50 protein-coding genes, 1 pseudogene and 1 riboswitch (2 of these 52 cut by a window edge) are annotated in these 56,066 nt (G+C 73.2%); of the genes and pseudogenes, 26 read left to right on the top strand and 25 right to left on the bottom strand.

Annotated elements, in window-relative coordinates:
• The 7 genes from ACIBW6_RS26690 to ACIBW6_RS26720 form a co-directional block, all read right to left on the bottom strand.
• Positions 1–554: the 5' portion of an enoyl-CoA hydratase/isomerase family protein gene (locus tag ACIBW6_RS26690; RefSeq protein ID WP_399063847.1), read on the bottom strand. Its footprint begins 220 nt before the window's first position; 554 of the gene's 774 nt are visible here — the first part of the coding sequence; the start codon lies at positions 552–554; its stop codon lies off the left edge, out of view.
• Positions 551–1,798: a cytochrome P450 gene (locus tag ACIBW6_RS26695; RefSeq protein WP_399063849.1), complete on the bottom strand. Its 1,248-nt coding sequence runs from the start codon at positions 1,796–1,798 to the stop codon at positions 551–553. Before ACIBW6_RS26695 ends, ACIBW6_RS26690 begins: the two co-directional genes overlap by 4 nt.
• 93 nt (positions 1,799–1,891) lie before the next feature.
• Entirely contained in the window at positions 1,892–3,280 is a 1,389-nt protein-coding gene (locus ACIBW6_RS26700; protein WP_399063851.1) for a cytochrome P450, read from the bottom strand.
• A 10-nt stretch (positions 3,281–3,290) separates the two neighbouring features.
• Complete coding sequence (locus ACIBW6_RS26705; RefSeq protein ID WP_399063853.1) at positions 3,291–3,851, bottom strand: GTP-binding protein; 561 nt, start codon at positions 3,849–3,851, stop codon at positions 3,291–3,293.
• A gap of 3 nt (positions 3,852–3,854) precedes the next feature.
• Entirely contained in the window at positions 3,855–4,238 is a 384-nt protein-coding gene (locus ACIBW6_RS26710; protein WP_399063855.1) for a DUF742 domain-containing protein, read from the bottom strand.
• The gene (locus ACIBW6_RS26715; protein WP_399063857.1) at positions 4,231–5,076 is read right to left on the bottom strand and encodes a roadblock/LC7 domain-containing protein; all 846 of its coding nucleotides are present in this window, start codon (positions 5,074–5,076) and stop codon (positions 4,231–4,233) included. The genes ACIBW6_RS26710 and ACIBW6_RS26715 overlap by 8 nt, the downstream gene beginning before the upstream one ends.
• Positions 5,073–6,302 (bottom strand): ATP-binding protein, encoded by a 1,230-nt coding sequence (locus ACIBW6_RS26720; protein WP_399063859.1) that lies wholly within the window; start codon positions 6,300–6,302, stop codon positions 5,073–5,075. The genes ACIBW6_RS26715 and ACIBW6_RS26720 overlap by 4 nt, the downstream gene beginning before the upstream one ends.
• A gap of 671 nt (positions 6,303–6,973) precedes the next feature.
• Between ACIBW6_RS26720 and ACIBW6_RS26725 the strand changes: the two genes are divergently transcribed.
• Complete coding sequence (locus ACIBW6_RS26725) at positions 6,974–7,963, top strand: NAD-dependent epimerase/dehydratase family protein (RefSeq protein ID WP_399063860.1); 990 nt, start codon at positions 6,974–6,976, stop codon at positions 7,961–7,963.
• A gap of 84 nt (positions 7,964–8,047) precedes the next feature.
• On the opposite strand, the gene ACIBW6_RS26730 is transcribed toward ACIBW6_RS26725, so the two are convergent.
• Complete coding sequence (locus tag ACIBW6_RS26730; RefSeq protein ID WP_399063861.1) at positions 8,048–9,160, bottom strand: sensor histidine kinase; 1,113 nt, start codon at positions 9,158–9,160, stop codon at positions 8,048–8,050.
• 610 nt (positions 9,161–9,770) lie between these two features.
• Positions 9,771–10,487, bottom strand: a pseudogene (locus tag ACIBW6_RS26735) (response regulator transcription factor); the annotation flags it as partial.
• 115 nt (positions 10,488–10,602) lie between these two features.
• Here ACIBW6_RS26735 and ACIBW6_RS26740 point away from each other — a divergent pair.
• Genes ACIBW6_RS26740 through ACIBW6_RS26750 form a run of 3 tightly spaced genes read left to right on the top strand, consistent with a single transcriptional unit; the run spans position 10,603 to position 12,760 of the window.
• On the top strand, positions 10,603–11,370 hold the full coding sequence (locus ACIBW6_RS26740) for a glycosyltransferase family 2 protein (RefSeq protein WP_399063863.1): 768 nt from the start codon (positions 10,603–10,605) through the stop codon (positions 11,368–11,370).
• The gene (locus ACIBW6_RS26745; protein ID WP_399063865.1) at positions 11,367–11,996 is read left to right on the top strand and encodes a DUF2064 domain-containing protein; all 630 of its coding nucleotides are present in this window, start codon (positions 11,367–11,369) and stop codon (positions 11,994–11,996) included. Before ACIBW6_RS26740 ends, ACIBW6_RS26745 begins: the two co-directional genes overlap by 4 nt.
• Positions 11,993–12,760, top strand: a complete 768-nt coding sequence (locus ACIBW6_RS26750) for a class I SAM-dependent methyltransferase (RefSeq protein WP_399063867.1) — start codon at positions 11,993–11,995, stop codon at positions 12,758–12,760. The genes ACIBW6_RS26745 and ACIBW6_RS26750 overlap by 4 nt, the downstream gene beginning before the upstream one ends.
• A 356-nt stretch (positions 12,761–13,116) precedes the next feature.
• On the opposite strand, the gene ACIBW6_RS26755 is transcribed toward ACIBW6_RS26750, so the two are convergent.
• Positions 13,117–14,445, bottom strand: coding sequence for a molybdopterin-dependent oxidoreductase (locus ACIBW6_RS26755; protein ID WP_399063869.1), 1,329 nt, complete (start codon positions 14,443–14,445; stop codon positions 13,117–13,119).
• A gap of 116 nt (positions 14,446–14,561) precedes the next feature.
• Between ACIBW6_RS26755 and ACIBW6_RS26760 the strand changes: the two genes are divergently transcribed.
• The 3 genes from ACIBW6_RS26760 (at position 14,562) to ACIBW6_RS26770 (ending at position 17,461) form a co-directional block, all read left to right on the top strand.
• Positions 14,562–15,998, top strand: coding sequence for a hypothetical protein (locus ACIBW6_RS26760; protein WP_399063973.1), 1,437 nt, complete (start codon positions 14,562–14,564; stop codon positions 15,996–15,998).
• A gap of 159 nt (positions 15,999–16,157) precedes the next feature.
• Entirely contained in the window at positions 16,158–16,538 is a 381-nt protein-coding gene (locus ACIBW6_RS26765; protein WP_399063871.1) for a tautomerase family protein, read from the top strand.
• A gap of 146 nt (positions 16,539–16,684) precedes the next feature.
• Positions 16,685–17,461 carry a polysaccharide deacetylase family protein gene (locus ACIBW6_RS26770; RefSeq protein WP_399063872.1) on the top strand — a complete coding sequence of 259 codons (777 nt, stop codon included), beginning with the start codon at positions 16,685–16,687 and terminating at the stop codon, positions 17,459–17,461.
• On the opposite strand, the gene ACIBW6_RS26775 is transcribed toward ACIBW6_RS26770, so the two are convergent.
• Both ACIBW6_RS26775 and ACIBW6_RS26780 read right to left on the bottom strand, forming a co-directional pair.
• Positions 17,421–17,849 (bottom strand): DUF2809 domain-containing protein, encoded by a 429-nt coding sequence (locus tag ACIBW6_RS26775; protein ID WP_399063874.1) that lies wholly within the window; start codon positions 17,847–17,849, stop codon positions 17,421–17,423. The genes ACIBW6_RS26770 and ACIBW6_RS26775 overlap by 41 nt on opposite strands.
• A 59-nt stretch (positions 17,850–17,908) precedes the next feature.
• Entirely contained in the window at positions 17,909–18,460 is a 552-nt protein-coding gene (locus ACIBW6_RS26780; protein ID WP_399063875.1) for a hypothetical protein, read from the bottom strand.
• A 409-nt stretch (positions 18,461–18,869) separates the two neighbouring features.
• Between ACIBW6_RS26780 and ACIBW6_RS26785 the strand changes: the two genes are divergently transcribed.
• On the top strand, positions 18,870–20,090 hold the full coding sequence (locus ACIBW6_RS26785) for a beta-ketoacyl-[acyl-carrier-protein] synthase family protein (RefSeq protein WP_399063877.1): 1,221 nt from the start codon (positions 18,870–18,872) through the stop codon (positions 20,088–20,090).
• Positions 20,091–20,341: 251 nt separating this feature from the next.
• Complete coding sequence (locus ACIBW6_RS26790) at positions 20,342–22,018, top strand: ABC-F family ATP-binding cassette domain-containing protein (protein WP_399063879.1); 1,677 nt, start codon at positions 20,342–20,344, stop codon at positions 22,016–22,018.
• Positions 22,019–22,283: 265 nt separating this feature from the next.
• Here the strand turns inward: ACIBW6_RS26790 and ACIBW6_RS26795 are convergent, their stop codons facing one another.
• A complete protein-coding gene (locus ACIBW6_RS26795; protein ID WP_399063881.1) occupies positions 22,284–23,213 on the bottom strand; it encodes an SDR family oxidoreductase in 930 nt (309 codons plus the stop codon).
• Between the two features lie 139 nt (positions 23,214–23,352).
• Here ACIBW6_RS26795 and ACIBW6_RS26800 point away from each other — a divergent pair, with 139 nt between their 5' ends.
• The gene (locus ACIBW6_RS26800; RefSeq protein ID WP_399063883.1) at positions 23,353–23,922 is read left to right on the top strand and encodes a TetR/AcrR family transcriptional regulator; all 570 of its coding nucleotides are present in this window, start codon (positions 23,353–23,355) and stop codon (positions 23,920–23,922) included.
• A gap of 112 nt (positions 23,923–24,034) precedes the next feature.
• On the opposite strand, the gene gdhA is transcribed toward ACIBW6_RS26800, so the two are convergent.
• The gene (gene gdhA / locus ACIBW6_RS26805) at positions 24,035–25,390 is read right to left on the bottom strand and encodes an NADP-specific glutamate dehydrogenase (protein ID WP_399063885.1); all 1,356 of its coding nucleotides are present in this window, start codon (positions 25,388–25,390) and stop codon (positions 24,035–24,037) included.
• Positions 25,391–25,639: 249 nt separating this feature from the next.
• On the opposite strand from gdhA, the gene ACIBW6_RS26810 reads away from it, so the two are divergent.
• From ACIBW6_RS26810 to ACIBW6_RS26820, 3 genes are all read left to right on the top strand, one after another.
• Positions 25,640–25,855 carry a hypothetical protein gene (locus ACIBW6_RS26810; RefSeq protein ID WP_399063886.1) on the top strand — a complete coding sequence of 72 codons (216 nt, stop codon included), beginning with the start codon at positions 25,640–25,642 and terminating at the stop codon, positions 25,853–25,855.
• Between the two features lie 159 nt (positions 25,856–26,014).
• Positions 26,015–26,593, top strand: coding sequence for a GNAT family N-acetyltransferase (locus tag ACIBW6_RS26815; RefSeq protein WP_399063888.1), 579 nt, complete (start codon positions 26,015–26,017; stop codon positions 26,591–26,593).
• A gap of 105 nt (positions 26,594–26,698) precedes the next feature.
• Positions 26,699–27,388 (top strand): TetR/AcrR family transcriptional regulator, encoded by a 690-nt coding sequence (locus ACIBW6_RS26820; RefSeq protein ID WP_399063890.1) that lies wholly within the window; start codon positions 26,699–26,701, stop codon positions 27,386–27,388.
• A 23-nt stretch (positions 27,389–27,411) separates the two neighbouring features.
• Here ACIBW6_RS26820 and ACIBW6_RS26825 read toward each other — a convergent pair whose 3' ends face one another.
• The 3 genes from ACIBW6_RS26825 to ACIBW6_RS26835 are packed head-to-tail and all read right to left on the bottom strand — an operon-like array spanning position 27,412 to position 31,587.
• On the bottom strand, positions 27,412–29,019 hold the full coding sequence (locus ACIBW6_RS26825; protein ID WP_399063892.1) for an FAD-dependent oxidoreductase: 1,608 nt from the start codon (positions 29,017–29,019) through the stop codon (positions 27,412–27,414).
• Between the two features lie 35 nt (positions 29,020–29,054).
• Entirely contained in the window at positions 29,055–30,026 is a 972-nt protein-coding gene (locus ACIBW6_RS26830; RefSeq protein ID WP_399063894.1) for a diiron oxygenase, read from the bottom strand.
• A 52-nt stretch (positions 30,027–30,078) separates the two neighbouring features.
• A complete protein-coding gene (locus ACIBW6_RS26835; protein ID WP_399063895.1) occupies positions 30,079–31,587 on the bottom strand; it encodes a flavin-containing monooxygenase in 1,509 nt (502 codons plus the stop codon).
• Between the two features lie 328 nt (positions 31,588–31,915).
• On the opposite strand from ACIBW6_RS26835, the gene ACIBW6_RS26840 reads away from it, so the two are divergent.
• The 6 genes from ACIBW6_RS26840 to ACIBW6_RS26865 all read left to right on the top strand — a co-directional run bounded on the left by ACIBW6_RS26840 (position 31,916) and on the right by ACIBW6_RS26865 (position 40,301).
• A complete protein-coding gene (locus tag ACIBW6_RS26840; protein WP_399063897.1) occupies positions 31,916–32,944 on the top strand; it encodes a LacI family DNA-binding transcriptional regulator in 1,029 nt (342 codons plus the stop codon).
• Positions 32,945–33,063: 119 nt separating this feature from the next.
• Positions 33,064–34,419 (top strand): ABC transporter substrate-binding protein, encoded by a 1,356-nt coding sequence (locus ACIBW6_RS26845; RefSeq protein ID WP_399063898.1) that lies wholly within the window; start codon positions 33,064–33,066, stop codon positions 34,417–34,419.
• Between the two features lies 1 nt (position 34,420).
• Positions 34,421–35,365 (top strand): carbohydrate ABC transporter permease, encoded by a 945-nt coding sequence (locus tag ACIBW6_RS26850; RefSeq protein ID WP_399063900.1) that lies wholly within the window; start codon positions 34,421–34,423, stop codon positions 35,363–35,365.
• Between the two features lie 9 nt (positions 35,366–35,374).
• Positions 35,375–36,253, top strand: a complete 879-nt coding sequence (locus tag ACIBW6_RS26855) for a carbohydrate ABC transporter permease (protein ID WP_399063901.1) — start codon at positions 35,375–35,377, stop codon at positions 36,251–36,253.
• A gap of 127 nt (positions 36,254–36,380) precedes the next feature.
• Positions 36,381–38,510 (top strand): right-handed parallel beta-helix repeat-containing protein, encoded by a 2,130-nt coding sequence (locus tag ACIBW6_RS26860; RefSeq protein ID WP_399063903.1) that lies wholly within the window; start codon positions 36,381–36,383, stop codon positions 38,508–38,510.
• A gap of 111 nt (positions 38,511–38,621) precedes the next feature.
• The gene (locus tag ACIBW6_RS26865; RefSeq protein ID WP_399063905.1) at positions 38,622–40,301 is read left to right on the top strand and encodes a glycoside hydrolase family 13 protein; all 1,680 of its coding nucleotides are present in this window, start codon (positions 38,622–38,624) and stop codon (positions 40,299–40,301) included.
• A gap of 236 nt (positions 40,302–40,537) precedes the next feature.
• Here the strand turns inward: ACIBW6_RS26865 and ACIBW6_RS26870 are convergent, their stop codons facing one another.
• On the bottom strand, positions 40,538–41,059 hold the full coding sequence (locus tag ACIBW6_RS26870) for an AAA family ATPase (protein WP_399063907.1): 522 nt from the start codon (positions 41,057–41,059) through the stop codon (positions 40,538–40,540).
• 76 nt (positions 41,060–41,135) lie between these two features.
• Here ACIBW6_RS26870 and ACIBW6_RS26875 point away from each other — a divergent pair, with 76 nt between their 5' ends.
• The 4 genes from ACIBW6_RS26875 (at position 41,136) to ACIBW6_RS26890 (ending at position 45,237) form a co-directional block, all read left to right on the top strand.
• On the top strand, positions 41,136–41,552 hold the full coding sequence (locus ACIBW6_RS26875) for a DUF6153 family protein (protein WP_399063909.1): 417 nt from the start codon (positions 41,136–41,138) through the stop codon (positions 41,550–41,552).
• Between the two features lie 82 nt (positions 41,553–41,634).
• The gene (locus tag ACIBW6_RS26880; RefSeq protein ID WP_399063911.1) at positions 41,635–42,321 is read left to right on the top strand and encodes a DUF305 domain-containing protein; all 687 of its coding nucleotides are present in this window, start codon (positions 41,635–41,637) and stop codon (positions 42,319–42,321) included.
• A gap of 146 nt (positions 42,322–42,467) precedes the next feature.
• Positions 42,468–44,027 (top strand): amidase family protein, encoded by a 1,560-nt coding sequence (locus ACIBW6_RS26885; protein WP_399063913.1) that lies wholly within the window; start codon positions 42,468–42,470, stop codon positions 44,025–44,027.
• 181 nt (positions 44,028–44,208) lie between these two features.
• Positions 44,209–45,237, top strand: coding sequence for an LPXTG cell wall anchor domain-containing protein (locus ACIBW6_RS26890; RefSeq protein ID WP_399063915.1), 1,029 nt, complete (start codon positions 44,209–44,211; stop codon positions 45,235–45,237).
• Positions 45,238–45,361: 124 nt separating this feature from the next.
• Here ACIBW6_RS26890 and ACIBW6_RS26895 read toward each other — a convergent pair whose 3' ends face one another.
• The 7 genes from ACIBW6_RS26895 to ACIBW6_RS26925 form a co-directional block, all read right to left on the bottom strand.
• Positions 45,362–45,634 (bottom strand): hypothetical protein, encoded by a 273-nt coding sequence (locus tag ACIBW6_RS26895; RefSeq protein ID WP_399063916.1) that lies wholly within the window; start codon positions 45,632–45,634, stop codon positions 45,362–45,364.
• Positions 45,635–45,751: 117 nt separating this feature from the next.
• Positions 45,752–46,387, bottom strand: a complete 636-nt coding sequence (locus tag ACIBW6_RS26900) for an SUKH-4 family immunity protein (protein ID WP_399063918.1) — start codon at positions 46,385–46,387, stop codon at positions 45,752–45,754.
• A gap of 57 nt (positions 46,388–46,444) precedes the next feature.
• A complete protein-coding gene (locus ACIBW6_RS26905; protein ID WP_399063920.1) occupies positions 46,445–48,139 on the bottom strand; it encodes a nucleic acid/nucleotide deaminase domain-containing protein in 1,695 nt (564 codons plus the stop codon).
• A gap of 164 nt (positions 48,140–48,303) precedes the next feature.
• Positions 48,304–49,983: a WD40 repeat domain-containing protein gene (locus ACIBW6_RS26910; protein WP_399063922.1), complete on the bottom strand. Its 1,680-nt coding sequence runs from the start codon at positions 49,981–49,983 to the stop codon at positions 48,304–48,306.
• Positions 49,984–50,020: 37 nt separating this feature from the next.
• The gene (locus ACIBW6_RS26915; RefSeq protein WP_399063924.1) at positions 50,021–50,890 is read right to left on the bottom strand and encodes a nucleic acid/nucleotide deaminase domain-containing protein; all 870 of its coding nucleotides are present in this window, start codon (positions 50,888–50,890) and stop codon (positions 50,021–50,023) included.
• Positions 50,891–51,193: 303 nt separating this feature from the next.
• Positions 51,194–52,093: a hypothetical protein gene (locus ACIBW6_RS26920; RefSeq protein WP_399063926.1), complete on the bottom strand. Its 900-nt coding sequence runs from the start codon at positions 52,091–52,093 to the stop codon at positions 51,194–51,196.
• A complete protein-coding gene (locus ACIBW6_RS26925) occupies positions 52,090–53,100 on the bottom strand; it encodes an SPFH domain-containing protein (RefSeq protein WP_399063928.1) in 1,011 nt (336 codons plus the stop codon). The genes ACIBW6_RS26920 and ACIBW6_RS26925 overlap by 4 nt, the downstream gene beginning before the upstream one ends.
• A 142-nt stretch (positions 53,101–53,242) precedes the next feature.
• A riboswitch (cobalamin riboswitch) is annotated at positions 53,243–53,319 on the top strand.
• A 169-nt stretch (positions 53,320–53,488) separates the two neighbouring features.
• Between ACIBW6_RS26925 and ACIBW6_RS26930 the strand changes: the two genes are divergently transcribed.
• From ACIBW6_RS26930 to ACIBW6_RS26940, 3 genes are all read left to right on the top strand, one after another.
• A complete protein-coding gene (locus ACIBW6_RS26930; protein ID WP_399063974.1) occupies positions 53,489–54,517 on the top strand; it encodes a FecCD family ABC transporter permease in 1,029 nt (342 codons plus the stop codon).
• Between the two features lie 118 nt (positions 54,518–54,635).
• A complete protein-coding gene (locus ACIBW6_RS26935) occupies positions 54,636–55,397 on the top strand; it encodes an ABC transporter ATP-binding protein (RefSeq protein ID WP_399063930.1) in 762 nt (253 codons plus the stop codon).
• Positions 55,398–55,420: 23 nt separating this feature from the next.
• A protein-coding gene (locus tag ACIBW6_RS26940; protein ID WP_399063932.1) for an ABC transporter substrate-binding protein crosses the window boundary here: on the top strand, positions 55,421–56,066 show its 5' portion. It continues 362 nt past the right edge of the window; 646 of the gene's 1,008 nt are visible here — the first part of the coding sequence; its start codon is at positions 55,421–55,423; its stop codon lies beyond the right edge, outside the window.

Raw genomic sequence — 56,066 nt, forward strand, 5'->3', positions numbered from 1 at the left:
GCGTCGAACGTGTCGCAGGTGAGCATGAGTTCGCGGATCCGGGCGGCGCCGGCCTCCGAGACGAGGCGGCCCATGGCGCCGCCCCAGGCCGGGGGCAGACCGACACCGACCTCCGGCATGCGGAAGGTGCAGGTGTCCGCGCCCGCGCGCAGGTCGCAGTAGGCGGCGAGCGCGAGGCCCGCACCGATGACCCTGCCGTGGAGCTGGGCGATGGTGACCGCGTGGGTGCTCTCCAGCGCCTGGCAGACGCGGTGGGCCTTGTCCGCGATACGGCGCAGGGCGGCGCCGGTCGGGTCCGCCGCCATCGCCGCCCGGAACTCGGTGCGGTCGGCCCCCAGGCAGAAGTCCGCGCCCATCGAGGAGAGCACCAGGACGCGGATGCCGGGGTGGTCGTGGAGTTCGTCCAGGACGGCGATGAGGTCGTCGAGGACGGCGACGCTCAAGGTGTCGTCGCCTGCGGTGGGGTTGAGACGGACGTGCAGGACCGCCCCGTCCTGTTCGACGAGGACCGCCTTGCGGGGCTGCGCGGAGAAGAAACGATTCGGCTCGATCATGCGAAGGCAACGTCCAGATTCAACGGGCGCCGGAACGCCACACGGGGCGCCCAGGACGGCAGACGTACGAGGGTGAGGCGGGGCAGGCGCTGGACCAGGCGGTGCAGCAGGGTCTGGGCCTCGAGCCGGGCCAGCGGGGCGCCGAGGCAGTAGTGGATGCCCCCGCTGAAGGCGAGGTGGGCGGGGCGGCGCAGCGGGTCGAACCGGTCGGGGTCGGGGTGCCTGGCCGGATCGCGGTGGGCCGCCGCCACCATGAGGTGGACCATCTCGTCCCGGGCCACCTCGACCGCGCCCAGGACCGTGTCCCTGGCGGCGACCCGGCTGATCACATGGGTGGGCGGGTCGTAGCGCAGCGACTCCTCGACGAAGGCGGGGACGAGGTCGGGGCAGGTCGTGAGGAGGTCCCACCGCTCCGGGCTCTCGACGAGGCGCAGTGCCATCGTTGTCAGCAGGGTCGAGGTGGTCTCCAGGGCCGCGAGGACGACGAACAGGGCCAGCAGGTAGACCTGTTCGTCGGCCTCGGCCCGGTCCGGCTCGATCGCGTCCCACGCCCGTATCCACCGCGAGACGGGGTCCTCGCCCGGCCGGGCACGCCGGTCGCGGACCAGCTCGACGAAGTAGGAGCGCAGTTCGGCGGTGGCGGCGTCCGAGCGCGCGAGCTGGGTGGCGGACGGCAGTAATTCCTGGGTGAAGACCTGCTCGTGGGTGAGGGTGCGCAGGCGCGGCCAGTCCGCGGCGGGCAGCCCGAGCCAGTGTCCGACGGTCGCGACGGGCAGCTCTTCGCTGACGAGGGTCGCGAAGTCGGCCTCGCCCGCGTGCACCTGCTCGACCAGGGTGTCCAGGAGCCGGTCGGTCACGGTCTCGACGGCCCGGCCGAGCCGCTGGACGGTGGAGCGATCGAGGCCGCCGGCGGCCCGGCGCACCAGGGTGTGGTCCGGGGGGTTGAGGGCCGGGAGGGTCTTGCCCATCTCCCGCGAGGAGGACGCGTTCCAGCGCGTGCCCGCCCCCTGCCGTTCTCGCCAGCGCGCGTCGGGTTCGAGCCACTCCCGACTTCGCAGGACCTGGTCGCAGACGTCGTAGTCCGTGACGAGGGACCCGCCCCAGGGGGCGGGGCTGACCCCTCCCCTGGCGGCGAGCTCGGCGTAGACGGGGAACGGGTCGGCCTGCCCGCGGGCTGTTCGCAGTCGCGAGAAGAGTGAGACGGCGGCCCTGCGGTCGTAGGGCTGGGTGGAGAGGACTCCCATGGCGATGGCTCCTTCCTGCGCATCAGCCGCCATGGATACCCAGCAGATCGTTGCAGCATCCAATAACTCTCCGCTTTCACGGAGTTACCTGGATCACTCGCCCCGCGTCCATGAGAGGAATCGGCTGAAGAGACCCCCTTTGCGCTGCCTCGGAGCGGCGGCACCGGTGTCGACCTGGTGGTTCCGTGCCAGCAGGGCGTCCGCCGGAACGGCCTTCGGCTGGGAAGCGGAACCGGTTGGGGACGGCCCGGGATCGCCTGCCGCAAAGGGCATCGTTCGCGGAGTGAAACGGACCGGGAGCGACACCAGCGAGCGGCTCCACGGCGACGGCACCCAGGCGAGGGCCGCGAACGGCCGGCTCAGCTCGACGTCCGGCAGCCGCTTCAGGAGGGACTCGACGGCCGTGACGGCGATCATGAACGCCGGGTCCTTGGCGGGGCAGCCGTGCGGTCCGGCACCGAAGCCCAGGTGCGCCTTGGCGCTGAGCTGTTCGCGGTGGACGCTCAGCTTGGGATCGGTGTTGGCCGCGGCGAAGGAGATCAGCACCGGGTCGTTGGCCCGGATGACCCGCCCGCCCAGCTCGACGTCGTGCGTCGGGTAGTGCGCCGCGTAGTTGGCGATCGGCGCGTAGTTCCACAGGGTCTGGGAGACGGCGCCCTCGACGGGCAGGCCCGCCTGCCACTCCTCGCCCAGGTACAGCGCGCTGCTGGTGCCGATGGTGGCCGCGAGCGGGGCCGTGCCGCCGGAGAGCAGGGTGACGAGCTGGTGCAGCACCTCCTCGTCGCTGAGTCCGGCCGGGTGCTGCATCAGACGGGTCGTCACATCGGCGCCGGGGCGCCGGTGCTTGAGGGCTATCAGCTCGCTGAGTGCGCCGCCCAGGACCTCGTCGGCGCCGGGGGTGCCCTCGAAGATGCCGCTGATGCCGGAGATCACGCGGTCGCCGATCTCCGGCGGGCAGCCGAACATGTGGCTGAAGACGAGCAGCGGCAGCGGCTGGGCGTAGGCCGACATGAGGTCCGCCTGGCCGCCGGGCTCGGAGCTGAACTGGCTGATCAGGTAGTCGGCGGACTGCTGGGTCAGCCGGACGAGCTGGCGTTCGTCGACGGTGGCGAGGCTGTCGGTGACGACCTGGCGCAGCCGGGCGTGCGCCGCGCCGTCGCTGAACAGCGCGTTCGGCCGGTAGCCCATCATCGGCAGGGCCGGGCTGTCGGCCGGGACGCGTCCCTCGTTCAGCGCGTTCCAGCGCCGGGAGTCGCGGACGAAGGAGGCCGGGTTGTGCAGGATGTGCAGGGCCGCGTCGTAGCTGGTGACCAGCTCGACCTCGACGTCCGGGGCGATGTCCACCGGCGCGCTGGGCCCGGCCGCGCGCAGGTGTGCGTAGTGCCCGTCGGGGTCGGCGCCGAACGAGGGGCCGTACAGGCGCAGGTTCTCGTGCGCGGGGCAGCCCGGTGGGACGGGCGAGGTGTCGGAGGGCTGGTGCATGCGAGGGCTCCTAGGCGAGCAGGGACATGAGGTGCTGCACGAGGGTGATGAGTGCCTGCGCCGCGGACTGCTCGTCGCGGACGTCGCACCGCACGACCGGGGTCTCCGGCGAGAGGTTCAGGGCCTCGTGGATCTCGTCGAGCGGGTAGTCGACGGTGCCGTCGAAGTGGTTGACGCCGATCGCGTACGTCAGGCCGAACCGCTCCACGAGGTCGAGGACGGGGAACGACTCGTCGAGGCGCTCGGGGTCGACGAGGACCAGCGCGCCCAGCGCGCCGCGCGACAGTTCCTCCCACATCTCCTTGAAGCGCTCCTGCCCGGGCGTGCCGAACAGGTAGAGGACGAGGCTGTCGCTGAGGCTGAGGCGGCCGAAGTCCATGGCCACGGTGGTGGTCGTCTTGTCCGGCGTGCCCGAGAGGTCGTCGAAGCCGACACTGGCCTCGGTGATCTCCTCCTCGGTGCGCAGCGGCTCGATCTCGGAGAGGGCGCCGATGCAGGTGGTCTTACCGACCCCGAAGTGGCCCACTATGAGGATCTTCACCGCATGGGAGACGTCTGGATCCAGGTACAAGAGTCACGCTCCGAATCGGTTCTTCAGGCCGTCGAGGACGGCGCTGACCAGTTCCCTGTCGACGCGTTCGGCGCGCGGTATGGGTTTTCTGACGAGGATCAGGCCGCCTTCCTCCAGCTGCGCCAGCAGGATGCGCACGACGCCCAGCGGCAGGTGGGTGTGGCCGGCCACTTCCGCCACGGAGAGGAAGCCGTGGGCGACCAGGTCGATGACCGTGCGTGCTTCCGGGGAGAGCGCTCGCACGGAGGCGTCGGTGTCGCGGGCGGCCGTCACCATGGCGGTGTGTTCGTACTGGTGGTCCGGGGGCAGGGCGCGCCCGTTCGTGATCACGAAGAGGGGCACTAAGGGGGAGGTCAGCTCGGGCCCCTCGTCCGGGTCCTCAGACATCAGCGGCTCCCCCGGCGGGCGCGGACCGCGCGGTCAGTTCCGGTACGGCCTCGTGCAGCCGGGTGGTGAACTCCTCGATGTCGCAGTCGTGTTCGGCCGCCGCGGCGAGGAAGGCCCGGTCACCGGCGGCGATCAGGAAGATCCAGCCGTGCGAGAACTCGATGACGGTCTGCCGCCACGCCGGGTCCTCGACCGCGCCCGCGAACTGGGCGGTCACCCTGCTGTAGGCGTGGATGCCCGTCATCGCGGCGGAGATGGTGTCCGCCAGGTCGCGCGGCACCCCGGCGGTCGCCCCGATGGGCAGCCCGTCACCGCCCAGGAGTACGGCGTGCCGGGCGCCCGGCACGTCGGCCACCGCCCGGTCCAGGGCGGGCAGCACGAACCCCGATCCGTCCGCGGCGCCCTGGCGGGGCGGCTCACCGGGGCCGCCCGCCACGGCCGCGTCCGCCTGGACCCGGGGGGCCGAGGTGAGGTTGTTGCCGAGGCGGGCCACCAGCCGGTGCATGCGGAAGGAGATCTGCTGCATGTCCACGTCGGGCTCGGCCGCGGCGGCGAGGTAGGCGCCCTGGCCGGCTCCGATGAGGAAGATCCAGCCGTGCGCGAACTCGATGACCGTCTGGCTCCACTGCCCGTCCTTCGCGCTGCCGGCGAAGTGGGCGGTGGCCCGGCTGAGGGACTGCATGCCGGCCATCGCGGCGGCGATGGTGCCGAGGTCCTTCTGGTCCAGGCCCTCGGTCGCGCCGCGGGGCAGGCCGTCGGCGGAGAGCAGGACGGCGTGCCGCGCCCGGGGCACGTTCTGCACGATGTCCTGGAGCATCCAGGACAGGTCTGAGGTCATTCGTCTTCGGACCCTTCGGCCGGCGCTGTGTCGAGGTTGCGGCCCGACATCGTTCCCCGCTGGAAGGCACCCAGGCCGCGGCCCGAGGTGCGCGGCGCCGGTGCGGCGGCCGGGGTGGCGGGCCGGGGGGCGGCGGTGTCGGTCACGCTCGCGACCGGCGACTGGCGCGCCCCCCTCTTCGGCAGGCCGTGCACCGTGCGCTTGGTCGGCGCCGCGGGGCGCGTCTCCTCCGCGGTGGTCCGCGGCTCGGGCTGCCGGATGGGGCTGACGGCCGCCTCCTTGGCCTGCGGCGGGGCGGCCTCGGTCTGCGGCGGCGTCTCCTCCATGGTCCACAGCTCCTCGGGCAGCAGCACGACGGCCCGGACGCCGCCGTACCGGGAGACTCCGGTGACGTCCACCTTGAAGCCGTACTGACGGGCGATCAGTCCGATGACGGGGAAACCGAACTTGGGCTGGTTGCCGAGCTGCGACAGGCGGGGGACATCGTTGCCGGAGAGCAGTTCCGTGGCGCGCTGGCGGTCCTCGTCGCTCATGCTGACGCCCGCGTCGTCGATGACGATGCACAGGTTGTTCTGGATGCGCTGGAACGTCACCTCGATCGGTGCGTCCTGCTGGGAGAAGCTGGCAGCGTTGTCAAGGAGTTCGGCGACGGCGAGGGCGACCGGGGCGACCGCGGAGGCCTTCAGCGCGAGGCCGGTCTGCTGCATGATGGCGACCCGGTTGAAGTTGCGGATCTGGCCCTGGGCGCTGCGCACCACGTCGTAGACGCTGGCGGGCCTGGCGCGGCGGCCGAGCGGTGCGCCGCACATCACGGCGATGCCCTGCGCCTTGCGCGCCATCTGGGCGTTGGCGTGGTTGACGTCCAGGAGGTCGCTGAGGACGGCGTGGCCTCCGTAGCGCCGCTGGATGCCGTCCAGCAGCGTGGTCTGCTCGGCCGCCAGGCTCTGCAGGAAACTGGCGGCGCCCTTGAGGACCGCCTTGGTGTTCTCCTCCGCTGCTTCCTTCGCTTCGAGGATGGCGCCGTCGCGCTCGTCCCAGATTCGCTGCAGCTCGACGCGGGATACGTGCAACTGGCTGTTGAGGGTGCTCAACTGCTGCCGCAGCTCGGCTTCCGCCTGCCGCTTCTTCGCCGCGAGGGCCCTGCTGCGGGCGGTGAGGGCCACGACGGCGGCGATGGATATCGCCGTGATCGCAACCAGGCACCACACAAGTGCGTCTCGTGTCATGGAAACCTTTCTCGGCGCATGGCCTGCAGTGAGCGACAGATGCACTTCGTCAGGGCCCGCGACACGGCCCAGGCCCCTCGCCCGGAGGGCGAGGCACACCCGGTGGCGCCTCGCAAGGAGGCGCGCGGGACGAGTGGATCAAGATCGCGGATGCCGGGATGCTATCACCGTGATCACCCCTCAGATTCCGCGCCGACAGGCCGCCTTGGGCCGCGCACGCGACCCTGTGACGGTGTCGGCCGCGCGGCTGCGAGGCGGGGGTGGAGCCCTCGTCCGCGGGTGGCACGATGAGCGGTGATGTCCGGATTTCAACGACACGTCGGCGCCTGTCGGACCGGCCTGCGCGGCAGGTGAAGTTCTGACGAACAGCCCATGGCGGACGGCCGCGGGCCGGTGCGGGCCGTCGCGGGGGTTGCCCGCCCTCTGCTTTTCGGCCAGACAAGCAGCGGAAGTTGGCCAGAAGTACAGCGTTGTATACGCATGCCGCGGCGGCTGCGGCTCGCCCACGAAGGCGAACGGCGGCGCGTCGACGTAGCGCAGGCGCGCGGCGTCAAGCTGACGTGAGCGGGCCGCGGCCGTCCTGGCCGCCGAGGCGGCCGGCCCGCTTACGGAACTCTGACGCGCGGGCTCGTAGCCACGCGAAAGGGCCGGTGGGGGCCTAGCGTGGTGGCATGCGTGTACTGGTCACCGGCGGTGCCGGGTTCATCGGGTCCCATGTTGTCGAGGCGCTCACGGAGCGCGGGCACGAGGCCGTCGTCTTCGACGTGCGCGAGGACCCGGGCGCCGACGTCCGTGATCCGGCATCGGTCGCGCGGGCGCTGGCCGGAGTGGACGCCGTGTGCCATCAGGCGGCCATGGTCGGACTCGGCGACGGGGTCGCCGACGCGGCGGAGTACGTCTCGCGCAACGACCTGGGGACGGCCGTACTGGTGGCCGCGATGGACCGGGCGGGTGTGCGCCGCCTCGCGCTGGCCGGGTCGATGGTCGTCTACGGAGAGGGGCGCTACGAGTGCCCGCGGCACGGGGTCGTGCGGCCGGGCCCGCGCGCCGCCGCCGACCTGGACGCCGGGCGGTTCGAGCCCACGTGTCCCTCGTGCGGCGCGGAGTTGGCGCCCGGCGTCGTCGGGGAGGACGCGCCGACCGACCCGCGCAACGTGTATGCCACGACCAAGCTGGCGCAGGAACATTTGGTGGCGGCCTGGGCGCGCACCACGGGCGGCGTGGGGGTGTCGCTGCGCTACCACAACGTGTACGGGCCCCGGATGCCCCGGGACACCCCGTACGCGGGCGTCGCCTCCTTCTTCCGCTCCGCGCTCGCCCGCGGGGAGGCCCCGCGGGTCTTCGAGGACGGGCGGCAGCGCCGTGACTTCGTCCATGTACGGGACGTGGCGGCGGCCAACGTGTGCGCCCTGGAGGCGGACGCGGCACCGGGAGCGCTGACGGTGTACAACGCGGGCAGCGGGACGCCGCACACCGTCGGCGAGATGGCGCGGGCGCTCGCTGCCGCGTGCGGGGGGCCGGAGCCGGTGGTCACCGGGGAGTTCCGGCTCGGGGACGTCCGGCACATCACGGCGGACTCGTCGCGGCTGCGGGACGAACTGGGGTGGCGGCCGGAGGTCTCCTTCGCGGAGGGGATGCGGGAGTTCGCGGGCGAGCGGTAGCCGGGTCCGGCCGCTGCGGACGAGCGGTGACAGGGGCCGACCGCTGCGGACGAGCGGTAGCGGGGGCGACCGCTGCCCGCCGCGCTACGTCGCCGCGGGCAGCGTCACCTCGAAGCGGCAGCCGCCCGGGATGTTGCGGACCGTCGCCCGGCCGCGGTGGGCCTCCACGATGCCGCGGACGATGGCGAGGCCGAGCCCGGCCCCTGCGGGCGGGGTCCGGGCGTGCGAGCCCCGCCAGCCGGTGTCGAAGACCCGGGGCAGGTCCTCCTCGGGGATGCCGCCGCAGCCGTCCGTGACGGAGACGACGACGCTGCCCTCGGGGGCGCGCTCCACGGCGACGGCGACGGTGCCGTCGGCCGGGGTGCGGCGGATCGCGTTGATGAGGAGGTTGCCGAGGACACGGCTCATCTCCTTGCCGTCCACCTCGACCGGTACGGGTTCCACGTCGTCGCCGACGAGCCGCACCCCGTGCTCGCGGGCGAGCGGGTCCACCCCGGCGAGGGCGTCCCCGACGAGGTCGTAGAGGGACAGGCGGGCCGGGCTCAGCGGGAGCGCCCCCGCGTGGATGCGGGAGAGCTCGAAGAGGTCGCCGACCATGTCGTTGAGGCGGTCCACCTCCGTGCGCATCTGGGTGAGATAGCGGCCTGGGTCGGCGGCCACCCCGTCCTCCAGCGCCTCGGCCATCGCGCGCAGGCCCGCGAGGGGCGTGCGCAGATCGTGCGAGATCCAGGCGACGAGTTCACGCCGGGACGTCTCCAGGGCGCGTTCGCGTTCGCGGGAGGCGGTGAGGCGGGCGCTGGTGGCCGCCAGTTCGCGGCTGACGGCCTCCAGTTCGGCGGTGGCCGGGGCGGGCGGGGCGGCGAAGGTGCCGCCGTCCCCGAACGAGCGGGCGGCGTCGGCGAGTTCGCGGCTGCGCGCGACGACGCGGCGGCCCAGGAGGAGGGCCGTGGCGAGCGAGACCGCGGCCGCCATCGCGACGACCGTCGTCACGACCTTGAGGTCGTGCGGCGACAGGAACATCGCCCAGGCCACCGCGAGGGTGCCCGCGAGCATCGCGACGACGCCCACCGCGGAGACGACGGCGAGCGAGGCGGTCAGGGAGCGCCGGCGGAGCAGGCGCAGCACGGCCGCCCCGGCCAGGCCCGAGGCGGCGGCGCCCGCGAAGGCGTACGCGGCGATGAGGAAGTAGACGTGCATGCGCTCAGACCCCCCACGCCGCGGAGGCCCCGCCGGCCGTCCCCGGGGCCCCCGGCCCGGATGCCGATCGCCGGCCGACCGGGATGCCCGCACCCGGCAGCGCGGCCACGTCGGACATGACCCTCCGACCGAACAGCGGCTCGGGGCCCGACCCCGGCCCGACCACCCCAGACACGGGTCCCGGCACCGGGCCGACCGCCCCAGACTCCCGCCCCGCACCGGACCGCGCGCCCGCAGGGCCCGCGCCCCGCAGCCCAGACCGCAGCTCGTAGCCAGGTAGCTCAGGCTCGACCGCCGAACCGGACGACTCGGGCTCGGCCCCCGGCCCCGGCCACCCGGACTCCGGCACCGGGCCGACCGCCCCAGACCCCCGCCCCGCACCCGACCGCGCGCCCGCAGGATCCGCGCCCCGCTGCCCAGACCGCGGCTCATGGCCGGGTGGCTCAGGCTCGGCCGCCGAACCGGACGACTCGGGCTCGGCCCCCCGCCCCGGCCACCCGGACTCCGGCCCCGCACCAGCCCGCCCGGATTCCTGCCCCGCACCGGAGCGCGCGCCCCCCGGCCCGGACACCGCCTCGGGCCCCCTCTCCGGAGGCGACGGTGTCGCGTCCGGTTCGAAGCGGTAGCCGACGCCCCAGACCGTCTGGATCAGGCGAGGGCGCGCGGGGTCGGACTCGATCTTGCCGCGGAGGCGGCGGATGTGGACCGTGACGGTCGACAGGTCACCGAACTCCCAGCCCCACACCTCACGCATCAGGTCCTCGCGGCTGTGCGCGCGTCCGGGGTGGCGCAGGAAGTAGGCGAGGAGGTCGAACTCCCTGAGGGTGAGGGCCAGTTCGGTGCCGTCGCGAGTGGCGCGGCGGGCCGCGGGGTGGACCGTGAGGCCCGCCGCGCACACCGGGCGGTGGTCGGTGCCGGGGCGGACGCGGCGCAGCACTGACTCCACGCGCAGGACCAGTTCGCGGGGGCTGAACGGCTTGGTGACGTAGTCGTCGGCGCCGACCTCGAGGCCGAGGACGCGGTCCTCCTCGTCGCCGCGCGCGGTGAGCATGATGACCGGCACGGGGCCGTGGGCGCGTATCCGCCGGCAGACCTCCAGGCCGTCCATCCCGGGCAGCATCAGGTCGAGCACCACCAGGTCGGGCCGGTGGGCGGCGGCGAGGGCCAGGGCGGCGGGGCCGTCGGCGGCACGGTCGACGACATGACCGGCCCGCTCCAGGTAACCGGTGACGACCTCGGCGACCGTGGGGTCGTCATCGACGACCAGGACCCGGGCCGCCCCCGGGGAGGGAGCGGCGCCCGCGGGCTCGTATGACTGCTGCTGCATCCCCCCAGCGTGGCATCCCGGCCCCCGTCACCGCGGACTCCGGGGCGGGCGCGGACACGGACGTCCTTGTTTCGTAAGGAGCACCTGCCCGGAATGTCGGTTTCTCGCTCGTAGGGTGTCAGCTGTGACAAAGCCACCCCCCGCGGTCGACGTGATCCTGCCCTGTCTGGACGAGGCCGAGGCCCTGCCCTGGGTCCTCGAACGGATCCCTCCCGGCTGGCGCGCGCTCGTCGTCGACAACGGTTCCACCGACGGCTCGGCCGGCCTGGCCCGGAGCCTGGGCGCGTACGTCGTGCACGAACCGCGGCGCGGCTTCGGCGCGGCGTGCCGGGCGGGGCTCGCGGCGGCCACGGCCGACATCGTCTGCTTCTGCGACTGCGACGCCTCGCTCGACCCGCGCCGCCTGCTCCCCTTCGTCGACGAGGTGCGCGCCGGCACGTCCGATCTGGTGCTCGGCCGGCGCCGCCCGGCGGGTCCCGGCGTCTGGCCGGTCCACGCCCGCGTCGGCAACCTCGCCCTGTCCCGGATGGTGCGCCGCAGGACCGGCGTCCCGCTGCACGATCTCGGCCCGCTGCGCGCCGCCCGCCGCGAGGCGCTGCTCGGCCTCGGCCTGACCGACACGCGCAGCGGTTACCCGTTGCAGATGGTGGTGCGGGCGGCCGACGCCGGGTGGCGGATCGCCGAGCACGACGTGCCCTATCTGCCCCGGTCCGGGGCGTCGAAGGTGACGGGGACGTGGCGCGGCACCTGGCACGCGGTGCGCGACATGCGCCGGGTGCTGGCGGAGCCGCCCCGGCCCGGCCCCGTACCCACACCGGCCGCCCCACAGACCGTCACACCGGCCCCCACGGCGGCCACCACGCCGAAGGGACGTGTCCGGTGACCACACTGCTCGTCATCGCCAAGGAGCCGCGGCCGGGCCGGGTCAAGACCCGGCTGACCCCGCCGTTCACGCCCGAACAGGCCGCCGCGCTCGCCGAGGCCGCGCTCACGGACACCCTGCTGGCCGTCGCCGCCACCCCGGCCGACCGGCGTGTCCTCGTCCTCGACGGCAGCCCGGGCCCCTGGCTGCCGCCGGGCTTCGACGTCGTACCGCAGTGCGCGGGCGGGCTCGACGAGCGGCTCGCCGCCGCCTTCGCGCTCTGCACGGGACCCGCGCTGCTCATCGGCATGGACACCCCGCAGGTCACGCCCGAGCTGCTGCGCATGAGTCCTGAGGACCGCGACGGCTACGACGCCTGGTTCGGCCCCGCGCGGGACGGCGGCTTCTGGGCACTCGGCCTGGCCGAGCCCGACCCGGCGCTGCTGCGCGGCGTACCGATGTCGACGGCGCGGACCGGCGCCGTGCAGCGGGCGCGCCTGACCGGCGCCGGGCTTCGGGTCCGCGATCTGCCGCCGCTGCGTGACGTCGACACCGCCGAGGACGCGCGGGAGGTCGCCGCACTCGTCCCGCGGAGCCGGTTCGCCGCGTGCCTGGCCCGCTGTACGCCGGCGGTGGTGAGCCGATGAGCGCGCCGGTCACCACCGCACCCTGGGCGAGCGCCGATCCGTACGCGCTCGCCCTGCGCGCGGGCCGCGGCCCGCTGTTCCTGCGCCGCGCCGACGGCTGGCTGCTGCCCCTGGACGTGGAGCGCTGGTGCGCGCGGGCCGACGCGGTGGACCGCGCGGTCCTCGACCGGTGCGAGGGCGCGGTCCTGGACGTGGGGTGCGGTCCGGGCCGGCTGGTGGCCGAGCTGGCCGGGCGCGGCCACGCCGTTCTCGGCATCGACGTCAGCGAGGCGGCCGTCGACCGGACCGAGCGGCTCGGCGGCCCGGCGCTGTGCCGCTCCGTCTTCGAGCCGCTGCCCGGTGAGGGCCGCTGGGGCAGCGTCCTGCTCATGGACGGCAACATCGGTATCGGCGGCGACCCCGGCGCCCTGCTCGGCCGGATCGCCGGGCTCCTCGCCCCCGGCGGCCTGCTGCTGGCCGAGACCGCGCCGCAGGACGTCGACGAACACACCCAGGTGCAGGTCGTCGACGTGACCCGCGACGCCCACGGCGGCCGCCCCTTCCCGTGGGCGCGGCTCGGCACCGAGGCCCTGCTGCGGCACGCGGACCGCGCGGGCCTCGCGCCCGTCGCTCAGTGGACGGCCGGCGGGCGGCGTTTCGCCGCCCTTCGTTCGCGCAGCACCGATGCCGCGAGCAGCACGGCCGAGCCGCCGAACAGCCCGGCCGTGATCAGCAGCCAGTGGGGCAGGAACCCCGACGCCGACAGGCCCGTGGCCGACCGGTAACGCGCGTCCATGGCCCCGCTGATCAGCGGGAACCAGACGAGCAGCAGCAGGAGGGAGAGCGCGGCGGGCACCCGGACGTGACCGGCCCGGCCGCGCCACCCGGCGGCTCCCAGCCCCGCGAGCAGCAGCCGGTCGGCGGCCGAGTACAGCGGGACCAGGACGAGGTCGTGCAGCAGCGCCGCCCCCACCACCCACAGCGCCACCCCGAACCAGTCGTCGGACAGCAGCCGTACGCCCGCGTAGGCGGCGAGCGCGAACGAGCAGACCAGCAGGGCGAGGGAGAAGGGGCTGCCGAGCGGCAGGCCGCGCGCGCCCCGCATGGGCTTCTTGGGCGTGATGGTCTTGTTTCGCACAGGTCAGAGCCTTCCGAACGTCATGCGGGCCACCCACTTGGTGTTGAGCACGCCCGGTGCGGCCGGCACGATGACGCGGGCCGGGTAGCCGTGGTCGGCCGACAGCGGCGCGCCGTTGACGTGCAGGGCGAGCAGGGAGCGCGGGTCGGCGACCTGATTGGAGCGGAGCGCGGCGTGCCGGAACGCGCCGTGCCGCTGGAGCGATTCCACGAACACGTCCGGCGCCCGTCCCTCATGGCCGACCAGTGCGGCCAGGTCGCGCAGCCGCACCCCGCGCCACTCCTGGTCGGACGTCGACCACCCTTCGACGCAGGCGATCGGCAACCGGGCGGTGTGCGCCGGGAGCCGGCCGAGCTCCGCGCGGCTGAGCCGGACCGTCCCGGTGGGCCCGGTGACGACCAGGCGCCAGGCGTCCTCGCCGGTCTCCGCCGCGCGGATGCCCGCGTACGAGGCGGTCTTGTTGATCTGGAAGCCGTTCGGCCCCGGGCCGGGTTCCACGCCGCCGTGCGGGGCGAGCAGCGCCGTGCCGCGCAGCGCGTCGAAGCTGTGCCCGGCCGTCGTGGCGAACAGCAGCAGCGATCCGCCGCCGACGAAGGCCAGTGCGCCGCGCCGGGAGACGGACGGCGGATCGGGACAGGGCGCCACCAGGGTGCGCGCCGTACCGTCCGGGCCGCCCGCGCCACCGTGCGGGCCGCCGGCCTCTTCGTGGGCCCCGGTCTCGTCCCCGTACGCACCGTCCCCCGCGACTTCCGGTTCGCCCCTGCGCATACGGCGTACGTTGCGCATCGCGGCCGGGACCTTGAGCGCCGCGTGGGAGACGAACGCGGCGATGAAGACCCAGGCTCCGTAGAAGTGGAGCGGATAGAAGGAGCCGGGGAAGAGGTAGTCGAGCTGGACGTTGAGCACCCCGGTGGTGAACTCGAACAGGCCGCCGCCGACCAGCAGGAGCAGCGAGAGCCGTTCCAGCGCGTGGGTGACGGAGCGGACCGGCGGCAGCTCGAACAGCCGGGGCACCACCGACCACAGCTTGGCCAGCAGCACGGGGATCAGCGTGACGCCGAGCGTGACGTGCACGCCCTGGGTCAGCCGGTACAGCCAGTGCGGGTCCGTCGGCCAGTCGAAGAGGTAGAAGCCGAGCAGGCCCTTGTCCGGGGTCTTGTCGTTCACCGCGGCCAGGTCCGGGTTGTAGGCGGCGTAGGAGAGCAGTCCGGTCACGAACAGCACCGTCACGCCGACGAGCAGGACCAGGCCGAGGACCGAGGTGAACGCCGGTCCCCGCAGCGGGCTGCGCCAGAAAGCGGGGGAGGTGGGAGAGCGGGGGATGTCGCGCATGCTAGGACCGTAGGACGGCAGGGCCCCGCAATCGGGTCTACGAACCATGACGAAACGCTGACGTCCGGCCCGGCAGACCCGGTCGGCGGCACCTCCCGGCATAGCGTCGACCTGTGATCCGCACCGACACCACTCCAGCCGGCACCGGCCCCGGCACAGACACCGACCCCGGCGACGGCGACGGCACCCGCCGCAGGGCCGGCCGCCGGGACCTGTACGCCGTCGCCGGGGCCGCCCTGCTCGTCCTGGCGGCCGTCGTCGTCGGGCGGCACATCGAGCACACCCGGCACACGCTGCACGTCGGCTGGCCGCCGCTGTACTCCAACTGGCTGCCGCACACCGGGCCCGGCACCCCCGCCGCGCTCGCCCTCGCGCTCCTGACCGTGGCGTACGGCCCCCGGCTCGCGGCCGCGCTGCCTTGGCGGCCCCTGCTCGCCGTGGCCTGGGCGGGTGCGAGCGCCTGGATCCTCGCGCTCGCGCTCGTCGACGGCTGGCACCGCGGCATCGCGGTGCGGCTCACCACCAAGTACGAGTACTTGCGGGTCATCGACCGCTTCCAGGACATCCCGGGGACGCTGCGGACGTACACCCGGCACATCCTCATCGACTCCCCCGACCACTGGCCCGCGCACACGGCGGGCCATCCCCCGGCGGCGCCGCTCACGTTCGTGCTGCTCGACCGGGTCGGTCTGGGCGGCGGCGGGTGGGCGGGCATGTGGTGCATCCTCGTCGGCGCGACCGCGGCCACCGCCGTACTGGTCGCCGTCCGCGCGCTCGCGTCGGAGGAACTGGCACGGCGCGCCGCCCCGTTCCTGGTCCTCGCGCCCGCCGCGGTGTGGATGGGCGCCTCGGCAGACGCCTACTTCGCGGCGGTCGCCGCGTGGGCCGTGGCACTGCTCGCCCTCGCGGTGACGGGGCGCGCGGTGGGGTGGGCGGCGGGGGCGGGGCTGTTGTTCGGCCTGACCTGCTATCTGTCCTACGGGCTCACGCTCATGGCCGTCGTCGCGGTGACGGTCCTCTTCCTCGGCCGGCACCACGTCCGGCGGCGCCCGGCGGCCCTGGCGCTGCTCCTGCTCGCCGGTTTCGCGGTGGTCCCGACCGCGTTCACGCTCGCCGGGTTCAACTGGTGGGAGGCGTACCGCCTGTTGACCACGCGCTACTACCAGGGGGCGGGCGGGATCCGCCCCTACTCCTACTGGGTGTGGGCCAATCTCGCCTGCACCGTCCTGATCGCCGGCCCGGCGACCGTGGCGGGCCTGCGCCGGGCCGTCGCGCTCCTGCTGCCGCGCCCCGGCGCGGACGGCCCCCGCCTGCGCCTGCCCCGCCCCGACGAGCCGCGTACGCGGCTGGCGTTGCTGGTCACGGCCGCCCTGGCGGCGCTGCTGATCGCCGACCTCTCGGGCATGAGCAAGGCCGAGACGGAACGCATCTGGCTCCCCTTCACCATGTGGCTCCTCGCGGCCGGCGCCTTCCTCCCCCGCCCCCGCGCCTGGCTCGCCGCCCAGGCGGTGCTGGCCCTGGCCCTCAACCACTTGCTGCTGACGGGGTGGTGACCCCTCGACGCTCACAGGCACAGGGCGCGGACACAGGGCGCGGGCAGAGGCGTCCCACTGTACCTACTAGTATGTATGTTCCCCATCGATCGGCGAGGGGAGGGTTGGCCGTGGGCGTTGCCGACGGCAGGACTCCTGTCGCCAGAAGGGCTGCTTCCTGTGCCATTCGTCCGCATCGACGTGCTGCGTATGCCGCAAGCCGAGCTCGCCGCCGTCGCCGACGCCGTCCAACAGGCCCTCACCGAGGCCATCGGCATCCCGCCCGAGGACCGCTTCCAGATCCTGACCAATCACGACGGCGTCTCCGGGACACTCCGTCACGGCACCTACCTGGAGGTCCCGCGCGACGACGGCATCGTCTACATCGACATCGCCCTGCGCCGGGGCAGGACCGAGGAGCAGAAACGGCACCTGTACGCCCAGGTGTGCCAACGCCTTTCGGAACACACGCAGGTTGCACCGCACAACGTCTTCATCGTGCTGCACGAGAACGGCGAGGCCGACTGGTCGCTGGGCCATGGACGAGCGCAGTACCTGTAGGCGCGCCCGCGGCGCGGTTGTCCGTGGTCCTTCCCGGGATTGTCCGTGATCTGTAACGGACGCAGCCTCCCGGCCCGGTGTCCCGTCCTCACAGGTGGTCGCGGGGCGACCGGCGGATCGCGGGGACAGCACGCAAAGGGGCGGACATGGCGCGGCACAGCGGTGGGCAGGGCTGGTACGGCAAGGTCGTGGGAGCGGCGCTCGGTGTGACCCTGCTGGCCACCGGGGCCTCGATATGGACCGCGCAGGCCGGTGTCGCGGACGGCGCGTCGGCCGCGGCGGCCACCCCGGCCGCGGACGGCGACGAGCAGGCCGCGAAGGTCGCGGCGACCATCGCCCACGCCTCGCAGGCGGGGCCGCACGGGGTGAACCTCACGATCGACGACGGCCCCGACCCGGTGTGGACCCCGCAAGTCCTCGACGTGTTGCGGCAGTACGGAGTGAAGGCCACCTTCTGCATGGTGGGCACGCAGGCCGCGGCCCACCCGGACCTGGTGAAGAAGGTGGTGGCCGCGGGCCACCGGCTGTGCGACCACACCGTGGCGCACGACACCGCCATGGACAAGGCTTCCCGGACCTACCAGTCCCAGCAGATCCTCGATGCCGAACGCATGATCACGAAGGCGTCCGGCGGGATCCGGCCGATGTATTACCGGGCGCCGGGCGGGGCGTTCACCCCGTACAGCCGGAAGCTCGCCGCGTCCCGGGGCATGCGCCCGCTCGGCTGGAACGTGGACACCAAGGACTTCGAGCGGCCGGGCACCGCGGCCATCGTCGCCACGGTCCGGCGCGAGCTGCCCAACGGCCCGACCCTCCTCTTCCACGACGCGGGCGGCGACCGCACGCAGACCGTCGCGGCGTTGCGGCAACTCCTGCCCCGGCTCAAGGCAGAGGGTCACACCTTTGGATTTCCTGTGCGGTGACGGGCGCCGCGGGACCCGTCGCACATCCGACACCACGGCCGGCGGCGCGGGCCCGCCCGGGAAGGGCGAACCACCAGGCCAGCGCCGCTCCCACCACGTACCAGAAGAGGTCCGGGGCGTTGAACGTCGCGCCCAGGAGCGGCTGGAGCACCCTCGGGACCCCGGCGATCTGCAGGAACTCGACCGCCCAGCTGAAGGCGAGGGCGAGGCCGGCCGCCACGGCGGGGCGCAGCCGCGGCGCCGCCACGACCACGAGGGCGCACACCAGCACCGTATAGAGCGCGTCTCCCCCGTACTTCGCCACGTCGCCGCCGGTCCACGCCCGGACACCGAGGCCTGCCGCGACGGTCACGGCCGCGCCGGCGAACGCCCACCCTCGTCTGCTCATCCCGGCACCTTAAGCGGAGCCGGCAACCGGCTCGTCCCGCAGGGCCCCACGGCAGGGCGTCACGGTCGCGGCGGTACCGGAGTGCCCGCCGCCGCGGTGTCACGTTCGGTGCGCAGAGCCTCCCGCATGGTGCGCAGCCGGTGCGTCTGCAAGTTGCTCATGTAGATCATCCAGCCGATGAACACCACGGTGAGGACCGAGAAGCCGATGGTCTGGCGCGTGCCCGCGGTGAAGGCCGTCCCGACCGTGACCGCCACGAACATGAACGCCAGCAGGGCGAGCATGGTCTTGCGGTGCCGTGCCCGGTGCAGGCGCTGTTCGACCAGGTCGTGCATCGCCTGCCGTTCCCGCGGGTCGGTCGGCGGCTCGCCCCGGCGCAGCCGCTGGTCGAGCGAGACGAGCCCGTCGGCGCCGCCGGCGGCGCGCTTCTCCTTGCGGCGCATCGCCAGCGTCACGCTCAGCCCGCCCAGCGAGAGCACCAGTACCCGGCCCAGCACGGCGATGAACGAGCGTCCCGGGTAGAGCAGTTGGATCAGTCCTGCGCCCAGAAGCACCGACAGCGCGTAGGTCGCCCACAGGTGCTTGGTCAGAAAAGTGTTGACGCGTTCCATGCCCCGTCCCCTCAGCACTCCGCGGTCACGGCCCGCGGACACCTCCCCCGCCCTCCCCTCCGACGGAGCGGGGGAACGTGCCGAATACCCGGTCCTACGGGACGTACGCGGTGACACGGCCATGCAGTGGGGCACGCGCGGAACGAACCAGCACGTGTTCAACTCGCGGGCAGACAAGGCCACTTAGAGGAAACCGCGACCCTCCCCGCGCCGAGCCCACAGCCCCTCGGCCGCACCACGCGCGGAATCGGTGCCGTACGTCCCGCCCCCCGGTGCGCATTGTCGAGGTGTGACAATCCTTGCGCATCGAATCGGTCGATGCCGGCCCACTGCATCCCTGTCACCACTGAGATGATCCCTCTGAGGCCAGTCGGCCTCGCTGTAGCACCCGAACAACCGAGGAGGTCGCGTGAGCCGCAGTGGTGATGGTCATGTGCTGGTGACGGGCGTCGGGGCGATGACGCCGCTGGGAGCCGATGCACCGTCGTCCTGGTCGGCCATGCTGGCGGGGAAGTCGGGGGTGCGCTTCCTGGAGGAGGAGTGGGCCGCCGCGTTGCCCGTGCAGGTGGCCGCCGGTCTCACGGTGGACCCCGCCGCCCTGCTCCCGAGGGCCGAGGCGAGGAAGCTGGACCGCGGCGAACAGATCGCCGTGCTCAGCGCACGCGAGGCGTGGCAGGACGCCGGGGCCCCGGAGGTCGAGCCGGAGCGGCTCGCGGTCGTCATCGGTACGGGGACCGGGGGCGTCCTCACCACCCTGGCCCAGGACGACGCCTTCGAACAGGCCGGGGCACGCCGCCTCTCCCCGTTCACGGTGCCCATGCTCATGCCGAACGGACCGGCGGCGTGGGTGAGCATGGATCTGGGCGCGAAGGGCGGCGCCAGGACCCCGGTGAGCGCCTGCGCGTCCGGGGCGGAGGCGCTCGCGCTCGGCCAGGACCTGATCCGCGCCGGGCGGGCGGACGTGGTCGTCGCCGGTGGCGTGGAGGCGTGTCTGCACCCGTTCACGCTCGCGGCGTTCGCCCAGATGAAGGCGGTGTCGACGCAGGGCGGGGAGCCGGAGGCCGTCTCCCGTCCGTTCGACGCCGGGCGGTCCGGGTTCGTCATGGGCGAGGGCGCGGGCATCATGGTGCTCGAACGCGCCGATCTCGCCCGGGCCCGCGGCGCCCGCGCCTACGGCACCCTGGCCGGCAGCGCGGTCAACTCCAGCGCGGACCACATCACCGCCTCCGACGCGGACGGGCAGACCGCCGCCATCGAAGGAGCGCTGCGCGACGCCGGCCTCGCCCCCGTGGACATCGGGCTCGTGCACGCCCACGCCACCTCCACGGAGTCCGGCGACCTGGCGGAGGCCGAGGCGATCGGCCGGGCCGTCGGCACCCATCCGGCGGTGACGGCGACGAAGTCGATGACCGGGCACATGCTGGGCGCCTCCGGCACCCTCGGCGCGATGGCCGCCCTGCTGGCCCTCCGGGACGGCCGCGCGCCCGCCACCCGCAACCTCGACACGCTCGACCCGCGGGTCGACCTCGACGTCGTGCGGGGCGAAGCGCGCCCCGGGCAGTGGTCCGCGGCGTTGGCCAATGCGTTCGGCTTCGGCGGGCACAACGTCAGCCTGGTCTTCACGAGGTGAGGGCTTTCACGATGCCCGTTCAAGGAGCCGGGGCTGGGGCAGGGCTGCCCGCCCCGGCTCCAGCACCACCTGAGAGGAGGTGAGCGGGCGGGCGGGCAGGAAAAAGGATTGCGACGAGACGGTTCGTCTTGTTAAGGTGCGGTCATGGCTTTCCTCTTCTTCGTCTGAGTCCGGGCACGGCCACAGCCGCCGTCTCTACCGCCCGTCGACCCTTTCGCCTGCCCTCGTGCAGCCCGCTCAGAGGAAGTCACATGCGCGACCGCGCCCCCACCACCGCCCTGCCCGGCTCGGCCCGCCGGGCCGTGGCCCAGCTGTCCGTCCGGGACGTCACCAAGTCGTTCGGCACCCGGACCCTCCTCGACCAGGTCTCCTTCACCGTCCGGCCGGGTGAGAGGGCTGCCGTCATCGGCGAGAACGGTTCCGGCAAGTCCACCCTGCTGCGGCTGCTCGCCGGGGCGGAGGCGCCGGACTCCGGCGAGATCACCGCCGACTTCCCCGGAGGTGCCGGCCATCTCGCCCAGACCCTCGCCCTCGATCCGTCCTGCTCCGTGCAGGACGCCGTCGACCTCGCCCTGAGCGAGCTGCGCGCCCTGGAGCGGCGGCTGCGCGCGGCAGAGGCGTCGCTCGCGGACGCGTCGGAGAGCGAACTCGCCGCCTACGGCGACCTGTTGTCCGCGTACGAGGACCGCGGCGGATACGAGGCCGACGCCCGCGTGGCCGCCGCGACCCACGGGCTCGGTCTCGCCCATCTCACGCGCGGGCGGCGGCTCGGTTCGCTCTCCGGGGGTGAGCAGTCCCGCCTCGCCCTCGCCTGCGTCCTCGCCGCCGACCCGGAACTGCTGCTGCTCGACGAGCCGACGAACCACCTCGACGCGACCGCCGTGGGCTGGCTGGAGGAACGGTTGCGCACACACCGCGGCACCGTCGTCGCCGTCACCCACGACAGCGGCTTCCTGGAACGCGTCGCCACCACGATCCTCGAAGTCGACCGCGAGGACCGCACCGTGCGCCGCTACGGCGACGGGTGGGCCGGCTACCGCGCCGCGAAGGCCGCCGCCCGGCGCGGAGCGGAGCAGCGGTACGCCGACTGGGTCGAGGAAGTGGCCCGCACCGAGGAGCTGCTCGCCGCCGCTGACCGGCGGCTCGCCACGACCGGCCGCGACCCGAAGCAGGGGTTCGGCAAGCACCGCAGGTCCAGTGAGGCGAAGCTCGGCGGTCAGGTGCGCGCCGCCAGGGAGCGTCTGGGTCAGCTGCGGCGCGCCCCGGTGGCCGAACCGCCGGTGCCGTTGCGGTTCGCGACGGCGCCGACATCGGTGGCCCGGCCCTCGCCCGAGGCCGCCTCACCCGCCCCGGGTCCCCTCGTCGAGCTGGAGGACGTACGGGTCGGCGAACGGCTGTGTCTGGACGGGCTGTTGACGGTCATGCCCGGTCAGCGGCTCCTCGTCACCGGAGAGAACGGCGCGGGCAAGACGACCCTGCTGCGCGTCCTGGCGGGTGAGTTGGAGCCCGATGCGGGCCGGGTCAGGCGCCGGGCCCGCGTCGGCCTGCTCGCGCAGGAGCTGCCGCCGCGTTCCACCCGGCTGCCGCTCCTCGCCGCGTTCGCCGCCGGACGGCCGGGGCTGCCGGACGAGCACGCCGCGCGGCTGCTGTCCCTGGGCCTGTTCAGGGAGGCGGACCTGGGAGTGCCGGTGGCCGCCCTCTCTGCGGGACAGCAGCGGCGGTTGCAGCTCGCGAACCTGGTGACCCGGCCCGCGGACCTCCTCGTCCTCGACGAGCCGACCAACCACATCGCCCTCGACCTGGTCGAGGAGCTTCAGGCGGCGCTGGACGCGTACCCGGGCGCGGTCGTGGCGGTCTCGCACGACCGCGGCTTCCGGGCCCGGTTCCCGGGGGCCCGGCTGGAGTTGAGCGCGGGCCACAGACGCTGACGCCTCGCCGGCGACCGCCGGGGGGAGGTGTGCCTCCGGCTCGGCCGGCTACCTCCGAGGGGCGGGTGTGGCTCCGGCTCGGCCGGCTGCCGCCGGGAGGGGGAGGTGTGGCTCCGGCTCGGCCGGCTGCCGCCGCGGCTCCGTCGGGGCGGACCCTGCGGGTCGCGGCGGGACGGGCCGCCCTCGCCGGAGTACGGCCCGTCCCGCCCGGGGCGGCGCCAGCCGTGCCCCGCCAGGAACGCGGCCGTCACCGCCCACGGCGCGATCAGGCTTCTTGCCGGAAGTAGTGCCCCTGCTCCAGATCCGCGAGCAGCCCCGGCCGCCCCGGCTCCCAGCCGATGAGCCTCTTGGTCAGCTCCGCCGAGGACGGCTGGTCCGGCGCGAGGATCGCGGCCAGCCAACCGAAGTGGCCGAACGCGTCCTGCGGCGCCACGGGCGCGGTGGGCACCCCGAGATGCCGGCCGATCACCTCGGCGATGTCCCGGATCGCCACCCCCTCGTCCGCCACCGCGTGCAGGACCGAGCCCGCCGGAGCCTTCTCCAGGGCGAGCCGGAAGGCGTGCGCGGAGTCCAGGCGGTGGACGGCGGGCCAGCGGTTGGCGCCGTCGCCGAGGTAGCCGGACACGCCCTTCTCCCGGGCGACGGCGACCAGCATCGCGATGAAGCCCTGGTCGCCCTCGCCGTGGTTGGTGCGCGGCAGCCGCACCACGCTGGAGCGCACCTGCCGGTCGGCCAGGGCGAGCACCAGCTCGTCGGTGGCGGCGCGCGCGGCGGGTCCGTCGTCCTCGGGGCCCAGCTCCGCGGAGCGGCGTGCGTCGCGCTCGGTGGTCACCGTGCCGGGGATGGCTGGGGTGCCTCCGGCGGCCACGAAGGGCTTGCCCGACCCGGCCAGCCCTTCGCCGAGCGCGGTCACGGCGCGCCGGTCCGTCTCGATGGCGCCCAGGAAGTCGCCGCCCGCGAACGCCCTGTCGTGGTCGAAGGCGAGGTGCGCCACGCCGTCCGCGGCGCGGGCCGCCTCGCGCAGCACGCCGAGGTCGGCCAGCGAGCCCCGGACCGGTTCGACACCGGCGGCGGCGAGCTTCTCGGCGGACGCGTCCGAGCGGGCCAGCCCGGACACGGTGTGTCCCGCGGTGAGCAGATCGGGGACGAGCGCGGAGCCGATCCAGCCGCTGGCGCCCGTGACGAAGACCTTCATGGATAAAACCTCCTGGAGGAGCCGGGGGTGGCGGTCATGACGCGCGGCGCACTCCGGGCCCTGCACTGTCCTGCGATGTCAGTTCCTGTCATCACCATACTCCCCGATGACAGTCACTGTCGTCGCGTAGGATTCGCGTATGGGTCGATGGAAACCGGACGCGCGGGGCCGCCTGGAGCAGGCAGCGCTGGAGCTCTACGCCGAACTCGGGTTCGAGCGGACCACCGTCAAGGACATCGCCCACCGGGCGGACCTCACCGAGCGGACGTTCTTCCGGCACTTCGCCGACAAGCGCGAGGTGCTCTTCCCGGCGTCCCAGCCACTGGAAGCGGGGCTCGTCGCCGCCGTGCGGGAGGTCCCGGCCGGGCAGGAACCCCTCGCCGTCCTCATGACCGCGCTGCGGACGCTGCCGGATGCCCTGGAGGACCGCAGAGAGCTGGCCCGGCGCCGCAGCGCCATCGTCGCCGCCGTACCCGGCCTCCAGGAGCGCGAACTCGCCAAGATGGCGTCGCTGACCGACGCCCTGGCACGGGAGCTGCACGACCGGGGCGTCCCCGAGCTGCCCGCGCGACTGGCCGCGGAGTCCGCGGCGGCCGTCTTCCGCACCGCCTTCACCCGGTGGATCACCCCCGAGGCGCCTCCGGCGGACCTCGGCGCGCTCCTCGACCGGTCGCTGGCCGAGTTGCAGCAGATCGTCGCGGCCGGCTGAACCGGTACGCCCCGACGCCGCGACGGGCCGGTGCCCGGCACCCCGTGCGGGCGCCGGGCACCGGCCCGTCGTCGTCACGTCACCGGGCGCCCTGCGGCCCGGCCGGGAGGGGTCAGATGAGCCCCTGCGCGAGCATCGCCTCGGCCACGCGCTCGAACCCGGCGATGTTGGCCCCGCTCACGTAGTCCCCCGGCACCCCGTACCGCTCCGCCGTCTCCCAGCACACGTCGTGGATGGTGCGCATCACCGCGGCGAGTTCGCTCTCGACCCGCTCCGCGGGCCACGTCTCCCGGCCGCTGTTCTGGCGCATCTCCAGGGCGCTGACCGCGACCCCGCCCGCGTTGGCCGCCTTGCCCGGCCCGTACGCCACACCCGCGTCCCGCAGGATCCGGACCGCGTCCGGGGTGACCGGCATGTTCGCCCCTTCCGACACGGCGCGCACCCCACCGCGGACGAGCGCGGTGGCGGCGTCGGCGTCCAGCTCGTTCTGGGTCGCGGACGGCAGCGCGACATCGGCGGGCACCTCCCAGACCGACCCGCCGGGCACGTACACCGCCGAGGCGCCCCGGCGCTGCGCGTAGTCGCTCACCCGCCCGCGCTCCACCTCCTTGATCTGCTTGAGCAGGCCGAGGTCGATGCCCTTCTCGTCGACGACGTAGCCGCCCGAGTCCGACACGGTCAGGGCGAGCGCGCCCAGTTCGTGCAGCTTCTGCACCGTGTAGATCGCCACGTTGCCCGAGCCCGACACCAGCGCCTGGCGTCCGGCCAGGTCCTCACCGCGCTTGTGGAGCATCTCGGCGAGGAAGAGGACGTTGCCGTAGCCGGTGGCCTCGGTGCGCCCCGCCGAGCCGCCCCAGCCGACCCCCTTGCCGGTCAGCACTCCCGCTTCCCAGCGGTTGGTGATCCTGCGGTACTGGCCGAAGAGGTAGCCGATCTCCCGGCCGCCCACGCCGATGTCACCGGCCGGCACGTCCGTGCCCGCGCCGATGTGGCGGTACAGCTCGGTCATGAACGACTGGCAGAACCGCATCACTTCGGCGTCCGATCGCCCCTGCGGGTCGAAGTCGCTGCCGCCCTTGCCGCCGCCTATGCCCAGGCCGGTCAGGGCGTTCTTGAAGATCTGCTCGAAGCCGAGGAACTTCACCACGCTCAGGTTCACCGACGGGTGGAAGCGCAGGCCGCCCTTGTACGGGCCGAGCGCGCTGTTGAACTCCACCCGGAACCCGCGGTTGACGTGCGTACGCCCCGCGTCGTCCTGCCACGGCACCCGGAAGACCACCTGCCGCTCCGGCTCGCAGAGCCGCTCGATCAGGGCGGCCTCCGCCAGCTCCGGCCGGGCCGCGAGGACCGGGCCGAGCGACTGCAGCACCTCCTGGGCCGCCTGGTGGAACTCGGGCTGCGCGGGGTTGCGGTGGACGAGTTCGTCGTGGACGGCGGCAAGTCGGTTTTGCGTGGACACGGTGGTCATGGCAATCCCTCCCGGGCTGGCGGCTCGTGCGTGCACCCGTCGGTGGAGACCGGGGTCGCGAGAATTGTGGCAAAGGGGTGGTACAGCGGTGCGGCTGGGGCACTGGAGCCGACGCCGGGACCCCGAAGTGACCTGCGCCGATCCGCCGGTTCGTGCAGCCGGGTGGCGTCCGGGCCCGGGGCGTGCCGTAGCGCGGCCCGGCTCGTTGGTGCCCCTGTACGTCCCGTACCGAGCGAAAGGTGAACTTCCATGCGCCGAGCGAGCATTGTCCTGGCGGCGGCCTTCGCGGCCGTCGGCCTGGCCACGTCGGTGGCGAGCGCTGCCCCCGTCACCGGGGACGGTCCGCCGTTCCGCTATGCGGACTGCCTGAAGGCCACCAAGGCGAAGGGCGAATCCCCCTCCTACGGCAAGTGGCACTGCGACCAGCTGGTGAAGAAGGGCTGGGTCTCCCCGCCCACCCGCTGATCGCGGACGGGCGTTCACGCCGGGCGACGGGGCCTCGGTCCCGGTGCGCCGAGGGAGCAGGCGCCCCTCGTGCCACCGGAGCCGGGGCCCCGGCCCGTTCGGGACGGGGCGGCCCGGCGGGCAACGGCGCTCCTGCCGACGGGAGTTAGGATCGCGCCCATGCCCGACCCCGGTTCCTGGCCGCTCGCCGTACCCCTCGACTCCCCCCGGCTGCGCCTGGAACCGCTGCGGGTCGAGCATGCACGGGAAGCCGCGGGCCTGCTGGGCGACGCCCGGCTGCACACCTGGATCGGCGGCGCCCCGCCCACCCCGGCAGAGCTGGAGCAGCGCTACCGGCGCCAGGTCCTGGGCCACTCCCCCGACGGCCGGCACGGCTGGCTCAACTGGCTGCTGCGCGACCGTGCCACGAAGAAGCTGGCCGGTACCGTGCAAGCCACCCTCTCCCGGCCCCGGCCGGAGCACCTGGAGGCCGAGCTCGCCTGGGTCGTCGGGTACGACTTCCAGGGCGTCGGCCTCGCCAAGGAGGCGGCCGTGGCCATGGCCGCGTGGCTGCGCACGCAAGGAGTGGCAGGGTGCGTGGCCCATGTGTACCCGGGCCATCGGTCCTCCGAGGGCGTCGCGGCCGCCCTCGGCCTGCGCCCCACCGGCCGGCTGGACGACGGGGAGATGCTGTGGGCCGATGTCGGCCCGCGGGAACGCGCCGCGGGGCAGCCGGGTCCCGGCAGGCCCGCGACCTGACGCGGCCGACGCCCGCGCGGCGCCGGGAACGGGCGCCGGGAAACTGGTTCCGGCCGGATGACCGGCACCCGCCACCCGCGTCCGACGCGCCGATATCCTGGCGTGATGGCGGACAGAACCGGCGGCGAGCCGCAGATCGACGGGCGCTCCACCCGGTGGGACCAGCACAAGGCGCAGCGTCAGGTCGAACTGGTGGACGCGGCCGTGGCGCTCATCGAGGAGGAGGGCACCCGCTTCCGGGTGCAGCGGCTCGCGGAGCGGGTGGGGCTGCCGCGGTCCGTGCTGTACCGGCACTTCAAGGACCGAGCCAATCTGGACGAGTTGATCCGGCGGCGCGTGGTGGAGTCGTTCATGCGGCGGATGGAGCCCACGCTCACCTTCGACGGGACGATCGAGGAGGCCGTGCAGCGCGTGGTCGGCGCCCACCTGGACTGGGTGGCCCTGCATCCGCGCCTGTACGCGTACATGGGGGTCGGGGAGCACGCGATGGGTGACGGGTCGCTGGTGGCCGACACCAAGACGGCCATCGCGCTGATGCTCAGCGACCGGTTCGGGGACGTGCTCCAGGCACTCGGGGTCCAGGCGGCGCCGATCCGGTCGGTCGCGATCGGGATCGTCGGGTTCGTGGACACCTCGGTCAACCAGTGGGTGCGCGACGGCCGCCGCGAGCAGTCCGAGGAGGAGCTGCGCGCCATGCTCTGCCGTTCGGTGTGGGCGGTGCTGGACGCGACGCTGCGGGACCTGGGGGTGGAGCTGTCGCCGCAGCAGCGCGTCGCGGACCTGGAGCAGGCCTGACCGCGTGACCTCCGGCGGGGCCGTCAGCGGCGGGCCGCCGGTACGGTGCGCGCCGCCCGGTTCAGGGAGTCGGTGTCGGTGAACTTGACGCGGGGGCGGCCCTGGGCCTCGCCCGCCGCCTGTTCCGCGGCGTCGATCGCGCGCCAGGCGTCCAGGCCCGAGGCGTGTCGCGGAGTGTCCGTCCCGCCCGCCGGCTCGGCCAGGCGGCCGGCGGCGAAGTCGGCGAGGAGGGACGCGACGGTCTCCTGGGCGCAGGTCTTGTTCGTGCCGATGAAACCGGTCGGCCCGCGCTTGATCCAGCCCGCCACGTAGACCCCGGGGGCGACCCGGCCGCCCTCGTGGGGAACGGTGGCACTGGCCTCGTCGAAGGGCAGGCCGGGGACGGGCCGGGCCCGGTAGCCGACGGAGCGCAGCACGAGGCCGGTCTCCAGGGTCGCCGGGTCACCCGTGGGCACGGCCCGTACGGTGCCGTCCTCGTCGGTGTGCAGGGTGGTGGCGGTGGTCTCCAAGGCACGTACGGACGTGTCGCCGATGAGTCGCACGGGGGCGGTCAGGAAGCGCAGCACGATACGGCGGCGGCCCTCGACGGGGGTGCGTGCGGCCAGCCGCGACAGCAGCCGGGTCTTCTCGGTCGCCTCGGGGTCCAGACCGTCCAGCCGGCCCTCGACGAGCACGTCGACGTCTTTGAGGGCGCTGAGCGCGATGAGTTCGGGCACGGTGAAGGCCGCCTGGGCGGGTCCGCGCCGGCCCAGGAGCACGACCTCGCGGACCTTGCTCGCGCGCAGGGCGGTGAGCGCGCGGTCGGAGATGTCGGTGCGGGCCAGCGTCTCGGGGTCGGCCGTGAGGATGCGGGCGACGTCGAGGGCGACGTTGCCGTTGCCGACGACGACGGCGCGTTCGGTGTCGAGGGGATGGTCGTCCTGCGCGCGGTCGGGGTGGCCGTTGTACCAGGCGACGAAGTCCGTCGCGGAGACGCTGCCGCGCAGCTCCTCGCCCTCGATGCCGAGGCGCCGGTCTGTCGCGGCGCCGACCGCGTAGATCACCGCGTGGTACCGGCGCAGCAGGTCGGCGTGGGTGAGGTCGGTGCCGATCTCGACGCCGAGGCGGTAGCTGAATCCGGGCTGGGACTCGATGGTCCGGAAGAGCCGGGTTACCTGCTTGGTGTCCTGGTGGTCCGGGGCGACGCCCGCGCGGGCCAGTCCGTAGGGGGTCGGGAGCCGGTCGTGGACGGTGACGCTAACCCCCGGGTGGCGCAGCAGTTCGTCGGCGGCGAAGAGGCCGGCGGGGCCCGCGCCCACCACCGCGACGGACAACTCGCCCGTGGGAAGCCCGCGTTGCGGTGGCACCACGTACATGGGGGTGCGGTCGGAGTGCGGGTTGTCCTTGTAGTAGGCGGCGTTCAGCTCCAGGAACGGCAGTTCCGCCGCGCCGAGCGCGGTGTGCGGCTTGAGCGCGTCGACCGGGCAGGCCGTCGTGCAGGCGCCGCAGTCCACGCAGGTGCGCGGATCGACGTAGAGCATCTCGGCCGTCGCGAAGCCGGGCTCGCCCGGCGCGGGGTGGATGCAGTTGACCGGGCAGGCCAGCACGCAGGAGGCGTCGGCGCAGCAGGATCGGGTGACGACGTACGGCACGGCGGCCTTGTCTCCGTTCGGTGGTGCGGCGGGGGTCAGTCGGCGGTGTGCAGGGCGGGTTCGCCGCGGAAGCGGGCCGGGCGGCCGTCGATGCGCAGGGCCTTCCACACGGGGCGGGACACCTTGTTCATGAGGCCGATGTCCTCGGCGAGCATGCGGACGTCGGCGAACAGGTCGTGCAGCATCTTCCGGCCGGCCTCGGACTTCCAGAACACGTCCTTGATCACCCAGGCCGGGATGCCGACCTCCGCGGCGGCCCTGCGGTCGGGGATCATGATGACGTCGCACAGGGCCCGCATGATCAGCGGGAAGAGGACGGACAGGGCGCCGCGGCGGGCCTTGCCGAAGCGCGGGACGCGCAGGCGCAGGAACTCGTGGGCGAAGGAGATGTGCCGTGCCTCTTCGGCGATGTGGATCTGCATGATCCGCTGCGGGAGGGGGTGGACCGGCTCCCCGCTGCGCAGCGCCCCCTTCTGCAGGTGGTCGATGGGTTCCTCACCGGCGAGGATGCCGGTGAAGAACGCCTCGGGGTAGAGGGAGCCCGCCAGCGGCAGAAAGCGGCTGACCTTGCGGAACCAGCGGGTGCCGCCGGCGGTGTCCACACCGGTGCGGTTGACCAGTTCCTGGAACATCTGGGTGTGGTGGGTCTCTTCGGTGATCTCGTGGGTGAGGTACCTGAACTCCTCGTTCCGGTTGCCGAGTTCGTAGAGGTAGTCCAGGGCGCCGCGCATGAGGATGTTCTCGAACTGCATGCCGACCTTGGCGATCACCGCCCAGCGCCAGATGCCGATGCGGATCTGCGTCTCCAGCGGCTGTTCCTGGTACCAGGGGTGGGCACCCAGGGCGTCGGCGCTGGTGAGGACCCAGCGTGGGTCGTCGGCGCACACCGCGAACTCGGGGTCGTCCCACTTGATGTCGATGAAGGCGTTGAAGTTGACGTTCACGGAGCCCTCCGACAGGGTCCGCAGACGCTCGTCGTAGGTCTTCCTGGTCAGGTGCGCGGTCATCTTCGTCCTCGGTTCCTCGGTCGGCTGCTTCTGCTCCGGGGCCGCTGTCCGCTCAGGCGGCGCGTGTCGGTTCCTGCTCGGTACGGGTCCTCGTCGCACCCGCCGCGGCGAAGTGCAGGCGGCTGTCGTCGATGGGCGCGTCCTGGAGCAGGGCGCGGTCGCGGTAGTAGTTGTTCCACAGGCGCCACGGGTCGCGGGTGCCCTGGCGCGGCATGACCTGGTCGGCGCGGGTGATGTAGCCGGAGGTGAGCGCCTCGCCCATGACGGAGTACGGCGAGCGGTCGTCGTCGCAGGCGTGCGGGGTGGCGATGGCGTGGCCGTGGCGCTGCATGTGGGCGAGCAGGCGGGCGGTGTAGCTGCCCGCCAGGTCGGCCTTGAGGGTCCAGGAGGCGTTGGTGTAGCCGATGACGAGGGACATGTTGGGGACGCCCTCCAGCAGGACCGCCTTGTAGAGGACGCGGCCGGTGACGTCCACCGGTCGGCCGTCGACGGTGAGGGCCATGCCGCCCAGGAGGCGGACGTTCAGGCCGGTGGCGGTGACGACGATGTCGGCCTTCAGCTCGGCGCCGGACTTCAGGCGGAGGCCGTCGGGGGTGAAGGTGTCGATGTGGTCGGTGGCGATCGACGCCTTGCCGCTCTTGAGGACCTTGAACAGGTCGCCGCCCGGGACGACGCACAGCCGCTGGTCCCAGGGCTTGTAGTGCGGGCTGAAGTGACGCATGTCGACGCCCTTGCCGGCCTGGGCCCGCACCAGGCCGAGCAGCGCCTTTCGGGCGAGGCGTGGGTACTTGCGGCAGAAGGCGTAACTCCCGCGCTGCAACGCGATGTTGCGGGCCCGCACGACACGGTGCGTCAGCCGGGCCGGGGCCCGCACCTTCTGCAGGACCGAGGTGAGCGGGTCGACCTTGGGCAGGGTGAGGACGTACGTGGGCGAGCGCTGGACCATGGTGACGTGGGCCGCGTCGTCGGCCATCGCGGGCAGCAGGGTGATGGCGGTGGCACCGGATCCGATGACCACGACGCGCTTGCCGGTGTGGTCGAGGTCCTCGGGCCAGTGCTGGGGGTGGACCACGGTCCCCTGGAACTGCGCCTCGCCGGGGAAGCGGGGGCGGTAGGGCTCGTCGTAGTCGTAGTACCCGGTCGCTCCGACGAGGTAGCCCGCGCTGTACGTCTCGCGTGTGCCGGTGGCCTCGTCCTCGACCTCGACGGTCCACCGCCCGCTGTCGTGCGAGAAGTCGGCGCTGATCGCGCGGCGGCCGAAGCGGGTGCGCCGCAGCAGGCCGAGGTCGGCGGCGGCGTCCTCGACGTACTGGCGGATCTGCGCGCCGTCCGCGAGGATGCGCGCGTCGCGCCACGGCCGGAAGCCGAAGCCGAAGGTCGGCATGTCGGAGTCGGAGCGGATGCCGGGGTACGTGAAGAGGTCCCAGGTGCCGCCGACGCGCGTGCGCCGCTCCAGCACGACGAGCGAGGCGTCGGGGTTGTCACGCAGGACATGGCAGGCGGCACTGATGCCGGATATGCCGGCTCCGATGACCAGGACGTCGACGTGCTGCTGCTCCATCGCGGAGGGTCCTCGCTCTCGCTCGCGGGCCCCCGGGAGAGATGAGGGGGCGGAGGTCGCCGCCGCCCTGCGGGCGGATCGGCGGGTGTTCGGACACGTGGTTCCACTGCGGTGTGTGTCCCGCAACTTACCTGCGACACGCTGTTTCAGATACCTTCGGTAACATGATGTAGATCACAGAAAATGCGCGGAACGACAGGTTGACGCGCCATCAATTCACGCGCTAGTGCGCCGCCGATGCACCCAGCGCCGCGCGGGAACTCAGCGAGTCGTACGAGACTTGCGTAATCCTGATTAATTTTTGCGGCCTCCCTGTACCGTGTGCGGCATGAACAAGAACCTGGTCGATGTCGCGCGGTTCGCGGGGGTCAGCGAGGCGACCGCGCGGCGGGCCCTCAACGGCAGTGCTCTGGTCGCCCCGGCGACCAGGGAGCGGGTCCTGCGCGCCCTGGACGTGCTCGGGCTCCCCCGGCCGGCGGCCGTGCAGACCGAACGGAGTCCGCTCGTCGGCGTGGTGGTGCCGGACCTGCAGAACCCCGTCTTTCCCGCGTTCGCGGAAGCGATCGCGAGCCGCCTCAACAAGCGCGGACTGATCCCGGTGCTCTGCACGCGCACCTCCGACGGCGTGTCCGAGGCGAACTACATCGAGATGCTGCTCGCGCAGAACATCGGGGGCATCGTCTTCATCGGCTCCAGCTACACCGACGCGGGCCCGGAGCAGGGCGCCGCGCTGCGCCGGCGCGAGGTGCCGCTGGTCCTCGTCAACCCGGCCGACGAGAACGCCGACGCGGTGCAGGTCAGCGCCGACGACGCGGACGCGGTGCGGCAGTCGCTCACCCATCTGACCGGCATGGGCCACGAGCGGATCGGCCTGCTGGTCGGGCCGGTCGGACATGTGCCGTCCGCCCGCAAGCTCGCCGCCTTCGCGGCCTTCTGGTCGGCCCGCCGGGCGGCCTCCGAGCGGTGGATGCCGCTGGTCGGGCACGCCCTGTTCTCCATGGAGGCGGGGGCGGCGGCGACGGAAACGCTGTTGCGGAACGGAGCCACCGCCATCGTTTGCGGAAGCGACGAACTCGCACTGGGGGCGGTGCGCGGAGCCCGCCGTCTCGGCCTTGCCGTCCCCGACGAGGTCTCCGTGACCGGGTTCGACGACTCCCTCTTCATGGGGGTGGTGGACCCTCCGCTGACCACCTGCCGGCAGCCGGTCGCGCGGATGGCCGACGCCGCCGTGGAGGCGCTCGCCCAGCAGATACAAGGCCGCCCGATCGAGCCCGGAGTCACCCTGTTCGAGACCCAGTTGATCGTCCGCGGTTCGACGGGGCGTCCGGGAGGAGCAGCTCAGCGCGGTCGTGCGTAAGCATTTTGCAACTTGTCATTGACTTTTTGCGAACATGACTTCTACCTTCTGCGTGTCCGCTGGAGCTGTGGGCGACGGTGTTCACAGCCACGGATGCATCGCAGGAAGGCTGATGTGTCATGGCTGGTACTCCGAGCCGTCGTCGGTTCATCGCCTCAGGCGTGGCCTGCGCCGTCACCGGGGCGCTCGCGGCGTGCGGCGGCCCCGCCGCCACCGGGAGCAGGGACGGGGTCGTCACGATCTCCGTGAACGGCATGCCACCGAAGACGCAACCGGTGGACCGCGCGTACTTCGAGGAGGACGTCAAGGCCTTCGAGAAGGCCCACCCGAAGATCAGGATCGATGCCCGCGAGGGTCAGATGGACCCGAAGACGTTCACCGCCAAGCTGGCCGGCGGTCAGCTGGAGGACGTCTACTACGTCTACTTCACCGACCCCGCCGGGCTCATCCAGCGCCGGCAGGGGGCCGACATCACCCGGTACGTGCAGCAGATGCCGCACTACGAGGACATCAAGCCCGAGTTCCGCAAGGTGTTCACCGGACCCGACGGCGCGGTCTACGGCCTGCCCAACGGCCAGTACTCCCTCGGCCTCGTCTACAACCGGGACCTGTTCGAGAAGGCCGGGCTCGACCCCGCCGCCCCGCCGCGGACTTGGGGCGAGGTCCGGTCGGCCGCCAAGCGGATCAGCGCCCTCGGCGACGGCACCGTCGGGTACGCCGACTACAGCAAGAACAACCAGGGCGGCTGGCACTTCACCGCCTGGGTCTACTCGCTGGGCGGCGACATCGCGACCCGGCAGGGCGGCCGGTGGAAGGCGGCCTTCGACAGCGCCGCGGGACGCAAGGCGCTACGGACGCTGCACGACATGCGCTGGACCGACACCTCCATGGGTGCGCGCCAGCTCCTCCAGATCGAGGACGTCCAGAAGATGATGGGCGCCGGCAAGCTCGGCATGTACGTGGCCGGGCCGGACAACATCCCCACCATCGTCAAGCAGTTCGAGCGCAAGTACGAGGAGTACGGGGTCGGCGCCATGCCGGGCTCGGCGACGCTCGGCGGGGGCAACGGATTCATGTTCAACCCCCAGGCCTCACCGGAGAAGATCAGGGCCGGGGTCGAGTGGGTCCGGTGGAAGTACCTCAACCCGGACCGCACGGCGTTCGAGGACCGGCGCGCGGCCGGCAGCGACGTACCCATCGGCCTGCCGCTCGACCGGCTCTTCACCGGTGAGGCGGCCGCGCGGCAGGACGAGGCGCACGCCAAGTACGCCAACGTGCCGACGGCGAACTACCGCCCGTTCGTCGAGCGCAACGCCACGATCGAGCAGAAGGTCGAGCCGCCGAACGCCCAGCAGATCTACACGGTTCTCGACGGTGTGATGCAGGCGGTGCTGACCAAGAAGGACGCCGATCTCGACCGGCTCCTGAAGGACGCGGCCACGAAGGTCGACGGCATCCTCGCGACGGTCAAGTGACATGGCGGCCCCGACCCTGGTCCGCGCGCCGAAGCGGTCCACCGCGGCCCGCAGGGCACCGGCCCCCCGCCCGCGCGGGCTGGTGCGCCGCATCCGTGAGAACGCCGTCGCCTACGCGTTCCTCGCCGCCGGTCTGATCTGCTTCGCCCTGTTCTCCTGGTACCCGATCGTGCGGGGGCTGCTGCTCGGCTTCCAGCGGGTGAGCTTCGCCCAGCCGGCCACCTGGGTCGGCTGGGAGAACTACCAACGGCTCTTCGCCGACCCGCTGTTCGCCACCGCCTGGCGCAACACCGGCTACTTCACGCTGCTCGCCCTGGTCTTCGGATTCGCCGCGCCGTTCGCGACCGCCGTGGTCCTCAACGAGTTCCGGCACGCCCGCGCCTATCTGCGCATGACGGTCTACCTCCCGGTGATGCTGCCGCCGATCGTCACCATGCTGCTGTGGCGCTGGTTCTACGATCCGGGACCCGGCCTGTTCAACAACGTTCTGGAGCTCTTCCGGCTGCCGGCCCAGCAGTGGCTGGAGTCCGAGAACCTGGCGATGGTCTCCCTGGTCCTCGTCTCCACCTGGGCCAACATGGGCACCACCACGCTGATCTACCTCGCCGCCCTCGGCTCCGTCCCCGGCGAGCTGTACGAGGCGGCCGAGCTCGACGGGGCGTCCGTCCGGCAGCGGCTGGTCCACGTGACGCTCCCGCAGATGCGGTTCATCCTGATGATCACGCTGCTGTTGCAGGTCATCGGCACCATGCAGGTCTTCGTCGAACCGTTCGTGCTGACCGGGGGCGGCCCCGACGACGCCACCGTCACCGTCCTCCTGCTGCTCTACCGCTACGCGTTCGTCTACAACGACTTCGGCATGGCCAGCGCCATGAGCACGGTGCTCTTCCTCGTCCTGGGGGCCTTCGCCGCGGTGTACCTGCGGCTGAGCCGCGGCAAGCAGTAAGGGAACGACATGTCCGCCACCCGCACCCTCATCGCCCCCGCCGAACGGAACCGCCGCACGGGGCGCCTCCTCTACCGGTTCGTCCTCGCCTCGACCGTCGTCGGCTTCACGCTCGCGTTCGTCTTCCCGCTGTACTGGATGGCCAGTGGAGCGCTGAAGTCCTCCGCCGAACTGGCCGACCCCGACCCCACGTTCTGGCCCCGGACCTTCCACCCGGAGTCCTACTCCGCGGCGTGGACCAACGTCGGCCTCGGCCACTACTTCCTCAACACCCTGCTGCTGGCCGCCGGCGCCTGGCTGTTCCAGCTCGTCGTCGACGTCTGCGCGGCCTACGCCCTCTCCAAACTCCGGCCCGCCCTGGGCAACGTCGTGCTCGGCATGATGCTCGCCACGCTCATGCTGCCCGTCTCCGCCCTGCTGGTGCCGACCTACCTGACCGTCACCGACGTGCCCCTGCTCCACCTCAACCTGATCAACACGCCCTGGGCGATCTGGCTGCCGGCCTGCGCCAACGCCTTCAACATCTTCATCCTGAAACGGTTCTTCGACCAGATCCCCGCCGAACTGCTGGAGTCCGCGCGGCTGGACGGCGCCGGTTCCCTGCGCGTCCTGTGGTCCCTCGTCCTGCCGCTGTCCCGGCCGGTGCTCGCCGTGGTCTCCATCTTCGCGGTCGTCGGGGTGTGGAAGGACTTCCTGTGGCCGCTGCTCGTCCTCCCGGACCCGGCGCGCCAGCCGCTCACCGTGGCACTGAACCGGCTGGCCGAGTTCATGCCCGCCAACCAGCTGCTGGCCGGGATGGTCATGGCGTCCCTGCCCCTGCTCGTCATCTTCCTGCTCTTCCAACGGCACATCATCGCCGGTCTGACCGCGGGCAGCCTCAAAGGCTGACGCTCCCGCTCCCGCCCCCGCCCCGGCCCGAGCCGCCCGGGACAGACCCCCCCCACGCGCCGCCGGATCCCCACCGGCCGGCGGACCTCATGGGCGAGCCGCCCCTGACCTGGAAGGACACCCAGCCGTGTCAATCCACGCACGAGCCTCACGCACCCGGGCCGCCGCCGCGACGGCGACCCTCCTCCTCGCCGTCACCGGCGCCGTCTCCCTCGACGCGGCCGCCGCACCACCGGCCGTCGCCGCCCCCGCCGTACTGGAAGCGGAGTCCGCCACGCTCTCTGGCGGCGCGGCCGCCGAGCGGGAGCACCCCGGGTACACCGGCACCGGATACGTCGGCGGACTCACCGACCCCAACAAAGGCCGCGCCTCCCTCACCGTCGGCGTGCAGTCCTCCGCAGCGGGGCCGGGCAGCGTCACCGTCCGCTACGCCAACGGCACCGGCTCGGACAAGACGCTGACCCTGACCGCGGGCGGCGGCAGCAGACAGATCACCCTGCCCGCCACCGGCGACTGGGCCTCCTGGTCCACCGTCGACGTCCCGGTCTCCTACGCCAAGGGTGCCAACTCCCTCACCCTGGCCTTCGGCGCCGGCGACAGCGGCAACGTCAACATCGACAGCCTCACGGCCACCACCCCCACCGGCTCCGGCGACCCGGGTCCGAGCGGCGCGGGCGCCACCCTGCCGTTCACGACGTACGAGGCGGAGGCCGGCTCCTTCAAGGGCTCGGCCGTCGGCCCCGACCGCACGTACCTCACCGTGGCCTCGGAAGCCTCCGGCCGCCAGGCGGTCAGGCTGACCCGGACCGGCGACTACGTGGAGATCAAGCTCACCAAGGCCGCCAACGCCGTCAACCTGCGGTACTCGCTTCCCGACAGCGCCGACGGCACGGGCCTCGACGCCACGCTCGGCCTCTACGCCGACGGGCAGCCGCTCCCCGACCTGCGGCTGACCTCACGCTACGCCTGGGTGTACGGCGCCTACCCGTACACCAACCACCCCGGCGAAGGGCAGGCCCACCGCTTCTTCGACGAGACCCGCGTCCAGCTCGGCCGCACCCTCCCCGCGGGCACCGTGCTGCGGTTGCAGAAGGACGCCGACAACCAGGCGGCCTCCTACACCGTCGACCTGATCGAGGCGGAGGAGAGCGGCGCCGCCGCCACCCTGCCGAGCGGCTACGTCTCGGCGCGGGATCTCGGTGTCACACCGGACGACTCCAAGGACGACACCTCCGCCCTGAACGCCGCGCTGGAGACGGCCAAGGGCCAGGGCAAAGGCCTCTTCCTGCCCGCCGGCACCTACACCGTCTCCGACCACATCGACCTGACCGGCGTGAAGCTGCGCGGCGCCGGTGTGTGGCACACCGTGCTGCGTGGCACCGGCCTCAAGGGCGGCCTGTTCGGCCGGGGCGGCACCAGCACCGTCGAGAACCTGATGATCGACGGGCAGAACACCGTCCGCGACGACGCCGGCGGGCACGCCGGCATCGAGGGGGACTTCGGCACCGGCTCCGTCATCAAGAACGTGTGGATCCAGCACACCAAGGTCGGGATGTGGATATCCGGCCCCACCACCGGTCTGACCGCATCCGACCTGCGCATCCGCAACACGTACGCGGACGGCGTCAACCTGCACGGCGCGGTGCGGAACACCGTCGTCTCCAACAGCAGCATCCGCGGCACGGGCGACGACGCGCTGGCCATGTGGTCGGACGGGGCGGCCGTGACGGACAGCGCCTTCCGCAACAACACCGTGCAGTTGCCCGTCCTCGCCAACGGCGCCGCGGTCTACGGCGGCAGCGGCAACCGCGTCGAGAACAACCTCGTCTCCGACACCGTCGTCGCCGCGGCCGGCATCACCGTCTCCACCCGCTTCGGCCAGCCGTTCACCGGCACCACCACCGTCGCGGGCAACGTCCTGCGCCGCACCGGCAGCATGGAGGTCAACTGGAACTCCAAGCTCGGCGCCCTGTGGGTCTACGCCGACCAGTCCGACATCACCCAGCCCGTCGTGCTGACGAACAACACCGTCGAGGACTCGACGTACAGCGGGCTGCTCGTCACCTGGCAGAAGCAGGTGTCCGACCTGCGGGTGGACGGACTGGTCATCGACAGGACCGGCCACCACGGCATCGAGGTCAACGCCGCCGGCCGCGGCAGCTTCTCCCGCACCACCGTCGGCGGAGCGGCCGACGGCGCGCTCTCCGTCGGTGGCGGCTTCACCGTCCAGCGCGGGAGCGGCAACTCCGGCTGGTGACCCTCGCCGGTCGCTCGACCGGTGACCCTGACGACCGCGGGCCCGGCCGGCCCTCCTCCCCCGCCGGCCGGGCCCGCCCACGACCCCACCGCACTCACGAAGGCAGGTCCCATGACCCCGCGCACCACCGACTGGTGGCGTCACGCCGCGATCTACCAGATCTACCCGCGCAGCTTCGCCGACGGCAACGGCGACGGCATCGGCGACCTGGCCGGCGTGCGCTCCCGCCTCGACCATCTGCGGCGGCTGGGCGTCGAGGCGCTCTGGTTCTCCCCCTGGTACCTGACCCCGATGGCGGACGCGGGGTACGACGTAACGGACTTCCGCCGGATCGACCCGCGTTTCGGCACTCTCGCCGAGGCCGAGAAACTCATCGACGAGGCGCACAGCCTGGGCATCCGCGTCATCGTCGACGTCGTCCCCAACCACGTCTCCGACGAACACGCCTGGTTCACCGCCGCCCTGGCGTCACCGCCGGGCTCGCCCGAGCGTGACCTGTTCTGGTTCCGGGAGGGCCGGGGCGAGCGGGGCGAACTGCCGCCCAACGACTGGCAGTCCATCTTCGGCGGACCGGCCTGGACCCGCGTCGACGACGGCCAGTGGTACCTGCACCTGTTCGCCCCCGAACAGCCCGACCTGAACTGGCGCAACCCGCTGGTCCGCGCCGAGTACGAGGACGTCCTGCGGTTCTGGTTCGACCGGGGCGTCGACGGCATCCGCGTCGACTCCGCCGCCATGTGCAGCAAGGACCCGGCGCTGCCCGACTACGACCACAGCGTCTTCCCCGACCCGCACCCCTACGTGGACCTCGACGCCAACCACGAGATCTACCGCGGCTGGCGCGCCGTCGCCGACTCCTACCCCGAGCCGCGCGCCCTGATCGGCGAGGTCTGGCTCGCCGACCCCGCCCGGTTCGCCCGCTATCTGCGCCCGGACGAGCTGCACACGGCGTTCAACTTCGACTTCCTGGGCTGCCGTTGGGACGCGCCGTCGCTGCGCTCCTGCATCGACCGGACCCTCGCCGCGCACGCCGGTGTCGGCGCCCCCAGCACCTGGGTGCTCTCCAACCACGACGTCACCCGCCACGTCACGCGCTACGGCCGCCCCGACACCAGCACCGCCGGGGGCATCCGCCAGTACAACCCGGTCGTCGACGAGGAGGCGGGCCGCCGCCGCGCCCGCGCCACCGCCCTGCTCACCATGGCGCTGCCCGGAGCCGTCTACGTCTACCAGGGCGAGGAACTCGGCCTGCCCGAGGTCGAGGACATCCCCGCGGACCGCCGCGACGACCCGATCTACCACCGCACCGCGGGGGCGGACCCCGGCCGGGACGGCTGCCGAGTCCCCCTGCCGTGGAGCGGGCACCACGAGCCCTACGGCTTCAGCCCCGCCGGGTCCACCGCCCGCCCCTGGCTGCCGCAGCCCGCGTCCTGGGCCCGGCTCAGCGTCGCCGCGCAGGAGGCCGACCCCTCCTCCATGCTGCGCTTCTACCGCAGCGCGCTGACCCTGCGGGCCGCCCACCCCGCGCTCGGCGACGGCCCGATGCGCTGGCTGCCCTCCCCCGACGGGGTGCTCGCCTTCACCCGCGGCACCGACTTCGCCTGCGTCCTGAACCTCTCCTCCGCCCCCGTCGACCTGCCCGCCCACGCGGAGGTGCTCCTCGCCTCCCACCCTCTCGACGGCGACCGGCTCCCCGGGGAGGCGAGCGCGTGGCTGCGTACCGCGGCTACGCCTTGTGCCGCTCCGCATACGCCGCACGACGCCGCTGGGCCTCCGCCCGCGACCAGGTGAGGCGCCCCCGCCGGTCGACCAGCGGGCAGAGCAGGAAGTACACCAGCAAGGCGACCAGCCCGTACCAGAGTGTGTCCCAGCTCCACCCCTCGAACACCCCGTGCCCCACCGTCATGCACACGGCCCATATCACCGCGGGCCAGACGTACCCTCGAAATCGCTCCATGCCCCATCAACTGCCCCCGTGGCGCCGGGACATGAACGGCTTCTCGGAGCCATCTGTCGCGGGGCAGGGCTCAGCCGTCGACGGCCGCCGCGATCCGCTGGGCCGCTTGGGCCGGTGTGAGGTCGGTGGTGTCGACGACCTCCGCCTCGGCGTGCAGCCATGTGCGGGCCGCCTCGGCGTACGGTGCGAGGTACGCGCGCCGGAAGGCGGAGGGGCCCATGACCAGGTCGCCGTCGATGCGGCCGCGCAGCGTCTCCTGGTCGGCGTGGAGGACGAAGTGCCGCACCGGGATGCCGTACCGGGCGAGTCCGGCACTGATCTCGCGCCAGTATTCCTCGACCAGGACCGTCATCGGCATCACCAGCGTGCCGCCCGTGTAGTCCAGGACGCGGCGCGCGGTCTCCACGACGAGGGGCCGCCACGGCGGCCAGTGCTGGAAGTTGTCCGTCTCCGGCAGCCCGGGGCTGATGTCCATGAGCGTCTCGCCGACCTTCTCGGCATCGAACACCCGGGAGTCCGGCAGGAGTTGCTGCACCAGCCGGCTGGTCGTCGTCTTGCCCGCGCCGTGTGTGCCGTTCAGCCATACGATCATGGGCCCGACCGTAGCGCGCCGCGGCCCGGCACACCTGACGCGCAGGTCCCGCGGCCACCGGATCTACGATGGCACCGTGTCCTTCACCGTCCCGTCACCGAGCCGCCGCCCGACCGGGCGCGCACGCGTGCTGCTCGCGCTGACGGCGGCGGTCTTCGTCGGCCTCCTGGCCATGCACGGACTGAGCCCGGCACCGGCCGCGGTGCACGGCGGTGCACACAGCGGCGGGCACGGGGTGGTCACGGTCGCCGAGCACCACGACGGCCGGGGTGGCGGGCACTGTGCGCACGACGGCGGCGGCTCCGGAACGGCGCACCACGCGGACGCGGCCTGCGCGGCGGCGGGTATCGGCGCCTCTTACGCGCCGCCTCCACTCGCCGTGGCGTCCGGCGCCACGCCCGAGGCACGCCCGCGGGCCGTGTCCGCGGCCGTGGCACAAAGGGTCGAGCGGGCCCCGCCCGACCTGGCGGAGCTGCAACTCCTACGGATATAGGGCGGCCCGCACGGCACCGTCCTGTTTCCCGTCATCCCTTCCCGCAGGCCCTACCCGGGCCTGCCCAAGGAGTTGCACTCCCATGAACACCAGGCACACCGAGCACATCAGGCACACCCGACCCGTCCTGAACACCCGACTCATCCGGCTGTTCCGCCGCTCGCTCCTCACCGCGACGGCGGGCGCCGCGTCCCTCACCCTCGTGGCGTGCGGATCGAGCGACCATTCCCCGGCGTCCCACGACACCGGCGGCTCGACGGCCACGGCATCCCAGGACCGGCACAACAGTGCCGACCTCACGTTCGCCAAGGGCATGCTCCCGCACCACCGCCAGGCCCTGGAGATGGCGGCTCTCGCCCCCGCCCGGGCGGAGTCCGCCCAGGTCAAGAAGGTCGCCGCTGAGATCAAGGAGGCGCAGGGCCCGGAGATCAAGACGCTGACGGGCTGGCTCGCCTCCTGGGGCGAGCGTGTCCCCGCCGGCGGGACGACGAACCACACCACGCACTCGACGCACGGCATGGACGGCATGGACGGCATGGACGGCATGATGACGTCCAAGGACATGGGCCGGCTGAAGAAGGTGTCCGGCAAGGCGTTCGACACCGCCTTCCTGACCATGATGGTCCAGCACCACGAAGGCGCGGTGGCCATGGCCCGGTCCGAGAAGGCCGCCGGGGCGTTCCCCGCCGCCAAGAAGCTGGCGGACTCCGTCATCACCTCGCAGACGGCGGAGATCACCCGGATGAACGCGTTGCTCGGCAAGGGCTGATCGAACCCGGGGTGGGGGGGGGGGGGGCCCCCCCCGCCGCCGCCCCCCCCCCCCCCCCCACCCCACCCGCCGTCCCGCCCCACGGGTCACCGTGCCCGCTTCGGCACCCTTGCGCCGGAGGCTGCCCATGTAGTCGGCTGACCCGCATGGGGAAAAGGAGCAAGGCCGCCATGACCGCCGCCCTTGTCGCGGGGTCCCTTCTGACGGGCGTACCGCAGGCCGGGGCGGACGCCGCCACCCGCGGCGGCGCCGGTGCGGCGCCACCGGCCGGAGGCGCGCTCGTGTCCGGGGTCGACCTGGACACGGTGACGATCCCGGAGTTGCAGGCCCGGATGGCCAGGGGTTCGCTGACCGCGTCGGCGCTGACCCGGGCCTACCTGCGACGGATCGAGTCCATCGACCCGAAGATCCACTCGGTGCTGTACACCAGCCCGACGGCCCTGCGGCAGGCGGCGGCCAGCGACGCCCGGCACCGAAGGGGCCGGACCCTCGGGCCGCTGGACGGCATCCCCGTCCTGCTCAAGGACAACGTGGACACCCGGGACCTGCCGACGACGGCCGGGTCACTGGCCCTCGCCGGAGCCCCGCCCGCCACCGACGCCGAGCTGGTGACGCGGCTGCGTGCGGCCGGGGCGGTGATCCTCGGCAAGACCAACCTGTCCGAGTGGGCCAACTTCCGCGCGGCGAAGCCGACTTCGGGATGGTCGGCGGTAGGCGGACAGACCCGCAACCCCTATGCCCTCGACCGCAATCCGTGCGGATCCTCCGCCGGGTCGGCGGCCGCGCTCGCCGCCTCGCTGGCGCAGGTGGCGGTCGGCACCGAGACGGACGGTTCCATCGTCTGCCCGGCCGGGATGAACGGCGTCGTCGGCCACAAGCCGAGCCTCGGCCTGGTCAGCCAGGCGGGGGTGGTGCCGATCTCCGCCGAGCAGGACACGGCCGGCCCCATGGCCCGCAACGTGACCGACACGGCGCTCACCCTCTCCGTACTGAGCGGGGACCGGTACGCGTCCCCGCAGGGCCTCACCTCGTCCGGCCTGCGCGGAAAGCGGATCGGCCTGTGGCGGCTGCCCTCGCTCGGCGCCGCCGTGGAGGCGGCGATGACCCGTACGGCGACGCGGCTGCGCCGGGCCGGAGCCGTGGTCGTCGAGGTGACGCCGCCGTACCAGGCCCGCCTGGCCGAGCTCGAATTCCCGGCGCTGCTCAGCGAGTTCCACCGGGACATCGACGCGTACCTGAGCACCCGGCAGGGGCCCCGGAACCTCGCCGAGCTGGTCGCGTTCAACCGGACGCACCCGGCGGAACAGAGCTGCTTCGCCGGCCAGGAGCTGTTCGAGCAGGCGCTCGCCGCGCCGCCCACCACCGACCCCGGGTACCGGGCCATGCGCGCCGAGCTGAGGGACCTGTCCCGGCGGTCCCTGGACGAGACCCTGGCCGCCCATGACCTGGACGCCATCGCGGCGCCCACGAACCCGCCGGCCTGGACGACGGACTGCGCGCGCGGCGACAACGACGTCATCCCCTCCTCCACGCCGGCGGCCGTCGCCGGCTACCCGTCCCTGTCGGTCCCGGCCGCGACCGTCGACGGGCTCCCGGTCGGCCTGCTCCTGATGGCCGGCGACCGCCAGGACTCGGCGCTGCTCTCCCTGGGCGCCGCGGTGGAACACCGACTGAAGGCCTGGCGCGCACCGCAGTACCGGCAGTGAGTCGGCACCAGCACCAGCACCAGCACCAGCACCAGCAGTGAGCATGATCACATCACGCAGCAAGGTTTACTGCACAACCATCTTCCACCCTCGCCGATCCCACCCGTGAAGACGTACGGCCGGCGCACACCCCCATGCCCACGCCCACGGCCGTTATCAGCATCTGCACGGAAAGGGTTCAATGAAGCTTCATCGCGTCCTGGCAACGGCGGCCGTCACGGCCGTCATCGGTCCTGTGGCCCTGTTCGCGGCCCCGGTCGCCGTCGCCGCGGAGGAGCCGTCGGGCTCCCCGTCCGCCACGGCCTCCCCCACCGCGACCGCCTCCCCCGGCGACGCCGGCTCCTCCGCGTCCGCGGAGGCGACCGGCGAGGCCACGGGGAAGGCGACCGGGGAGGCAAGCGCCTCCGCGACGGCCACGCGCTCCGCTGCCGCGGGCGCCCGGTCGGAGGCCGAGCCGACGCCCACCTACACGCGCCCGACGTTCTGCTCCGGCATCCCGGACGAGGAGCGCGGCAAGACCTCGCTCCAGGGACTCCCCAGCAAGATCGTCGCCGGCTCGGGCTGGCACGACTTCCGTTACCGCGTGACCAACGTGTCCGAGGTCAAGGTGATGGAGACCGTCGTCTCCCTGTACCTCGGCACGGCTGACCCGCACCTCGACGACATCGCCGAACTGGCCGTCACCGTGCAGTGGTTCGATGAGACGGCGGGCACGTGGAAGGCCATCGAGGGCGACGGGGCCGACGTCCTCGGCAACAGTGAGTTCGCCTCGGTCACGACCCTCGCCCCGGGCGAGTACGCGGACGCCAAGATGCGCGTCAAGGTCGGCACCGCGGCCAAGGCCGGCACGGGCTACTTCTTCACCATCGGGCACTCCTACGGTGAGGACGGCCAGTGCGGCTTCGACGACATCAGCCAGTTCGACTTCACCGTCCTGAAGGCCGGGAGCGAGCCCGGCGCGGTGGACGACGCCAAGGGCAAGCCCGGCAAGGCTGAGGACGCCGAAGCGGTGCACGCCGGGCGGGGGTCCGGCGGCGACGGGACCGCGCCGCAGGGCGGCCTCGCGAAGATCCCGGTCAGCGGCCGCCTCGCGTCGACCGGCTCGTCGAGTGCGCTGCCGGCCATCGCCGCCGCGGGTGGCGCCGCCGTGCTGCTCGGTGCCGGTGCCGTCGTCGTCGTACGCCGGCGCAAGGGGCGGCCGGCCGCGTGAACCGGCCGACCGGCCACGACGGTGACCGGGCGCGACCCCGCGTCACGGCCTGAGCGGCCGCCACCCCGACCCGCTCTGCCGCGGGTCGGGGTGAGCAGCCGCTCGGGTGCTTCGGGGTGCCCGGTCAGTGGTGGTCGTGACCGAAGCCGTGGTCCAGGTCCAGGTCACGCTCGAAGCGGAAGGCAGCGTCCGTGCTGAAGCCACCGGCCACCGCGCCGCTGTTCGTGACGCCCAGCGGGCCACCCACGTTGGAGCTGTGCCGACCGGCCTGCCAGCCCTCGCTGTGGTACCTGCCCTCAGCGCTGACGTCGGGGCCGTCGAAGGCCGCGGCGGGGCCGGCCGCCAGGAATCCGGCGACGGTGGCCACGGCGAGGGCGGTTGCGATGCGATGCTTCACTGTTCTCTCCTTCTGTGGAAAAGCGGCGGTCTCTTTCACAAAAGGACGGCGGGCGCGCGGCTGCATCTTCTGTGGTCCACATGGTGTACGGGCGGCCCGCCGGAGCCGCCGCCGGACTCAGCCGTAGAGCGAGCGGGCGCCGGGGCTGTCGCCCTTGAAGCGCTGGCCCGCGGCGATCTCCTCGCCCACCACCGTCCAGGCGGTCTCGTCGTCCTGGAAGGGGAGCGGGTCGATGTCGCTCGTCTCCTGGGTGATCCGCTCGACCTCGGCTTCGAGGCGCTCGAAATCGGCTTCCTCGGATTCCTCGTCACGCTCGTCGCCTTCGCCGCCGCTGAAGGCGAACTCTTCCAGCAGACGCTGGAAGCGCACGGTGACCTGGAGGAGGGAGGAGACGTCCGTGTGCAGTTCCCGCGCGGTCTCCTCGTCGGCGTCGAAGGCGTACACCGTGCCGGAGGCGGGGTCGAGCGCGAGGTGGGCGTGGAGCAGCCAGCCGATGACCGGCCAGCCTCCCGCGTCCCGCGGGGCGTCCTCGAACTCCTCGACGTCGACGACGTCCTGGACGAGGGGCAGCCTGCCGGTGTCCTCGTCGGGTTCCCGCAGCCGGAGCGTCCCGGTGGGCGCGCCGACGGCGCTCAGCAGACGGGCCCCCTCGGACTGCGCGGCGGACGGCGGGAAGGCGGTGACGGGCAGGGTCGCGAGCCGGTCCTCGCCGAAGATCTCGACGAGTTCGCTGCGGGTGACGTCGAAAAGCACTTGCCGAAACTCCGAACTCGGCGGCGGCACGAGCGCCGCAGGATTTCATCCGCCCTTTTACGGAACGAACTTGTTGTCCGCGGGCGAGAGGTCCATCACTGTATCAGTGCGCCCGCCTGAGTGGCCCTTCCGGTCCCATTCGTCGTGCAACCACTTGACGTAGGCGCGGTGTTCCCGGTCTTTCTTGTACTTGCTGAGATCCTCGCCGTTCGCGTCCTTTTCGTGCTGGTCGTATTTCTGACTGTGCGTGACCTCGAGATCGTCGCGGAATTCCCGGGCGAGGTACTTGTCGCACTTGGGATTCTTCTGGCAGGGCTCGCGCTCCGTATAGAGCTCGCCCACATTGCCTTCGTGGCCTTTTTTGATCAGCGGGTGTCCGATGGAGCGTTCGGAGTGCGCCTCGCCGCTCGCGCCGACCAGGATGAAACGGTTCCCCTTGCCATCGTCGTGCAGCGCCGAGGCGTAGTTGCCGCCCGGGACGTAGGAGTCGCGCCGTTCGCTGCGGTTGGCGTGGCGGCCGAGCTGGGTGGCGCGGGCCAGTTCGGTGGAGCCGGGCGCCACCTTCGTGGAGCTGACCGTGCCGCTCTTGCCGCGCTTGTTCTTGCGCTGCTTCTCCGTGTTGTTCCACGGGTACCAGGCCTTGTCGCCGAGTACGTCGGTCACCCCGGAGGAGTCGTTGTGCGCGACCGGGGTGGTGGTGCCGTTGGGGTGCAGGTGGCGGATGGTCCCGTCGTCGCTCAACAGGTACATGGGCGTACTGTCGTCCCGCTTGGCCTTCTTGACGTCCACCCGGTCGACCTCGTCGCGGACGTCGTGGTCCTTGCGCTTCTGGTGGCGCGAGGCCGCCTTCACCCGCTCCGGCAGGGTGTGGGTGACGTGGTCGGCCGCCTTTTTGGAGGCCTTCTCCATGACGTCGAACGCGCCCTCCAGGATGCCGTCGAACGTCGCGGTCAGCGCGTCCTTGCCCTTGGTCCTGCCGAAGGAGCTCTTCGACTTGCCGAGGTGGATCCCGGACTGGCTGCCCATGTCGCTGCCGTGCCGGGAGACCTTGCCCGCGCCGTCCTCGAACTCGACGTGGTCGATGGCCGTCCGCTTGCCGGCCCCGCCGCTCCCCGAGCCCTCGCCGTCGCTGTCGCCCGCGGAGGCGAGGTGCAGGCCGCCCGGCTTGTCGCCCGGGTTGAACGCTCCCTCGGCGAGGTCGAGGGTCATGTCGGCGACGAGTTCCTGCAGTTTGCCGGTGACCGGCTCGGTGACCTTCGAGATGAGCGCGTCGACGATCTGCTCGACGGCCTCGTCGATGAGCCGCTTCACGATGGTGCGCATCAGCGCGATCTCCCCGGCGGCGGCCGCCGCGGACAGGCCGAGCGTGAAGGGGGCCGCGGCGAGTTCGGCGACGATGGTGCCGGCCAGGATGCCGAGTTCGACGCCCGCCTTCACCTTCAGGCCGCGGATGATCTGGCCGACGCCGTCGCAGGCGTCCGCGAAGAGCCGGGCCACCTCGGGGATCTTCTCCAGGTGGTGGCTGCGCACGTAGGACCAGTGCTTCTGCATTGCTTCCACGGCCCACCCCTCGGAGGAGCCGAGGATGCGGGTCACCGCCTTGTCGGCGTCGCCGCCGCGCCCCTCGAACTCCTCGGCGAAGTCCCGCATGGACGTCGCCATCTCGAAGTAGTCGTCCTCGTCGACATTGGGCCAGCTGACCCCGATGAGATCGAGCGCCTCATCGATGATGCTCGGCAGTACCAGACCCATGCCCGCGCGCTCCGCTTCCCGTCGTCAACTGCCCTGCCTGCCACGCGTACGCAGCAGGTCGTCAGGTGCACCAGGGTAAACCGATCTTGTTCCAGTTCCGCGCCGAGGGTGTGACGGTCCCGCACAGGGGCCGTAGTTGACCGGCCGTCACCGCACGGTACCGGTCACCGCGTCCGCAGCCGTACGAGCGCTTCGTCGGTGCCCACCAACAGGTCGCCGTCCGCCGCGAAGGCGAGGGCATGCGCCTGGCTGCCGGGGTGGAAGGTGTGCAGCCGGCCGTCGTCGAGGGCCCGGCGTTCGACGAGGCCGTCGGCCCAGGCGACGGCCAGGACGAGACCCGCGTCGGTGACCGCCACCGCCACCGCGTTCACCGCGCAGGGGCGCGTGGCCACCGGCTCCGGCATGGGGGCGGTGTGGGGCGCCCAGGCCCGTACGGTGCCGTCGGCGCCACCGGTGTGAAGCAGGACGACGGTGTCGCCCTCCGCGGAGACGGGCAGCGCGGTCGCGGCCACCGCGGTGACGCTCCCCTGGTGCAGCACGGCGGTCCGCGGCGGGGCGCCGGCGGTCAGCAGGTGGACGGTGCCGCCCGCGTCACCGAGGACGACGCCGTCACCAGTGCCGGTGAGCGCGGTCACCTTCTCCTGCTGACGGCCCGTGTACTCGCTCACGGCGGTGAGGAGTTGCTCGCGCGGCGAGGGACCGTCGTCCAGCAGTGCCGCGATCCCCGTCGCCCGGGCGGACCCGGCGGCGCGCTGAGTGTGCAGCAGTCCGTGTTCGTCGAGGACGGTGACGGTGCCGTCGCCGTGCTCGGCGAGGCCGCGGGCGCCGTGCGCCGCGTGCGGCAGGCGTCCGGCGGCGGCCGCGCTCGCGGCGTCGAGGGCCCGGACGGTGCCCTGGTGGTCGGCGGCGAGGAGCTGTCCGGCCAGGGGACCGGTTCCGGCCGCGAGCGCGCGGACGGGCCCGGGCCACGGCGGGGTGACGTCGCCGCGCACCCGGGTGCGGACGACGGTCCAGGCCGCGTCGCCCGCGAGGGTGGCGAGGGCGGCGGGCAGCCGCGGATCGGCGGCGTCGCCGAGAGCGGCGAGGAGCACCAAGGCGCGCTCGGCGGGCGGCTGTTCGCGGGTGAGGGAGGCGCCGGCCCGCAGCCAGGCGGCACGCAAACCGCCGTGGCTCTCCGCGGAGCGCTCGTACGCGGTGCTCACGTCCCACGGGTCGGCGGCGCAGACCGAGACGGGGTCGTCCAGGTCGACCGGCTCCTCGGGTTCCGGCTCGGGGCCCGCGGGCCCGGCCGGGTGGGCGGCGTCCCAGGCCGCGCGGCCGGCCTCGTCGGTCCACCGGGGCTCTGCCAGGTCCATGCGGGCGCAGGGGCCCGTGGTGAGGGTGCGCTCCTCCGGTGTCCCGGAGCGGACCTCGACCAGCACCCGCACGTGATCCAACGCGGCCAGGGCCAGCACGAGTTCGGCGAGCGGGCCGGGCTCTCGCGCGGCGTGCAGGTCGGGCAGCGCGATGACGGTGCGGCGCCGGTCCGCGGTGAGCCCGGCCAGCAGGTCGCCCGGGCTGCGGGCGGCGATCGACAGCTGTTCGCCGAGCATCCAGGCGGCCGTGGTCGCGGTCAGGCCGGGCAGCGGGACGAAACCGTGGACGCGGCGGGCGCCGGGGGTGCCGGGCCGGGTGCCGTGCGCGATCAGCCAGGCGAGCAGCCGCGACTTGCCGCTGCCCGCGGCGCCGGTGACCACGGCGAGGCCCGGGGCGCGGGGGTCGCCGAGCCAGGAGAGCAGGGCGGCCGCGGCGGGTTCCCGGCCGTCGGCGGGCCGTGACCAGGGCGGGGCGGGCCGGGTGGTCATCCGCTCGCCTCCGGCCCTGTGCCCCGCTCGTGGCGCGTCACGGCCGGTCCTGCTGTGCGGCATGGGTGATGAGTTCCTTGAGGCCTTCTTCGCGGGACTCGGCGGTGTCGCCGTAGTCGAAGCTGTGGGTGAACTCGGCGTGCGGCAGGACGGCTTGGAGCCAGGCGGCACAGTAGTGGCCGGGCATCATGCACGGCTGGAGCTCGCAGTAGACGCGCCGGACCTGTTCGGGCTCGACCCCGGTGGCGGCGAGCTGCTGCCACAGCTGCTCCTCGGGGTGCATGCGGCCCGGGCCCGCCTGGGCGGTGACGATCTGCTTGGCACCGTCCTTGTCGACGTACTCGAAGGCCGAGGAGAAGGGGAAGTTGAGGCTGTGGCGGACGTCGTCGAGCACCCGCGACCACCAGTGCTCCCGGTCGGCGACGGCCTCGGGGTCGATCTGCCGCAGCTCGTGGACGAGGGCGGAGAACGCCTCGGCGGCGGCGTGCAGTCCGTCGGAGGCGGCGATCTCCGGCAGGGCCCGGTCCAGGGCGGCCGCGCAGTGGGTGAAGGCGGCGACGTCCGAGTTCACGAAGAGGGCGGGCTCGTCGCGGCCGAGGTAGAGGGCCTGGACGGCACCGTCGGTGCGGACGCACAGGTGGGCGAGGCGATCGGTGCCGAGGCGCACCCATTCGGCCCGGTCCCCCTGGAGGGCGACGCCGCGGTGGCCGGTGTACATCCCGAGGGTCGGTCCGTCGGTGTCGTCCGCCGCGATGAAGTACGGGCCGACGTGCAGCGGCACCCCGATCTGCGCGAGGTGGGCGCGGGCCGAGGCGGGCACGGTCGCGTAGGCGGCGGGCACGCTGATGCGGCGCAGCCCCTGCGGGCCGAACTGGGCGACGGCGGGGTCCGAGGGGGACTCGGGCATCACAGACCTCTCGTGGGGCGGACTTACCGGTTCCACCCTATGCGCAGGCCGGACGGGCTCCGGAGGGCCCCGAGGCTTCCGGGCCGGGGCCCTCGGGCAGGGGCGGCGACGCGGGGCCCCGGGCCGGGCCCACACACAGGGAGGCGGTGTCCCGGGACCCCGGGCCGGGCCCTCACACAGGGAGGCGGTGTCCCGGGACCCCGGGCCGGGCCCACACGCGGGAGATGGCGACCTGAGGCTGCCGGGACGAGTCTCCCCCGGCGCGGACCGCCCTCGCGCGGCAGCGGTCGATCGTCCGCGTCTTCAGCCGACGAGCCGCAATTTGGTCGCGCACAGTCCCAGGCGGATCGTCTGGCCCCAGGTCAGCTCGATCGCGTCGCCCTCCATGCCGTCCCCGAAGGCGACGAGCCGCTCGGACTCCACGGTGACCGACAACCGTGCGCCGGGCGCGAGTTCACCGGCGTTCAGCCGCGTCCCGGTGGCGGGCGACGGCCATGCCTCCCGGACGAACCAGGCGAGCCGGTCGTCCGTGGGCCCCGGCAGCGGGGCCTGCGCGGCACGCTCCTGCCACACGGACCGCAGCCAGCCGCTCGCGCCCGTCCCGGTGCCGATCAGGACGCCGGAGGAGGCCTGGGCCTCGACGGTACCCCTGTCACCGTCGAGGCCCAGGCGGTAGCGGGCGGTGCGGTGGCCCGGCGCGCCCACGTAGATCTCGTTGAGCGCGACCAGGCGCTGGGTGTCGTCCGTGACGGCCTCGACCATGGTCAGTTCGTCCCCGCCCACCGTCGGCGAGAAGGCGGCGGCCAGCAGCCGGGCCACGTCGTCGGGGCGGTGGCGCACCAGGACGCCGGGGTTGCGGCCGGGGTCGGTGTCGATCCCGAGCACCGGCTGGGCCCCGACGTACTGCGCCACGTTGGCCACGAGGCCGTCCTGCCCGACGACCACGACGGCGTCCTGCGGGCCGAACAGGAACCGGTCGAGGTCGGCCCGTTCGACCTGGGCGCGGCGCCAGTTCAGCGGCACGGCGGCGGCGGTCCTGGCGAGGGCCCGCCGGGCCCGGTGGTGGCGCTCGACGACGTCGTCGATGGACCGGCCGCGGGAGGAGAGGAAGAAGGCGGCCTGCCCGTGGGTGCCGTGCCGGGCGGTCAACTCCTCGTACTCCGTGGTGCGGTGGACCAGGACGGCCCGGGGCGCGAGGCTCATGCCGGCGGCTCCTGCCCCGCTCCGAGCCGCGCGAGCAGTCCGGTCAGCACGTCCGGGGTGAGGGTCACGCTGTCGATGCGGGGCAGGTTCTCGGCGAGGCGGGTGCCGGTCAGGGCGTGCAGGGTCGCCACGTCGGCCTCGCCGTGCACCCGCAGCCAGGCCGCCTGTGCCGCGGCGCGGGCCTCGCCCGCCTCGCGGGCGGCCTCGGCCTGGGCCCGGGCGAGCCGGACCGCCCGGTCGGCCTCGGCGCCGACCCGGACCGCGTCGGCGGCCGCCTGCTCCTCCGCCTCGCGCCGGGTGTTGGCTCCGCGTTGTTCGACCAACTGCTCCTCCCGCCGGGCCAGTTCGATCTGGCTGGCCAGTTCGTTCTCGGCGATGGCGCGCTCCCGCTCCACGGCGACCGCGCGTCGCTCGTAGGTGGCGCGGTCCGCCTCCTGCTGGATCAGTTCGCGGGCGGGGGTGCGCAGCGCGCGCTCCACCTCCGGTTCGGGCCGCAGCGCCATCACGCGGACGGCGACGACCTCGATCCCGGTGGCGGGCAGCCGCGGTTCCCCGCCGAGGCCCCGGGTGACGCGCTCGCGCACGGCGGGCACGCCGTCGGCGAGGGCCGCGGCCAGCGGGGTGCGGGCGAGCACGTCGAGGGCGTGCTGCTGGGCGCTCTCGGTCAGGAGTGTGGCGAGCTGTTCCAGCGGGGCGCCGCGCCATACGCCGGAGTCGGGGTCGACGGAGAAGTCGAGCCGCTCGGCGGCGACGGCGGGGTCGGCGATCCGGTAGGTGACCGTGGCCTGCACGGCCACGTCCTGGAAGTCGGCGGTGCGGGCGTGGAAGGTCATCGCCAACTCCCGGTCGTCGACCGGCACTTCGGAGAGCGCGGCGGTCAGCGGCCGGAACCAGAAGCTCAGTCCCGCGCCGTCGTGGGCGAGCTGCCCCGAGCGGTGGTGGCGGACATGGGACGTGGGCGCGGCCCGCAGATGGCGCCAGCCGAAGCGCTTGGTGATGTCGGCCATGAGGCCCCCCTGACGGTCTGGATTAAAGTCAGTAAGACTTTAAATATCCTCCCGCTTGTCGTCAAGGGGACGACAAGAGAGGGCGGGCCGGTGCCGTCCGGCGGCCGCGCCCCGGCTTGCTACGCTGCGCATGCCTTCCGTGGGGGAAGCCGGTGCGAATCCGGCGCTGTCCCGCAACGGTGTGCGCGGCCCTCTTGAGCCGCGTGAGTCCGATCACCCACGGCAGGTTGCCACCCGTCAACCGCTCGCCGTGGACTGCGAGCAGGGACCCCAGAGCCTCCGGGCCGTCCTGGCGCCCTGCACGTTCCGCCGGCGACACCAGCCCGCAGGATGTGCGCCCGCCTTGACCGCCGCTCTCACCGCCCCCGCGCCTGCCGTGCGCGGCCGCATACCCACCGGCCCGCTCGCGGCCGGGCTCGCCGTCGTCCTGCTCGTCTCCCTCGTCTGCGGGGTGGGCCTCGGCGCGACGGGTCTGGGCTGGGGGCGCGTCCTGCGGTTCCTGTGGGCGGGGTTGAGCGCACGCACCCTCGCCCCCGACGACGCGGCGGCCTACACCATCGTGTGGGAGATCCGCTTCCCGCGGGTCGTCCTCGCGGCCGTGGTCGGCGCCGGGCTCGCCGCGGTCGGCGTCGCGGTCCAGGCGCTCGTACGCAACGCGCTCGCCGACCCCTTCGTCCTCGGCATCTCCTCCGGCGCGGCCGTCGGCGCCAACGCGGTCATCCTGTTCGGCGCCCTCGCCGGGCTCGGCGTCTGGGCGCTCTCCTTCTCCGCCTTCCTCTCCGCCCTCCTCGCGACCCTCGTCGTCTACGCGGTCGCCCGCTCCCCGCTCGGACTCAGCCCGCTGCGGCTCGTCCTGACGGGCACGGCCCTCGCCTACGGGTTCCAGGCGGTCACCACCGTCATGGTCTTCGGCGCCGAACGAGGCGAGGCGGCGCGGGCGGCGATGATGTGGCTGCTCGGCAGCCTGGGCGGGGCGACCTGGCCGAAGGTGCCGCTCGCGGCCGCGACGGTGCTGGCGGGCTGGGTCTGGCTCCGGCTGCGGGCCGGCGCCCTGGACGCGCTGTCGATGGGGGACGAGACGGCGGCGGCGCTGGGCGTCCCGCCGGACCGGCTGCGGCGGGAACTGTTCGTGGTGACCGCGGCGGTGACGGGCACGGTCGTCGCGGTCAGCGGGGCGATCGGCTTCATCGGCCTGATGGTCCCCCACCTCGCACGCCTGCTCGTGGGCGCCTCGCACGCGCGCGTCCTGGCCGTCGCACCGCTCGCCGGAGCGGTGCTGCTCGTCTGGGCCGACCTGCTGTCGCGGGTGCTGCTCGCTCCGACGGAACTGCCCGTGGGCGTGGTCACCGCGGCCCTCGGTGTGCCGATGTTCCTGCTGCTCATGCGGCGCGGCCCGCATGCCCTCACGGGCCGCTGACCCGCGCGGGCGCACCACTCACGGACACACACGTGTCGGCGTTCGTACCGGCGAAGGACCCGTACCGGCCATGGACTCGTACCGGCGAAGGATTCGTACCGGAGAAGAAGGAGGAGACGTGCGGCTCGACGTCGAAGGCGTGTCGGTCGAGGTGGCGGGGGCGCGGCTGGTCGACGAGGTCACCCTCGACGCGCCCGCCGGCACCTTCGTGGGGCTCGTCGGGCCCAACGGCAGCGGGAAGTCGACCCTGTTGCGGTGCGTGTACCGGGCGCGTCGGCCCGACGCCGGACGCGTCAGGGTCGCAAGCGAGGACGTCCACGGCATGGCGCCGCGGGCCGCGGCGCGGGTGCTCGCCGCGCTGCCGCAGGAGACCGCGGCCGAGTTCGACTTCACCGCCGCCGAGGTCGTCGCGATGGGGCGCCTGCCGCACCTCGACCGCGAGGCCGCCCGCGACCGGCACGTCTGCCACCGCGCGATGGAGCGGGCGGGCGTGGCGCACCTTGCCGCGCGGGGCTTCCACTCCCTGTCCGGCGGTGAGAAGCAGCGGGTACTCATCGCCCGCGCGCTCGCCCAGGAGCCGCGGGTCCTCGTCCTGGACGAGCCCACCAACCACCTCGACATCGCCCACCAGCTCGACGTGTTGCGCCGGGTGCGGGCCAGCGGCCCGACCGTGCTCGCGGCCCTCCACGACCTGAACCTCGCCGCCGCCCACTGCGACCGGCTGCACGTGCTGGACCGCGGCCGGGTCGTCGCGTCGGGCGCGCCGGACGAGGTCCTCTCCCCGCGGCTGCTCGCCGACGTCTTCGGCGTCCGAGCCCACCGGGTGCGCCATCCCGAGACCGGCGCCACCCAGTTCCTCTTCGACCCCCTGCGTCCCTGACGCCCCTTCCCGAAAGGCCCGCCGTGCGCACCCTCCTGCCCTCCGCCTCCCTCGGCCTCGCCGCCGTCCTCACCCTGACCGGCTGCGGCGCGCAGGTCGCCTCCGACGACAAGGCCGCGAAGGCGCGGGCGGTGACCGTCTCCAACTGCGGCGAGAAGGTCACCTACGACACCCGCCCCCGGCGGGTCGTCACCAACGACGTGGGCATCACCGAGCTGATGTTCGCGCTCGGCCTCGAGGACCGGATGGCGGGGTACGTCATGCCCGCGGACAAGGGGTCCCTCGACGGCCTGCCGTACCGGGACGCCTACGACAAGGTGAAGTGGCTGTCCAAGGACCGCGTCACCAAGGAGATCGCCCTCGCCGCCCACGCCGACCTCGTCTTCGCCGGCTGGAACTACGGCTTCAACGAGAACGCGCTGACCCCGGACGAGCTGCACGCGGCGGGCATCGACACGTATCTGCTCACCGAATCCTGCCGCAACGCCCGCACCGGCACCTCGCGCGGCATCATGCCGCCGCTCGACGCGCTTTACACCGATCTGGAGAACCTCGGCAAGATCTTCGGCGTCGAGGACCGCGCCCGCAGCCTCGTCAAGCAGTACAAGGCGACGGTCGCCGGCGTCCGCGCGAAGGCCCCGCACGGGGCGGACAAGCCCTCGGTCTTCC

Source organism: Streptomyces sp. NPDC049813 (genome assembly GCF_044465085.1).
Classification (GTDB): domain Bacteria; phylum Actinomycetota; class Actinomycetes; order Streptomycetales; family Streptomycetaceae; genus Streptomyces.

Bases quoted from the DNA above. Each gene is read 5' to 3' on its own strand.
- ACIBW6_RS26780 (WP_399063875.1), bottom strand. From the start codon at position 18,460: ATGGAACGCGTCAACACTTTTCTGACCAAGCACCTGTGGGCGACCTAC.
- ACIBW6_RS26855 (WP_399063901.1), top strand. From the start codon at position 35,375: ATGTCCGCCACCCGCACCCTCATCGCCCCCGCCGAACGGAACCGCCGC.
- ACIBW6_RS26750 (WP_399063867.1), top strand. From the start codon at position 11,993: ATGAGCGCGCCGGTCACCACCGCACCCTGGGCGAGCGCCGATCCGTAC.
- ACIBW6_RS26755 (WP_399063869.1), bottom strand. From the start codon at position 14,445: ATGCGCGACATCCCCCGCTCTCCCACCTCCCCCGCTTTCTGGCGCAGC.
- ACIBW6_RS26820 (WP_399063890.1), top strand. From the start codon at position 26,699: ATGGCGGACAGAACCGGCGGCGAGCCGCAGATCGACGGGCGCTCCACC.
- ACIBW6_RS26865 (WP_399063905.1), top strand. From the start codon at position 38,622: ATGACCCCGCGCACCACCGACTGGTGGCGTCACGCCGCGATCTACCAG.
- ACIBW6_RS26835 (WP_399063895.1), bottom strand. From the start codon at position 31,587: ATGGAGCAGCAGCACGTCGACGTCCTGGTCATCGGAGCCGGCATATCC.
- ACIBW6_RS26715 (WP_399063857.1), bottom strand. From the start codon at position 5,076: ATGACCTCAGACCTGTCCTGGATGCTCCAGGACATCGTGCAGAACGTG.
- ACIBW6_RS26890 (WP_399063915.1), top strand. From the start codon at position 44,209: ATGAAGCTTCATCGCGTCCTGGCAACGGCGGCCGTCACGGCCGTCATC.
- ACIBW6_RS26810 (WP_399063886.1), top strand. From the start codon at position 25,640: ATGCGCCGAGCGAGCATTGTCCTGGCGGCGGCCTTCGCGGCCGTCGGC.
- ACIBW6_RS26910 (WP_399063922.1), bottom strand. From the start codon at position 49,983: ATGACCACCCGGCCCGCCCCGCCCTGGTCACGGCCCGCCGACGGCCGG.
- ACIBW6_RS26905 (WP_399063920.1), bottom strand. From the start codon at position 48,139: ATGGGTCTGGTACTGCCGAGCATCATCGATGAGGCGCTCGATCTCATC.
- gdhA (WP_399063885.1), bottom strand. From the start codon at position 25,390: ATGACCACCGTGTCCACGCAAAACCGACTTGCCGCCGTCCACGACGAA.
- ACIBW6_RS26730 (WP_399063861.1), bottom strand. From the start codon at position 9,160: ATGCACGTCTACTTCCTCATCGCCGCGTACGCCTTCGCGGGCGCCGCC.
- ACIBW6_RS26850 (WP_399063900.1), top strand. From the start codon at position 34,421: ATGGCGGCCCCGACCCTGGTCCGCGCGCCGAAGCGGTCCACCGCGGCC.
- ACIBW6_RS26925 (WP_399063928.1), bottom strand. From the start codon at position 53,100: ATGGCCGACATCACCAAGCGCTTCGGCTGGCGCCATCTGCGGGCCGCG.
- ACIBW6_RS26800 (WP_399063883.1), top strand. From the start codon at position 23,353: ATGGGTCGATGGAAACCGGACGCGCGGGGCCGCCTGGAGCAGGCAGCG.
- ACIBW6_RS26920 (WP_399063926.1), bottom strand. From the start codon at position 52,093: ATGAGCCTCGCGCCCCGGGCCGTCCTGGTCCACCGCACCACGGAGTAC.
- ACIBW6_RS26720 (WP_399063859.1), bottom strand. From the start codon at position 6,302: ATGACACGAGACGCACTTGTGTGGTGCCTGGTTGCGATCACGGCGATA.
- ACIBW6_RS26870 (WP_399063907.1), bottom strand. From the start codon at position 41,059: ATGATCGTATGGCTGAACGGCACACACGGCGCGGGCAAGACGACGACC.
- ACIBW6_RS26790 (WP_399063879.1), top strand. From the start codon at position 20,342: ATGCGCGACCGCGCCCCCACCACCGCCCTGCCCGGCTCGGCCCGCCGG.
- ACIBW6_RS26695 (WP_399063849.1), bottom strand. From the start codon at position 1,798: ATGGGAGTCCTCTCCACCCAGCCCTACGACCGCAGGGCCGCCGTCTCA.
- ACIBW6_RS26880 (WP_399063911.1), top strand. From the start codon at position 41,635: ATGAACACCAGGCACACCGAGCACATCAGGCACACCCGACCCGTCCTG.
- ACIBW6_RS26815 (WP_399063888.1), top strand. From the start codon at position 26,015: ATGCCCGACCCCGGTTCCTGGCCGCTCGCCGTACCCCTCGACTCCCCC.
- ACIBW6_RS26795 (WP_399063881.1), bottom strand. From the start codon at position 23,213: ATGAAGGTCTTCGTCACGGGCGCCAGCGGCTGGATCGGCTCCGCGCTC.
- ACIBW6_RS26775 (WP_399063874.1), bottom strand. From the start codon at position 17,849: ATGAGCAGACGAGGGTGGGCGTTCGCCGGCGCGGCCGTGACCGTCGCG.
- ACIBW6_RS26770 (WP_399063872.1), top strand. From the start codon at position 16,685: ATGGCGCGGCACAGCGGTGGGCAGGGCTGGTACGGCAAGGTCGTGGGA.
- ACIBW6_RS26885 (WP_399063913.1), top strand. From the start codon at position 42,468: ATGGGGAAAAGGAGCAAGGCCGCCATGACCGCCGCCCTTGTCGCGGGG.
- ACIBW6_RS26840 (WP_399063897.1), top strand. From the start codon at position 31,916: ATGAACAAGAACCTGGTCGATGTCGCGCGGTTCGCGGGGGTCAGCGAG.
- ACIBW6_RS26830 (WP_399063894.1), bottom strand. From the start codon at position 30,026: ATGACCGCGCACCTGACCAGGAAGACCTACGACGAGCGTCTGCGGACC.
- ACIBW6_RS26725 (WP_399063860.1), top strand. From the start codon at position 6,974: ATGCGTGTACTGGTCACCGGCGGTGCCGGGTTCATCGGGTCCCATGTT.
- ACIBW6_RS26700 (WP_399063851.1), bottom strand. From the start codon at position 3,280: ATGCACCAGCCCTCCGACACCTCGCCCGTCCCACCGGGCTGCCCCGCG.
- ACIBW6_RS26710 (WP_399063855.1), bottom strand. From the start codon at position 4,238: ATGTCTGAGGACCCGGACGAGGGGCCCGAGCTGACCTCCCCCTTAGTG.
- ACIBW6_RS26915 (WP_399063924.1), bottom strand. From the start codon at position 50,890: ATGCCCGAGTCCCCCTCGGACCCCGCCGTCGCCCAGTTCGGCCCGCAG.
- ACIBW6_RS26845 (WP_399063898.1), top strand. From the start codon at position 33,064: ATGGCTGGTACTCCGAGCCGTCGTCGGTTCATCGCCTCAGGCGTGGCC.